A 57,671-nucleotide genomic window follows, 5' to 3' on the forward strand; every position below is an offset into this window, starting at 1 on the left:
TCAAGGGGTTTCTTTTGCCAGTGTTGCAACCATCGTTGCAATTGTGACAGCAGGAGGCGGATTACCTTCAGTATTCGCTGATTGTTGGGCAAGCTGCTGGACTAACGCCAGCTGAAATTGGTCTATTGATTGCTGCCTCTTTATTTATTGGTGGTTTAGCGACGTTACTACAAACGATAGGTATCCCATTCTTTGGTTGCCAATTACCATTGGTTCAAGGGGTTTCTTTTGCCAGTGTTGCAACCATCGTTGCAATTGTGACAGCAGGAGGCGGATTACCTTCAGTATTCGGTGCGGTGATTGCAGCGTCAGCTCTTGGTTTCTTAATCACGCCCATTTTCTCCCAAATTATTCGATTCTTCCCGCCATTAGTGACGGGTACGGTTATTACCACCATTGGTCTAACTTTGATGCCAGTTGCTGCACGTTGGGCAATGGGCGGCAACAGTAAAGCCCCTGATTTTGGTAGCATGACCAATATCGGTCTTGCCGGTTTTACCTTACTCGTGGTATTACTCCTAAGTAAAGCGGGCAATGCTGCTATCAGTCGCTTGTCAATCTTGCTGGCTATGGTTATCGGTACGGTCGTTGCATGGGCGCTAGGCTTGGTAGACTTCTCTGGTGTTACTACCGGTTCTATCTTCGCATTCCCAACGCCGTTCCATTTTGGTGCGCCTAAGTTTGAACTGGCTGCTATCATCTCTATGTTCATCGTTGTATTGGTGATTTTAGTTGAAACCTCAGCTGACATCTTGGCTGTTGGTGATATTATTGATACCGAAGTTGACTCAAAACGCTTAGGTAATGGCTTGCGTGCTGACATGGTTGCTAGTATCGTTGCGCCAATGTTTGGTTCATTCACTCAAAGTGCTTTTGCTCAGAACGTTGGTTTGGTTGCAGTAACGGGCGTTAAGAGCCGTTTTGTAGTGGCTTACGCTGGTATCATCTTAGTGGTTCTTGGTTTAATGCCTATCATGGGTCGTGTTATTGCAACGGTTCCAACCGCTGTACTAGGCGGCGCGGGTATCGTATTGTTCGGTACGGTTGCAGCCAGTGGTATTCGTACCCTAGCGCAAGTAAGCTATACCAACAATATGAACCTTATCATTGTTGCAACTTCTATCGGCTTTGGTATGTTACCGATTGCAGCACCTGCGTTCTACGATCAATTCCCAGACTGGTTTGCGACTATTTTCCATTCAGGCATCAGCTCATCTGCTATCATGGCCATTGCGTTAAACTTACTGTTTAACCATATGACTGTCGGTAATTCAGAGAATCAATCAGTATTTGCTGCGGGTACAGAAGTTCGTTCAGTACATCCTGATTTGATGATTGACCTAACTGAAGGTGATTACTTCTCAGAAGGCAAATTGTACGATGTTGAGCACAATGAAGTTCCAGTAGCTACTGTGCAAAAAACCTCCGCGCATTAGCACAGATATAGAGTTATCTTGCTAAACTAAGCTCAAGTATTGATAAAACTGTCATCACTAGCCGCCCATCGAGGCGGCTTTTTTGTGCCTAAAAAAAGCTAATGACTTACTTATCTCAACTGTTAAGTGTTCAAAAACAACGCCATAATTGAGCTATAGACATAGCGTTAAGTGACATGAGTGCTAGGGTAGTAATCTTAATAAGCAATGAAGAAAGCGAAAAATAGAACATAGAGAGGTGTCAGTATGGAATCTAAAACGTATCTTATCGTTGGCGGTACAGGTGGTATCGGTCAAGCCATGGTAGAGCAGCTGGTAAAAACTACTAAAAATGAGCATAGTGAGAACAGTAGCATTCAAGTTTACGCCACGTACCATAAGAGTGTGCCAGAGTTGGAGGCTGACAATCTGCACTGGTTGCCCATGGATGTCAGTGATGAGGACAGTATTCAGCAGGCAGCTGCTGCCATACAACAGCATAGTAGACATCTTGACTGGGTGATTAACTGCGTTGGTTTGCTACATACCGAGATCACACAACCTGAAAAGGCGCTGAGACAGGTTGAGACTGATTTTTTTATGCAGAATATGCAAATAAATGCGTTGGCAAGTTTACTGATTGCCAAACATATCAAGCCATTACTGGAAAAAGCAGAACGTAGCCCAGCTCATCCTGCTATTTTTGCCACCATATCGGCGCGTGTCGGTAGTATCGGGGATAACCAAATTGGCGGCTGGTATAGCTATCGTATGAGTAAAGCTGCCCTTAATATGGGTATGAAAAACCTCAGTATCGAATGGAGTCGCTCGCTCAAAGATATGTGCGTGGTGGTTATGCAACCGGGTACAGTCAATACGCAATTATCGGCACCGTTTCAAAGCAATGTGGCTGATGGGCATTTATTCACGCCCGCCTATAGTGCCGAATGCTTGCTGGAAGTACTTGCCACTATGAGCGCTGCTCAGTCCGGTAGCTTTGTAGATTGGGCAGGGGAATCCATACCGTGGTAATACTGCGGCATGGATTGATATTAGGATAAAATCAGGTTAAAACATTGCGTTAAGTAAAGGTAAAGCTGCCACGTTAAGGAGTTGCAAACAGCGCCATAAACTCATTAACAGGGGTTTGCTCTAGCTTTGCTTGATGACTACAAAGCGCAATAATCTCCTCGCAGCGACTACTGATAAAACGCGTGGCGAGACTGGCTTGGAATTTCGCCTCAAGTATGGGAATACCTTCATGCCGGCGGCGTTTATGACCCAGCGGGTATTCAACTGCTACTTTATCGGTGCTGCTACCATTTTTAAAGAAGATTTGAATGGCATTGGCAATCGAGCGCTTATTAGGGTCATGGTAGTCGTGTGAATAGCTTGGGTCTTCTATCACCACCATCTTACAGCGCAGTGTATCAATGGCAAGATGATGCTCTGCATGATAATCGTCTTCATAATTTTCTGCCATCAAGTCGCCGGTTAATAGCGCAACGGCAACCATATATTGCAAGCAGTGGTCACGATCGGCAGGATTGTCCAATGTACCTTCTTTGGATATGATGCGTATCGCCGATTCATGCGTAGTAATAACTATTTTTTCGATATCATCAATATTGTCTTCAATACGTGGCGCTAAAATGACCGCGGCTTCACAGGCAGTTTGGGCATGAAACTCGGCAGGAAAACTGATTTTAAATAAAATATTTTCCATCACATAACTACCAAATTCACGCTGGAACTTAAATAGGCGTTCGCTTTCAGGTTTAAGCGCTAAGTCTGCATTGGTATGGCTAAACAATACATCATAAAAACCCCATTGCGGGGCAGTCAGCGCACCCGGGATGCCCATCTCACCGCGTCTTGTGATATCAACCAAACGTACGGCGCGACTGGTCGCATCCCCTGCCGCCCAAGACTTACGGCTACCGGCGTTGGGTGCATGACGATAAGTACGCAGTGCTTGACCATCAACAATCGCTTGTGAGAGTGCCGCCATAATACGTTCACGTGGTAGCTTATAAAGTTTTGCAACGACCGCGGTTGATGCCAATTTCACTAAAAACACATGATCCAGACCCACGCGATTAAAAGAGTTCTTTAACGCGATGACCCCTTGAATCTCGTGTGCCATAATCATAGCTTCTAACACCTCGCGCATGATTAAAGGCACACGCCCTTGGCTGACGTTTTGCTGACTGATATAATCAGCAACCGCCAAAATTGCCCCTAAATTATCAGAAGGATGCCCCCATTCAGCCGCCAGCCAGGTGTCATTATAATCAAGCCAGCGCACCATACAGCCTATATCAAACGCGGCTTTTATGGGGTCTAAACGATATGAAGTACCGGGAACACGTGCGCCATTTGGGGTGATTTGCTCGGCACATTCAGCGCCTAAATGCTTGGTACATTCAGGGAAACGTAGGGCAAGCAGCCCGCAGCCGAGCGTATCCATCAGGCAGTAGCGCGCGGTATTCCATGCATCTCTACTATTGGGAGAGTCCTCATCTATCGAGTAATTGAGCACGTAATCAGCTATTTTTTGAATTTCTATATCATATTCTGGGCGAATATTACTCTCTACCGTCGTCTTTTCTACACCAGCCATTATCCTCTCCTCATCCGTGAGTCGCTATCATGCCTGTACTTATCATACATAGACATTAAAAATAGCATACTCAATATAAGACCACAGTGACATAGTGTAAAATCTAGACAGTGTGAAACCCGTTTAAGTCAGACTTTTATATTTAATGCGCTGCTAATATCATATGCACATGTTCAATACCTTCCACGCTATAAACATCGCCCTCACAGACAAAACCTAACGATTCATAAAATTGAGTCAAATAGGTTTGAGCTGACAAATGAATCGGCTGATTAGGGAAGTGTAGATGACAATACTCAATCGCGCGTATCATAAGCTCGCGTGCCAGCCCAAAGCCGCGATAATCCGCCAATACTAAGACGCGCCCGATAATAGGATAGCGCTGCGGTGTCGTCGACGTAAGAATCCGGCAATAAGTTACCAGTTGCGGATTGACGTTCTGAGTGTCTTTACTTTCATTGTCTTTATCGTTTTGATAGGCAGGGAAATAACCAGATAAATGCATCGCGTCGATATCCTGACCATCAGCATCGATATAGGTACAGTGTTGATCTTTCACAAAAACCTGTTCACGGGCTTGGATGATGTGATAGACCTGATAGCCACTGAGCTCAGAAAACGTGGTCAGTTGCCACGTGAGTGATGCTGGTGAAAAAGGGGTGTTATTGCTATTTTTCATGGTTTTTCGTGCTCATGGTGTCATTTAAAAGTATGGCATTTAAAATGAATTCTATGTTATTTATCAAGCCCGTTAAATCATCAAATAAACCACACCGATGACGAATAACACGGCTAAGACCAACAGTATAGAATTTAGAATGGTGCTGGCACCTGAGCTTTGCGAGGGTGCTTTGACTTTCTTAGCGGGATATAACACCATGTTGACATGCTCAAGACCATCTGCCAGATAAAAGTCACTATTGGCAATAAACCCCAGCGATTGATAAAAGTTAATGAGATAAGTCTGTGCGGCAATGGCTATTGGCGTTTTCTTACCATATTTTTTATGGCAATACTTAATCGCTTCTGTCATGATTTTGCGTGCTAAACCATTACCTCGGTACTGAGGCAACACCAATACTCTACCAATAGCAGGAATGGACTCTGCGGAAGCGTCGGGCGTAATAATGCGGCAATAGCCAATCAGTTTTTCATTATGGTGTGCGACCAGATGCAGACAGTCAAAATCAGCTTCATCAATGTCTTGATAGGCACAGGTTTGCTCGACCACAAATACCTGCGAGCGCGCTTTTAAAATATGATACAGATCAACTGAGGTCAGCTCATCAAAGGTTTTTATAGAAAATTCAGGGGTCATAGGAAAATAGCTTCTGGGCAACTTATGTGGCAGGGATAAAAAGGTTAATTATAAGACTATTTTGCTGCACGATTATAACGGTTTCAGGGTGTTTGAGGCTATAACGGATTAATAGCCCCTTAACCCTGTAAAGTTTGACTGATTTTATCCAAATTGAGGCTATCTGACATGGCGCTAAAGATTTCAAAGTATTTACCGCGCTGCTCATATAACTCCTCGTGAGTGCCCGTCTCAACCACGCGCCCGTCTTCTATCACTACCAAATCATCAGCGTCGATGATTTGGGCGATATTGTGCGATACCATAATCACCGTCCTATCTTTTTTAATCAAATCTAGGCTTTTCTTAACTTGCTGACTGGCAATGGCATCTAGGCTTGCGGTTGGCTCATCCAAAAATACAATCGGCGGATCTTTTAAGAACATTCGTGCCAGCGCAATACGTTGCTGTTGTCCGCCTGATAGAGATTTTGCGCTACTCTCATAGCCTTTAGATAGCGAAATGATTTGTTCATGAATCGAGGCTTTTTTTGCGGCAATGACAATATCTTCCTCACTGGCATTCATATCGCCATAGCGGATATTCTCGCTAATCGTCCCTGAGAAAATATGGTTGCTTTGTAGTACCAAACCGATATTTTGGCGAAGTTCATGAGTATTATAGTCGGCTAGATTCTGACCATCTAAATATATCGTGCCCGCGTCAGGCTCATAAAAACGCACCAATAGATTAATAATGGTACTCTTGCCAGCACCACTTAAGCCCACCAGCGCGGTAATACGATTGGGTTTAATAGTAAAACTGACATCTTTGAGCGCTTGGGTGCCATTAGGATAAGTGAAATCCACGTTTTTTAATTCAATCTGACCCTTTAGGCCTTTGCTACTAATCCCATCAATATTCTCAACTTGTTTATCATCATCTAATATCTCAAAAAAGCCTTCAGCATAAGTTAAAGCATTATTGATTTGGTCATAGATACGATGTAATTGACGGATAGGGGCTGCAACGTTTTGGAACAGTAGTACGTGAAATAAAATCATGCCGATAGTCATTTCACCCTTTAAGACAAAGTAGGCGGTCAGTAAAATAATCACCACCACGCCGATTTGCTCGATAAAGGTTTTTATCGCATCGTAAATAAAGCCAAGGCTGCGGATTCTAAGCTGATTGTCCGTCATCTCTTTTTGAATGGTTAAATGTTTTTCCGCCTCGATAGACTCACGCACAAAGGACTTTACAACACTGATAGAGTTAATAAGCGAGATGACAAGACCGCTTTTAGCTTCTCTAAATCCACGCATCTGCCTGCGAAAGCCTTGCAAGCGCTTGGCTTGTTTTTGACTGATGAAAAAGTAAATCGGAATGATAACTAGACCAACCAAGCCTATCCAAAAGTTGGTCGAAAACATAATGATTAGCGAGACGATTGCACTGGCAAACAGCGGCAACATATCAATAAAGAAGTTTTGCACTAAGCTTGTCAGACTACTAACGCCATAATCAATACGGGTTTGCAATTTACCACTGTCGTTTTCGCTACTGGTATAAAACGCCATGCGATAGGTCAAGATACGCTCAATGATTTTTTGTGATAAATCACGCGAGAGATTGATACGAATCTTTTCACCAAAGAAGCGTTGCCCAAAAGAAATGAATATTGATAGCACTTCTTTAGTCAAGAGCACCGCACTAATGATGCCTAGCATACGTAAACCAGCTTCCCAAGGCTCAGCAAGGGTGGCGATTTCAGTCAAGGTGTCAACAGCATATCGCAGCACAAACGCATTGACCTGCGCGGTAAAGGAGCCGAGTACCGTTAGTATCAGTGTGGCAATGATTAGGGTTTTATAAGGTGCGGCAAAGATGGCAAGCTTTTTGAGGATATCCCACAGCAATGCGCGCCGCTCAACTTTTTTGAGCGGCGGCTTGTTATCAAGTGGGGACTTACTGAGAATAGGTGGGTTCGGCATGTTATTAGCGTAAAGTAAACTGACCTAAAAAGCTATACAAGGCATAGACTAAAGAAAACTAAAACGCATCTGCCGGTACAAAGACTTCACCAACCATAATACGACGGGCTGAGCGACTCATCGAGACTTTTTTGGCTTGCCAGCGTCCATCGACTTGTTCGGTTTTACCGCCAACTAAAAGCGTTCCTGATGGATGACCGAAACGAACTTCACCTAGCTGTTTTGCAGATTGGCCTGCACTTGCCGCTTGGTTAACCAGTGTACCTTGCGTAGTCGCTGCTGCTGCTATGGCGACCGCTGCCGTACCCATCATGGCATGATGTAGTTGTCCCATGCTCATAGCGCGTACCACTAAGTCAATATCTGCTGCCTCAACTGCTTTGCCACTTGAGGCGTTGTAACTTTGCGCAGGAGCTACCCATGCGATTTTTGGAATATGTTGACTGGTTTGTGCCTCACTGACGTCTTTAAATAGGCCCATCGCCACACCACCTTTGGCACGGATTGCCTCTAACTTGGCTAAGGTTTCGCTATCGCTGTTGATATCGCCTTGCAACTCGGTACCGGTAAATCCCAAATCTTCTGCGTTCATAAAAATGGTTGGGATACCTGCACTGATAAAAGTCGCTTTAACACTATCAGTATTTAGACCACAGCCTGAGACATCAAAGTCATCGACCAGATTATTTGTCGGGAACATATCACTAGAGGAGTCAACAGGGTCAATAAATTCAATTTTAACTTCAGCAGCAGGGAAGGTCACACCGTCTAATTCAAAATCGCCGGTTTCTTGTACTTGTACCTTGCCTTGTGCGTTTAGATAGACAGGTACATAGGCGATAATGGTTTTGCCAATATTTTCTTGCCAAATACGGACTTCGCAAATGCCGTTATCCGTACTGTTAGCAACTTTATCTGCATCTACCAAGCCCATATTGATGGCACAAGCGCCAACGGCGGCGGTTAAATTACCACAGTTACCTGCCCAATCAATCATTGGTTTGGCGATATTGACCTGTCCAAACAGATAGTTGACATCGTGGTCTGCTTTGTCATGGCTGTTGTTAGCAGGCGATAAAATCACCGTCTTAGAAGTGCTAGAGCTACCATTGCCCAAACCATCAATTTGCTTACCATAAGGGTCAGGGCTACCGATAACCCGTAATAGGAAATTATCACGCGACTCGCCAGCCACTTGGCAGCGCTCAGGTAGGTCGGACAGTTTAAAGAAGGTGCCTTTTGAGGTGCCGCCACGCATATAGATGGCTGGGACGGAGATTTGTGGAGAAAATGCTGGTGTGTTTTGTAAAGGTGTATGTTGTGAAATTGATTGGGTCATTTTTTATTCCTTATACCTGCTTATTAGGGTAAGAGTCGTTAATACACTATTTTTGTGGTAAAATACCACAGGGATTAATATTTTGAATATGGAGAAAGTTATGTCTACTGCAAGCATACGTCTTAATAAGGCGCTGGTTGATAAAGCCTATGCGATATCTAAAGCACAACATCGTACCCCGCCAAAGCAAATAGAGCATTGGGCAACTATTGGACAAATTATGGAAGACAACCCTGATCTATCTTACGAATTTGTTCGTCAGCTTTTGATTGCGCAAGCAGAAGTTGATGCTGGTATGGTTGAACCTTACGAATTTGGATAGTTTATTTTGGATAAATAATGACTCAGTCTTTAAGTGTTATTCAGTCACATAGTTTTAAAAAAGCCGTTAAAAAATTGCACAATAATCAGAAAGCTGATTTAGATGGTGCTGTACGTGCCATCATTGACAATCCTGAGCTAGGTGTGCAAAAGGTAGGTGACTTATCATCCGTACGAATTTATAAGTTTAAAATGCTAAAGCAGTTAACATTATTGGCTTATCAAATCGATGATGGTCAGCTTGTCCTTACTTTGTTAATGGTTGGCACACATGAGAACTTTTATCGTGATGTTAAATTAATACTTTGATTATCGTCGTAAAGCGCTAGGCTCATTATTTTTCATATCTAAAGATTAAAAAACCGATGCCGTATAATTTATACAACATCGGCTCTTTGCTTATTTAAAACTTAAACCCTTATGCAATATCTAACGTACCATCAATAAACTCTTTAGCAAAACGCTGTAGCATGCCGCCCGCGTTATACATTTTAACTTCATCAGCGGTATCTAAACGACATTTCACTGAGGCTTTATCGACAGCACCATCTGTGCGGTTAATGACCAATGTCATCTCACCACCGGCCGACACTTCGCCTTCGATATCAAATACTTCTGTACCATCTATATTTAGTGTATTACGATTGACACCTTCTTTAAACTGCAAAGGTAGTGCGCCCATACCGACCAAGTTTTGACGATGGATGCGTTCAAAATCTTCTGCGACGACGACTTCAACGCCAGCCAAACGTACACCTTTGGCAGCCCAGTCACGGCTTGAGCCTTGACCGTAGCCGTCGCCAGCGATAATGATAAGGGGTTGCTCGCGGTTCATATAGGTTTCAATCGCTTCCCACATGCGCATGACTTGACCTTCAGGTTCAACGCGAGCCAGCGATCCTTGGGTGACTTCACCTTGCTCGTCACGTACCATCTCGTTCAACAACTTAGGATTGGCAAAGGTCGCACGTTGAGCCGTTAAGTGGTCGCCGCGATGGGTTGCGTAAGAGTTATAGTCTTCCGCAGGTAAGCCCATAGTATCAAGGTACTCGCCAGCCGCTGAATCACCCAAAATTGCATTAGACGGTGATAAATGGTCAGTAGTGATGTTGTCACCTAATACTGCTAACGGGCGCATACCCTTTAGCTTATTCATCGCTGCCATTTTGCCTTCCCAATAGGGTGGACGGCGAATATAAGTAGTCTGATCACGCCAATTGTATAATGGGCTTAGCGCTTTACCCGTATCTCTTTTGGCCTCATCAAACATTGGGATATAAACAGCATTGAATTGTTCAGGCTTCACCGCTTTTGCAACAATAGCATCTACTTCATCATCATCGAACCAGATATCTTTTAGATAAACGTCATTGCCGTTTTGGTCTTGGCCTAATGAATCTTTTTCAATATCAAAGCGAATGTTGCCGGCGATAGCATAAGCGATAACGAGTGGCGGTGACGCTAAGAATGCTTGCTTGGCATACGGGTGGATACGACCATCAAAGTTACGGTTACCAGACAATACCGCAGTGGTGAACAGATCATTATCGATGATTTCTTTTTCAATATCAGGATCAAGCGCGCCACTCATGCCATTACAAGTGGTACAAGCAAAGCCAACCACATCAAAGCCAATTTCTTGTAGCTCAGGCATCAAGCCAGCTTCTTCTAAGTACATTTTGACCGTTTTAGAGCCCGGTGCTAATGATGATTTTACCCAAGGCTTACGTAACAAGCCTTTCTCATTAGCATTACGAGCAACTAAGCCTGCTGCAACCATATTGCGTGGGTTAGAAGTATTAGTACAGCTGGTAATAGCGGCGATAATAACCGCACCATCTGGCATCAGACCATCTTTTGGTTCAGGTAATTTATCTTCAGGAGCGTGGGCAATGCCTTTAGCAACCAAATCCGTGGTTGAAACACGAGCATGTGGACGTGAAGGACCCGCCATATTACGGACGACTGCAGACAAGTCAAAATCAAGCACACGGTCATAAACCGCATTTTCCATGCCATCAGCCCATAGGCCAGTTTGCTTAGCATACTGCTCAACCAATTTGATTTGAGCCTCAGAACGACCAGTGAGACGTAAATAGTCGATGGTTTGCTCATCGATATAGAACATCGCCGCGGTTGCGCCATATTCTGGTGTCATATTTGAGATAGATGCACGGTCACCAACGGTAAGCGCGCGTGCACCTTCACCAAAGAATTCAATATAGGTTGAAACCACACCAGCATCACGTAGGAACTCGGTCATCGCGAGTACCAAATCGGTGCCGGTAATGCCTTTTTGCAGTTTGCCCGTTAGCTTAACACCAACGTAATCCGGTAGGCGCATATATGATGGGTTACCCAACATCACGCTTTCAGCTTCTAAGCCACCAACACCAATAGAGATAACACCTAAGGCATCAACCATTGGCGTATGGCTATCGGTACCTACCAAGGTATCAGCAAAAGCGACTTCTTCACCGGCTTTATTTTTGACTACTTGCACAACCGGCGACATTTTTTCTAAGTTAATTTGGTGCATGATGCCGTTACCAGGCGGTACGACGTTGACGTTATCAAAGGCATACTGACACCAATTGATAAAGTGAAAACGATCATCGTTACGGCGCTCTTCGATGGCGCGGTTTTTCTCAAAGGCGTTTTCTTCAAAGCCTGCATGCTCAACGGCTAGTGAATGGTCGACAATCAATTGCGTTGGTACAATTGGATTTACTTTTGATGGGTCACCGCCTTGCTCAGCGATGGCATCACGTAGACCTGCCAAATCAACAAAAGCGGTCTGACCTAAGATATCATGGCAGACGACGCGGGCAGGGTACCAAGGAAAATCTAAATCTTGTTTGCCTTCAATATGCTGCTTAAGCGCAGCCGTTAAGTCTTCTGGTGGGCAACGGCGTACCAAGTTTTCACACAATACTTTTGAGCAGAATGGTAGCTTGTCATACGCGCCAGCTTCGATATTCTCAATCGCTTCACGGGTATCAAAGTAATATAGGTCGGTATCGGGCAGTGGCTTTTTGAATTGTTCATTCATCGGCTGTACTAGGGCGTTGTCCATGGGTCACCTTTGGCTGTTAGCTGTTTCTATTTTTTAAGAATTGTCTTTAGTTGTCTGATCTAGTAAACCTTTTGAATAGTCGAAAAGCGCATCAAAACCATCCTTTCTCTCTTTTAGATTGACGCTTTCTAACTCTTCAAATTTCTTTGATTTGATATTAGCTCCGTATAGAAGTCCAGAAATTCCTGATACTACATTCATGAATTTAATACGAGATGATGAGTTTTCAGGTTGAACATTCAACTGCAAACTGTTGCATAAGTTTTTATTCTTTTTAGTTTCAAAACTAAGAGGTTGATTAGAGTGAGCAAACTCATTTCTTATCTTTCTCAAGGTATTAATGTCATTCATTGTCACTTTACTAATCAAACCTAAAGAGTAGGATAATTTAATTTTAGATGAGAATGTGCCAAGTGGACCGTTAAAAGAGAAAAGCTCATTTAAATGTTGGTTACTTCCAACAAGCATATTTCTCAAAAGATTTTCAAGCTCATTATCAATATGGGCAGTAGCATATAGTGCTAATCCTCTATCAGACTCCTTAAGCATTTCTCTTCTTAGTTTTACAAACTCATTTGATGACTCCTTAGCAACCTTAGGAAGTGGAAGCCCATCCATTACTTTTTCTAAAACTTCATCAATAGTTAAATCTGTCTTGTTATTCATTTTTAAAAACTCATGTCAGTATAGAAGGTAGTGAGAGTAGATGAGATAAACTTTAAAAAGAACCAAAACAAGCGTATAGGATCAGAAACGCTCATTTTGGCTATAAGGAAAAATATTTTTGATATTTTATATACTAACGCGCACTTATCTCTGGTACTGCGCGCAACTCTTCACCAGTATATTCCGCACTTGGGCGAATGATACGGTTGTTAGCACGTTGCTCAAACACGTGTGCTGCCCAGCCTGTCAGACGCGAGCAAACAAAGATTGGCGTGAACAGCTTGGTTGGGATGCCCATGAAGTGATAGGCTGAGGCATGGAAAAAGTCAGCATTACAGAACAGTTTTTTCTCGCGCCACATGACTTCTTCACAGCGTACTGATACTGGGTATAACACCTCGTCACCAACATCTGCTGCCAGTTTTTCAGCCCAGCCTTTAATAACGACGTTACGTGGATCTGATTCGCTATAGATAGCATGACCAAAGCCCATGATTTTGTCTTTACGCGCCAGCATTGCCATCATCTCAGACTCTGCTTGATCAGGAGAAGTAAATCCTTCAATCATATCCATCGCCGCTTCGTTGGCGCCGCCATGCAAATGACCACGTAATGAACCAATCGCGCCAGTGATACAAGAATGAATGTCAGACAAGGTAGAGGCACATACGCGAGCGGTAAAGGTTGAGGCATTAAACTCATGCTCTGCATACAAGATTAATGAGACGTTCATCACCTTAGTATGTAGCTCATTTGGCTTCTCGCCTTTGAGCAGATGCAGGAAGTGACCGCCAATGGTATCGTCATCGGTTTCAGTCTCAATACGTACATTGTCATGGCTAAAGCGGTACCAGTAATTGATGATAGATGGGAAGACGGCGAGCATACGATCCGTTTTATCATTCTCTTGTGAGAAATCAGTTTCCATCTCAAGGTTGCCAAGCATAGAGCAACCGGTACGTAATACATCCATTGGATGGGCTTCCGCAGGGATACGCTCAAGGACGTCTTTTAATGCTTGTGGTAAGCCACGTAAGCCTTTCAATTTAGTTTGATAGGCATCAAGCTCACTTTGGGTTGGCAAGTTGCCGTATAGCAACATATAAGCGACTTCTTCAAAGATGCATTTGTCTGCCAGCTCTGATACGTCATAACCACGGTAAGTTAGACCTGAGCCTGATTTTCCAACGGTAGATAGAGCGGTCTTGCCAGCGACTTGTCCACGAAGACCTGCGCCTGATAACTGTTTTTGTATTTGGTTTTGTGCTGCCATGATAAATTCCTTTTCGTTGGTGGCTTTTGAATAAAACGTCTGGTTTTAATACCCTTAAAAACGGCGTCCAATACAATAAAAAAGTCTATTTTTTATCGGCAAACAATTTATCGAGCGTTTGCTCAAACTCATGATAGTTTAAGAAATCATAGAGCTCCATTCGGGTTTGCATGGTATCGACGACTTTTTCTTGCGTGCCATCATCGAGTAGATGCTGATAAACATTAAGCGCGGCTTTATTCATCGCACGGAAGGCTGACAATGGGTAAAGCACCATATCAACACCTACTGCATATAACTGCTCAGTGGTATAAAGATCGGTCTGACCAAATTCAGTCATGTTGGCAAGAACTGGAATATCAAGCACGTCAGTGAACTTACGATACATCTCGATATCCGTCAATGCTTCAGCAAAAATCATATCAGCGCCAGCTTCTTGAAAGGCAACCGCACGTTCAACAGCCGCATCAAGACCTTCAACAGATAAAGCATCCGTACGCGCCATCACTACAAAGTCATTATCAACTTTGGCATCAAGCGCTGCTTTTAAGCGATCAACCATTTCTGAGATGCTAACGATTTCTTTGTTCGGGCGGTGACCACAGCGCTTTTGCGCCACTTGGTCTTCGATATGTACCGCAGCGACACCTGCTTTTTCCATTTTACGAATGGTTTGGGCGATATTAAACGCCCCACCAAAACCGGTGTCGATATCGACCAATAATGGGGTATCAACGGCATCGGTAATACGGCGCGCATCTTCTAAGACATTATCAAGGCTGGTCATGCCCAAATCAGGCAAACCAAACGAGGCATTAGCCACGCCAGCACCAGAGAGATATAGCGCTTGATGACCGACTTGGGTTGCCATCATCGCGGTATAAGCGTTAATTGCGCCTACAATCTGTAGCGGTTGGTTGTTATCGTTTTTTTGTTTCATTGCACTGCGAAAGCGAGCGCCTGCTGAAGGTAAGGTCATGGCAAAATCCTTTGAATAAATAAAGGTAAAGATGATTGATTGCCTATGAGTATACGCATTTATCTTCGGTTAGAAAGAACCAGTCAAATACATCCTGTTAAAAAATCTTAATCATTTACGTAGTTTTATTACAAGTATCTATATAATGAATAACTATATCCATTTACTAATATTTTAAGCGAGCTGTTATTTGTTTTGCTTAACGTGTTACGTTTTTCAGACCATAATTAATTATATTTTGTTACATTTAATTCAACTCTAACAACATCCCAGCTTTAAAAATAAACGCTTTTACAGATAGCAAGCCATAAAAAAACCTCTAACGTTTTTCGATAGAGGTTTTTTTATGTATAACGAAATTTCTTAATAGCAAACCAAGCACTTAGCCAAGGATACCCGCAAGGTTGGCTAAAAATAATAAAGTAAAGCCACCTAAAAAGACAAGGCTTGCTATCGAATAGGCATTCATGCCGGCTGATAATTTTTTATGATTTTTCACGAGCGAGTAGTTTAACCAACCAAAGATAGGCGCCGATATAAATGCCGATATCATAGCGAACTTTAACATAGCGCCTAATTGACCGACAAAGAAGCTAATAATCACCAGACCGCCGCCGATAGCATAAGTGGTCCAAAAGGCGATTTGCTTTTTATTAATCTCACTTTCACCTTTTAGTAAGCGCCAGCATTCGGCATTGGCACGTCCGTAACCGTCCGCACAGGTAATCGTCGTCCCAAACATACACATGAAGGCGACAAAGGCGACCAGCAGTCTTGACCATTCGCCGATAGTGGCTGTATACATATTGATAAGCTGATCAATATAAGCGACACCTGCGGTTTGAATCTCTTGACCAGAGCCATACTGCACAAACACACCTAACGATAAAAAGAACAAGGCCAAAATAGCAGACACTAAGAAGCCCACGTTAAAATCAAGCAAACCTTGTTTATGAGTGGTGTTGTCCGCTTTTCTCTTTGCCGATGTCCACATCGAGGTAATGGCAGCGAACTCAAGCGGTGCTGGCATCCAACCCATCAATGCCACAATAAAACCTAAAGTCGCTAGATTCCAAGGAGATGCAGGGACGAAATCAGGGGTCATTACCGTTGGCTTGCCAGCAGCAATCATCACTGCGACCACAGTTGCGGACACGAGCGCAATCATAATCCATTTAGTCACCCCATCGAGCAACTTATAGTGACCGGCAATCAGAAAGAACCAACAAACAGCAACGATGATAATAGCTAAACTAATACTGGACAGCCCCACAGAAGCGGGCAACATAAAGCCCAATATCACTGCAGCAAGTAGCGTCACTGCACCTGTACTAATCACCGCGGATAGGATAGATAAAACAAAATAAATCCACAGATACGCTTTTGAGCGTTTGGCATAGCCTGCAATCAAACTCTCGCCTGTGTCATAGACATAATCTGTACCGAAGCGAAAGAAAGGATACTTAAAGACGTTGGCTAAAATAATCATGATCGCCAACTGCCAACCGTATATAGCACCCGCCTGTGTTGATGAAACTAAATGCGAGCCACCAATGGCAGCAGTCGCCATTAAAATACCGGGACCAAAAATACGCCAGCTAAAGGCTTCTGTTGGGACGCTGATATTCGCTTGGCTATCAGCCGTAGCGGTGTTCGAAGGTTGTGTGGTCATGAGTACCTCAAAATATATTCAATTGCCCACCATCACTGACCTGTGATAGCTTGCCTGTCATCACTTGCTCGTTATACAGCAAAGCACAAATATAAAAGAAAAAATCGTGGCGGTGACTGTATCACATCTGTCCACGCTCACGATAATGATTATTTTTACGCAAGGCACTAATATATAGTTCGCAATAAAACAAAATCTCTCGTATCGCTTTATAGGCTTTCAGCTATTTATCCCCTGGTTTAAGCCGCGGTGAGTAAAAATGACCTATTACACAAATCGCTGCCGCTGATAAGTCATACCGCGCTGCTCATAGACTTTGTAAGTCGCTGCTAATAAATCAGGCACTCTAGGATGAACCACATCCTTTAGCGTATGCAGATAAATAGGCGAGGTAACATTGTCATTTACCAAATTCTGATAGCTTATTTGCTCAGTACGCACAGTCTGTAAGCTGGCTGGCACCAAGGTAATACCTTCGCCCGCAGCAATCAACCCAAGCGCCACTTGCAAATCGCTCACCTTCGTGGTCATTAAGGGCGTAACACCATGCTGCGCAAATAAATTGAGTAATGGTTCAGTTTCTATATCAGTAACATTAGCCTTTTTATCGGTTATTGATGACCCGCTGTCATGAATAATGTGCGCTGGTAGGTGAGTTTGATGATATAAGATTAAGCGATTGTTGACTAAATCTAGTAAGCGCTGATCGGGTGTCTGTGCCAGTGCATGTGCTTTTGGCAGTGCCACCATATAACGCTCATGACGCAATAAAATTTGTTGAATCCAGCCATCGCAATGGGAGAATCGGCTAAAACCGACATCGATATCGCCACGCTTAAGCGCCTCAATCTGCTGATAGGAGCTGATGTCCTTTAAATTGACTGCAATCGTAGGGTCATGCCGTTTCATAGTGGCAATAATATCAGGTAGCAAGCCATATAACACCGATGGCACAAAGCCAATGTTCAATGCTGAACGCGGCGCTACCAGACGCTGGGTCATACTGGTGACAGTCTCGAGCTCAGTTAACAACGTACGCACTTTGTCATAAAAAAACTGTCCAGCGTCAGTCAACCGTAGCGGTCGATGATAACGATCGATAAGAGTGACGCCCAGCTCTAACTCCAGCTGCTTTAACAATCGACTTAGGCTTGGCTGCGACAATCCTGTGCTGCTTGCTGCCGCACTAAAGCTTTGTAAGGTTGCAATCGTAATAAAGGCATTGAGCTGCTTTAAATCCATAAGATACTATCCTGATACTCACTATCACCCGGCGTATATTTTTCGCCAAACTAAGTTTTTGGCATTACTTTTGCTGACTATACTGCGATAAGCGACCTGCTAGGGAACAAACGAATGTTGCAGACGGACTATCAGAAAGCTATATTGTACAATACCTATCACAGGCAACGTATTTGACCGTTTAGCAGGCTATCCTAGTCTCCATTGGCACCTTTATAATACACAGAAATATCTGGTAAAACTGGCTTAATATCCTATGAAAGAACCTAAAAATTATACTAATGTAAAATCCAATACTAATAGTGCATATAAGGAAGGGGACGGAATCCAAACAGGATTTGGTAGAACCCAGCGTACCAGTGATATTTACGAGCGCTTTATTAATAGAGTACAACAAATCGATGGTAAGGGAGAAGAGAGCAACCATAACGCTATTGAAGATGACTTCAATGTCACATTCTCATATGCGCCTCTTAGTGAAGAGGAGCTGGATTTTTTCACTAAAAGTAATAATGATAGTCAGGCGAACAACATTGTAGATATTAAGGCAGAGCTCGACAAAGAGATAACCCCTCTGTATCACCCTATCTACACACCTGAACCTACTATCGCGCCCGTTTTTGCTATGACTCATAGTAGAGGTGATCATGAAACTGAGACTGGTTCTTATGATAGCCAACTACTCAAGCCATTACTTAACAACCATTTATTTCATCAAAAAAATGACAAAATACCTGCCAAACCGGTCAATAATATTAAGCTACTAACCACTGGACTAGTATGTGGTTTATTATTGAGTGCAGCAATCGTTGTTATTTTTAATAAAGTAGGGGTTTTATCAACCTTAACACCGTCTGTAGAGACCAACAGCCAGACAGTAGAGCATAAAAATCAGGACGTGGCTGCTAATACAACTCAGCAAACCCCTGTAACAGATGAAACGGCGGCTATGGAGGCAGACCAAGCGAATACTCAAAATACCTCCAAACCAGCAGCGCCCAACGTACTGCCTGCTACTACAGCGCCAGTAGCAACTCAACCTTCCATAGAACCTGAACAACGGCAGACAAGTCGTGATTCAACTATTAGCATTGAAGATTTTGAAAAAGAGGCGCAAAGTACCTTGTATCGAGAGACTAAGAACTAGTGACTGGTTGTAATTGTGAGGTTCCTTAACGCACTAAAATAACCGGCGACAGAGTACTGGCGATAATTTCAGTGGTGGTACTCCCTAAAAATAACTGGCTCCATCTCGAACGTCCATACGCGCCTATGACGATAATGTCGATATCATTTTCAGCCTGAAACGTAAGTAACCCATTAACCGCATCTGTGGCTGGCAAGTGATGCGCTGTGACCTTAAAGCCTGCGGATAAGAGCTCGGCCGTTGCCGCCGCCAAGCTTTGCTTTGATAATTCATCATGATTGCCAACCATCACGATATGACCTTGCATATCTTGTAGTAGATAGCTTCTCGACACCATTTGTGTGGCAGTGATAGCGATTTTACTGGCATCAAACGCAATCATGTACGATTTGGGCGTAGTGAACGCTTCTGAACATATTAAAATAGGAATGCTTGAGGCACGAGCAACCGTTTCTATTTGACTGCCAATATTGATGTGTTTGTTTTGATGGTCTTCTCCGCGCCTGCCCATTACAATGGCGCGGTTTTCTGCTTTGAAATGTTCAATAGAGGGTAATAATTTGCCATGGCGCTGATAAATGTCCACGGGTACATCAAATTTGCCTTCAATATAGCTCTTAGCATCCTGTACCAGCGCTGTACTATAGCTATTCACCACTTTGGCTCTTTCCTCATCAAGTTTTGTCAATTCTTTTAACAAACCTTGTCGACTATTAACGCCTATTGCGCCTGACAAATCTCGTCTGGTCGAAGCTGGCACGTCAATAGCATGTAATAATGCCACCGGCAACCCTAAACGGTTGGCATACCATGCCGCGTAATCGCAAACGGACTCTGTGACTGCCGACCCATCAATACACGCTAAAATATGTTTTTGTGTCATTATTTTATCCCTAATTTTATTATATCCAACCAGCCATTCTATCAACGAATGTCTAATTGATTATAGTAAGTCTGACACAAAAAATGTGCAATTTTTTTAAAATGTTCAAGATTATCTACAGGTCGCATGAATTCATGATAATTATTATGAATAAAACTAACGTCTTTATGTTTTTGCCGACGGATATTAATATATAAAGTACAACAACAATGAAGCTGTGATCTGAAAATTAGCTCTGTTATTTATACCATTACTCCAAATAAATGCCCAGTTAATGACGTTGCAGCCATTGCTAAAACACCCCAAATTACCACTCGAGCTGTAGCAGGAATAATAGGCGCACCGCCTAAGCGGGCAGATACTACCCCAAGTAAGATTAAGCCCACGACCGTCAAAGATGATAATGACCATACCAGTGTGTGCGCGGGTAATAATAAAATGCCGAGAACGGGTAGTATTGCTCCGGTAATGAAAGCTAATGCTGAGGCAATGGACGCAGGAATCGGTTTTGCCTGACTCAGCTCATTCAAACCTATCTCGTCACGGGCATGAGCCTCCAGTGCATTGTGGTCAGTTAAGGCGACAGCAACTTGATGCGCTAAAGCATGATCAAGTCCTCGAGTCTCATAGATTCTTGTCAGCTCGTACAGTTCGCGCTCTGGATTATGCGTCAGCTCGTGCAGCTCTTTATCCAGATCCGCCTTTTCGGTATCGGCTTGTGATGATACTGAAATATACTCACCAGCTGCCATGGATAACGCACCTGCTGTCAATGCCGCTACTCCTGTAAGCAGTAGTGTCTGGCTACTTGGGCTTGCCGCTGCGACACCGACCAGTAGACTGGCGGTTGAAATCAATCCATCATTTGCGCCCAGCACTGCCGCCCTTAGCCAATAATTGCGATTGCTTAAATGCAACTCGTCATGAATAGAATGATACATAGATATTCTCGAACCGAGTAGATATTAGTTTGAATATATCAGTGTAGCCTATAACTTCAAGAGGTCATATCAGGATTTGGAGGCAAAGCATTCGCTGCGGCTTAAACGCTATCAGTGGTAGACGATTGGACAGATAAAGCGACGACGCCGCCAAAAAATACTAAGGAAGTCGCACCGACAGTCAATAATAAGAGTTTTAATAGAGGTAAGCTCATAGTATGTACTCCGTATATATCATTAGGGAATACAAGTAGCATACGGGGTGAATATTAAATCAAACTTAAGAAAGGGCTGTTTAAATTTTAATAGTATTATTTATAGGGTGCTTGATGGTTTTTTAGTGCGGACCGTTGCAATAAAACCTACTTCTGGTGGGAGACGGTTGGCAAATTCTAATTGGAGACCGTGAAGCTCTGCAATCCTATTAACAATGGACAGTCCCAAGCCACTACCCAATTGGCTTTGACCAGCTGGACGATAAAAGCGCTCGCTTAACCGAGCGAGTTGTTCTAGCTCTACGCCTAAACCATTATCAACCACGCTAATGGCATTAATATCTAACTGAAGTTCAATCAAGGTGCCGTCAGGACAATAGCGAATCGCATTGTCTAGTAAGTTGCGGATTAATAATTTGAATAATATTGGATTGATAAGAATGGGTAAAATATCAATAGGATTGTCGCAAAGTACGGTACGCTTTAACTGAATATGTTTTTCACGCGCCAGACGATTGACATCACTAAGCACAATATCCGTGAGCATCAGCCAGTCTGGCTTTTCTAATTGTTCAGGTGGCAATTGTTGTTGCGGCTCTATTTTGGCTAAAATGAGCAGCTGATCGACTAAGTGAGTAGCGCGTTCAATACCATTACTGATTTTTTGAGTATGATAAAACAGCTGATTATCATCTTCTATATCTGGCAGCTGTAATAGCTGCTGCTGTAATAAATCCGCTTGTAGTTTTAAAGCGGCCAGTGGGCTTCGTAGCTCATGCGAGGCGTCAGCGGTAAAGCGTTGCTCACGTGCTAGCGTTTCTGCTACTTTGACAAATAAAACATTTAAGGCGGTCACCAAAGGTTGAATCTCTTTGGGTACATCTGCGGTAATAGGACTATCATCTTGCGGCTGACGTTGCTCAAGCTCGGCACTGATTTGAGTGAGCGGCATAAATCCGCGCCGAATTAACCAAATCACCAAACCGATAAACGCCAATAGCCCAATCAACATCGGTAGCACTTGCACAGTTATGGCGCTGACAATCATCTCTTGGCGAGAATCAAGGTTTTGACCGACGGCAATCACTCGATCTTTATGCTTGGCATCATGATCGTCATGCACATAAAATAAACGCCAGCGCTTACTAAATGGGTTGAGACGCTGATAGGCAGAATCCTGCGCTTCTACAAAACCATGCTTATCAGATAAAAAAGCAAAGGATTGACCATTTGCATCCGCCATTAATAGCTGCCCGTTTTTATCCCAAATAGCAAAGCCCATATAGTCATCTTTGGCCTTACCAAGGTCACCTGACAGCTGCTCACTTTTTAAATTATATATTTTCGCGGGGCGCTTTTTTTTACTTTTATTATCATATTTCTCATAATCGTTTTTATTGTCGTCCTCTTTAGGGGCGACACCTATTAAGTAACGGGCAACTTGAGTGATTTGGGTGTCATTCATCTCGTTGATTTCGTGCCACAGCCGCCACGCAATAAAGCTGGAGGTAAGTACCCAGAGCAGAGGAAGACCAATCAATAGGGAAGTTAACAGCCGTTGCTGGATACTTTTCATAGGCTCAACTATTAAATAAAAAAACGAAATCAACAAGCTAAACGTAGTCGAGGCTATCGTTAGTGAGGATCATAAGTGGGATTAAGATAGTAGCCGATACCGCGTTTTGTTAAGATAAAGTCATTGCCCAGTTTTTTACGTAAATGATGAATATGCACTTCAATGGCATTACTGTCGATATCTTGTTGCCAGCCATATAGCTTGTCTTCTAAACTCGCTCTACTATGTATTTGCTTAGGATGGGTCAGCATTTGCTCTAATATTGCCACCTCTTTAATGGTTAATTCAACCACTTGATCTTGATACGTTACTTGCTGAGTATGTGGCTGATAGGCAACCTCACCATAACGAATTTCCGGTTGGCTGCGTCCTTGACTGCGACGCATCAATGCTTGCAGACGGGCAATCACTTCATCCAATGCAAACGGCTTAACCAAATAATCATCCGCGCCAGCATTAAGTCCCGCGACACGATTGGCAATGGCATCGCGAGCTGTGATAATCAAAACTGGCGTATCTAACTGTTTTGCCCGCCAGTTCTGTAGTACGGTCATGCCGTCGCCTTTTGGCAAAGTTAAATCAAGCAGCACCGCATCAAACATATTCTCTTGCAGTGCCATTTCACCTTGCCTAGCATCACTAAACCAATCGACCATCATACCGTGGCTTTTTAAACCGAGGATAATACCCTCGGCAATATTGCTATCATCTTCTATCAATAATATGCGTGCCATGTGGTTTCCACCGCTTTATTTATGCTGCCACTGCGTTTATTTCATAGTATCCGACTTATCTGTCACCGTTTTATTGCCAGTTATCATGGCTTTAATCAGATTCTGCCGTTCCCAATAACTCACAACAATAGCAGAGATAATGTGCAGTGGTACAAGCAAGTATAAACTATTGGCTAAAAACTCATGAACCCCTTCCATTAAGTCTTTGTTACCGAGAATTTTTGCTTCCATCAGATAACCGGTCAAGCCTAAACCTATAATCACCGCCCATAACGTAAACATCATAAAGGCTGCCAACGGATTATGCCCCAAATGCTGTTCATCAACGCGGCGAGCGCTTAAATCAGATAAGTGACGTTTAAGTCGTGTCGGGGTCGGAAAAAAATTAGTAAAGCGTGCATAGCGAGTGCCAACCAAACCCCACAGTAAGCGTATCACTACCAATCCCACCACGACGTAGCCGACAACTTCGTGCAGCTCGCTACCGTCTTCGGTAAAGAGTAGATTGGCAAAAATACCAGCAGCGACCGTCCAGTGGGTGATTCTGACCAAAATATCCCAAACGTGTACTTGCCTAGTTCTGGGAGTAGTTGCTGGCATAACATCAGCATTATCAATAAAATCAGTGTCGTTATTGCGGCTCATGGTCGTCACTCCCTTAGTAATATATTAGTCATACATTTATTTGTTGACGATAACCTGCTACCAGAAGCTCAGGCTAAGCAAGATATCGTAAGCAGACTAGAGATGACTCCATCTGTCTTATATCTATTACAACAAACAAATCTTAAGGGAGGCTTAGGAAACTAAAAATAGTAATGAATAGGTTAGCAGACGCTTTAACAAGTGAACCTCAATCGCGCTTGCAACTAAGGTTCACCCATTACCTATCATTAGAGATACGGATTCAGAAGATGCGAGTTTTTAGCAAACACGAGTTACTTTTTGATGCTTTTATAAGCGCTGGTATGTAATGACGCGGGCTTTTTTATATAGCGCTTAGCAAAAAAAATCGTAGCAGTTGCGCAAGCCAGCGTCCATGCCAGCAGCATCGAGACTAAGGTATGACTAAAAAAATGATCGCCAATTGCCATTTTATATAGCCCCATTGTCCATCCTAACAGACTGGCTACCACAATAATTCTGACTCGATAGCGCTTTAAACTGGGCAAATACGCAAAGCCATATAAAGCAAAGCCTGCACTGGCATGGGCAGCAGGAAAACATCGGACAGGTGTTCTGCTTATGATGTCTTGCCAAAGGTTTAAATACGGCAAATTACCATTAAAAAGGCTTAATTGATTCGGGCAACTGACATGCGTGACACCTTTGAGGATGGCGATAACCGTGGGCACTCCAATCAAGACGATTAATAGATAGCTTATCTCACGAACTAATAAAGGATTGAGCCATTTATCAAACTTAGAGGGGTGAGTTGAGGGAATAGTTCTCGAAGATAGTCGATATTTAATGATTAAAATCATTATTAAATAAACAGCCAGCAAGATTAAGAGTAATTTAGGTCCATTATAAAAAATAAAAGCATAAGGCTGGGCGCCTTTTTCGAGCAGCCACTGTCCATTGGTATAGAAAAGCCCACTAATATAAACATCTAAGCGGCTGTGCTCAATAGTCAATGTTGCAATTATCGTTAAGCATAAGAGCTTAAGCCAGTCCCAATCAAATGAAGGGTTTCCATGAGTCATTAATAAGCCTTATAAAGTACATTCACGGGCGACATATCTAATAACCTGAATATTACTTAATAGCTAAGATGGGATAAAATGCGATAAGGTGCGACAGTGCCATTACCCATAAAATAAAGAGCAATAATAATGTTAAAAATTGCGCCGCAGAACCCACATCTTTCGCTATTTTCGCAAGTGGATGGCGTTCTGTTGAGGTATGGTCAACACTGGCTTCAATACCCGTATTAAATAGCTCGACGATAAGAGATAAGAAGGACGCAATGACGAGCATCATTTTTATGCCAATAGCAAAAGGTAGGAAAGTAACGGCTATTAACAATAACAAGTTAAGCCAAAAAACTTGTCTAAACGCAGCCTCATATTTATAAGCGGCTTTAAAACCATCTATAGAATAACCAGTGGCTTTTACAATGCGGGAGAGTCCTTTCTTACCTTTAGCATGACTGGCATAGCTCTCGGTTGCTAGTAGCGGAATCTCACTCGCTTGAAGTTTTGGCTCAGGATTAATTTTGTTCATATTGAACTCTCAATACTCATTAATAGTGAGCTATGCTATAAATTTTTAACGATTTGACAATGAGTTAATAAAAATCAGCATGCTTTATAAAATGATTATAGAGTAGTGAGCATTAAGAAAGCGTTAAGACGCTATTGAGTGATTGAATAGTAACGTATGAAAATTACTAGGTGAAAGTTAAGACAAGCTTGTAGGTACTATTTATGATAATAAATACTGAAGGTGCTGCCGCCGTTTTTGTTCGCTTGATGTATTAACCGCCAGCCCATATGGGTCATGATACGTTGGACTATACTTAGACCCAAACCTGTGCCGTCTGCCTGATTTCCTGTATTAATATCGTTTAGCCGTTCAAACCGCTCATACAGTAGCGGCATCATTTTCTCTGGAATACCAAGCCCGGTATCGGACACTGTTATTTTTTTAGCGTCAATGGTCACGATGACCTCGCCCTCATCTGTATATTGAAAGGCGTTTTTTATTAAATTCCCCAATGCCATTTTGAGCAGTTCAGGGCGCACGTAGGCCATATACTCTTGCTCAGCAATGATGCGGCAACTGACAGGTTTATGCCGCAGTAAATAGTGTAGGCGTGTCACTTCATTCAGGGCAATGGTATTGATAGAGGTTTGCGGTGCATCCAGCTGTTCAGGCGCGCGCGATAGCAATAATAAGGCGCTGATAATTTCAGAGGTTTCCTTAGCTGTATGACTGATGCGGTTGGCAAATTCGCTCAAATGACTGTTGTCTTCGAGCTGTGAGGCCAATACTTCAGAGGCGCCCATAATGATGGTCAGTGGTGTGCGCAATTCGTGACTGACATCACCGGTAAACAGCTGCTCGCGTTTTAGATACTGCTCAAGCTTATGGTTTTTCTCATCAATCGCTCGTGCTAACACCCCAACTTCAGACGGCAGGTGGGTTAATTCAGTCAAGTTACGATGATCAGTTTCTACGGCTTTCTTTAAGTCCAATAATGGCTTGATAATTTGCTTAGCCGATAAATGAGAAAAGAGTATGGCGATGAGCAAGCTTAATAAGACGGCAACTTTTAGCGCATTGGCAAAGATGTCTTCTAGCGCCTCAAAAATCGCTAAAACAGGATAGTTTTCCATCGCTATCTCATTGCCTTCTAAGTACGTCAAGACATACTTTTTCCCATTTTTTTGATAAGCAAAAAAATGCAGATTGGTTTCGGTTTTGCCATCATTATTATTCACGGTGACACGTATTTCTTGTACTGTTTCGCGGGCTAGCGCTTTTAGATTGGCAGGCGCGCTGTCAAAACGGTAGATTTTGATACCAGGATTGGCAATATAAACCGTCTGTTCACCTTGTTTTTCTTGACTGAGCTGAAGCTGTTGCAGCAGTCTGCCTTTTACCAATTCTTGTTCGATGCGCGTTTCAGCATATAAAAAAATACTGACAAAAGCAGCACACAGTAATAGGGCAAATACCACGTATGAGAGGCGAAATTTATTGGCAATTGAGTCTATCGTAAACATAGCAGATGCTTATTCAAATATTGAAGGCTAGGCATTATAAATGGTGTTATGAATGGTCAGGGTCGACTATCTGATAGCCAACACCGGGTATGGTCATAATCATAGCCTTAGCAAACGGTTTATCAACCTGAGCCCGGACACTGTGGAGATGAGTGCGCAAGGCATCACTACTGGGTATGTCTTGTCCCCAGACCTTTTCTTCTAACTCTATTTTGCTAACGACGCGCGGCGCAGCGCTCATCAGTGTTTGCAGGATTTTAAATCCAGTTGGGGTAAGCTTTAACGGTTGGTTATCCCGTTTGACACTGTGCTCAGCGGTGTTCAGCGACAGGGTGCCGACATCGATACTGTGCTGAAAATGCTCATCTTGATAGCGGCGGATTAGTGCTTTGATGCGCGCTTCTAGCTCAACCAAGGAGAACGGTTTCACCAGATAATCGTCCGCACCACTATCAAATCCTGCAACTTTATCTAAAACTGTATCTCGCGCGGTCAGCATAAGTACCGGCGTTTTATCATGCAATTCTTCTCTTAGCGTTTTGCACAGTTTGGTGCCGTCCATGCCCGGCAACATCACATCGAGTAATATCACGTCGTAACGATTATTAGCTGCTAATGCTAAGCCACTCAGTCCATTATGAGCATTATCAAGCTCAAACCCCTTTGGCTCAAAAAAAGCATAAATATTAGCCACAATATCAGGATTGTCTTCAATAATAAGAATCTTGTACATAGCAGTCTTGTGCATAACGGTCTCGTGTAGGAGTGCTTATATTTTAAATCCGCTGGTTAATTAGCCGACTTAAAAAAAGTGGGCGCAGCAGCCACTTCTTGGGTGGTGATATTAAAGAAGCTCAGCAAACTTGGCGTAATAAAATCGTGCGATACAGGCTGGCTAGTCATAGAGGATAGGCTATTGCCATCGATACTATTACTCATAGGCGACCAGATAATCACTGGTACTTTCTTTTGCGCATCCGGCGCTATGCTGTAGGGTAGACCGTGCAAATATACATTCTTTTCACCCAGACTTTCGCCATGATCACTGATATAAACCATCATCACATCATAATCTTGCTGATAGGGTTTAAGCGTTTCGATGACATTATCTAAGAAATAATCGGTATAACGAATGGCATTATCATAACCATTAATAACCGACTGTCTGTCACATTTAGACAGCTCATTGGTCATACAGACGGGCTTATATTCCTCAAATGCCTTAGGATAACGCTTGTAATAAGCCGGACCATGATTGCCCATTTGATGCAGTAAAATAAGGGTGTCTTTTGGTGCTTCTTTCGGTGCTGAGCCTGTCGTAGCGCCTGATGTCACTAACTTGTCAAAACCATCAAGCATGCCAATATCTCGACATTCCTCATCACAGTTGGGATTTAACGTAGCCGTTTTATAATCCTCAAAAATGACACGGTCTGCCACGCCTTTAGAGCTAGAGTTATTGTCGCGCCAAATGACATTGACGCCCTGCTTATGTAAGGTATCCAGCACGTTTTCATTATATTCAGCCGTATCAACATCGTAGTCCTCTCGACCTGCATAACTGAACATACACGGTACTGAATACGCGGTGGACGTCCCGCAGGAAGCCGCATCTTTAAAGCTGTAGACATTTGCCTGCTTGGCAAGTAATGGCATGGTATCGCGCTTATAGCCATTTAAGCCAACATGGTCAGCGCGAACGGTTTCACCGACCACAAATACCATCAATTTAGGTTTTGCATTTCCACTAGTGACGGCGCGATTGGCATCGGTTGCATGCAGTATTAACGTGTCAGGACGGCGTAACTCAGCAAAATAATCCGTGCTCAGTTTAATGACGGAATAAATAGGGGTGATGGGATTGGCGTAATAACGCACTTGTTTGTGCTGGCGAAAGAAGCTGGCGTATTGATCACCAAACGGCACCAAGCAAATTGCTATCAAAACAACAGATAGAATCAAAGTAACCATCTTTTGTAATACTGCTCGACGCCAAGGAACGCGTTTTAGGCGGACTCTACTAATAATAAACGCCGGTAAAATGCCCAAAAATAGCAAGCGGATAATAAAGCTGGGCGCCATTAAACCCATAGCTTCAGCTTGATCAGTCTGTAAGCTATTGACCAACATATCACGGTCAAATATCGTCCCGTAGGCATCCGTAAAGTAGCCACAGACTGCTGCCACTATGACCATGATAATGAGCACAACTTTCGTCGTCGGTCGATAGCATAGTAGCTGTAAAATCAACCATAAAAGCCCAAACAGCAAGCTTGTAAGAGAGACGATAAAGCCTATATTGGTGCTAAAAGGGTAGACGTGAAAAACTTGCTCAAAGAAGCTGCGATTTGCGGTGGCAACCAGATATAGAGCAACGACGATAATAAGAGAGTTAAGATTAACCTCACGGTGATAAAATTTACCGGTAGCGCTGGTTATCTTATTATTATTGGCAATGCTGGTTTTAGCAGGGCTGAGATTATTGGTTTCTGCCGTAACTGCATCAGGAGCGGGTTGTCTGGACATATACGGACTTCTTCATAAGGTGAAAAATGGCAACATGCTTTATTCTTTAAGGTAGCATACGCGCCGTTAAGAAGATGTTAAGAGGATTAAACAATAAAACCTATAGAGACATTGAGTTGTTACTTGGTAGCGCTATTCACTCGGGTCAGAACCCGGTGGAAAATCATGGCGTAGCTGAGCGACATTAGCGGCTGTGACTATATCGGTAAAATGATTCAAATCACTGTGCACATATTGCGTGACTGCGGCTATTTGCGCATCACTCATCATACTGTGAAAAGAGGGCATACCGCGAAGACCATTAACGACCACGCTGATAATATAGTATTTTGACTCCATTTTGCTATTATTGGCTAATGGCGGATAGTAACCAGCGCCTTGTGCGCCCTTGCCATCTTGCATATGACAGCCAGCGCAGGAATCGTCATACAGCTTTTTGCCGTTGGTCGTTATAAACCCCTTTTTACCTTCACTACTACCTTCAAATTTTGTAAGCCATTTTTGTAGCTTAGCATCCTGTGTCATCTTCGGTATCAGGCTAATATTAACGATATTAGCTGGAGGCGCTCTCAGCTCCTCTTTCGTCATGTAGACCGCACCCCACGCGCCATTATTGCGACTGGCTTGATCATCAAATACGTTTTGTGTTGCTTGCAGATTGGCGAGGGTGGGAACTGTATGCGCAGTTTGGTCTTTGTTATAGCGGCTACAGCCTGATAGTGCAACGGTAGCTCCGATAGTCAATATCGTAGCCATAACAAGCAGGTTTGGTTTGATCATATCCATGATTACCTCTGAATTTATTATAATTACCCACCTTCATGATTTTACCTATTAACCAATCTTTTTTGCTTTTTGATGTAGCCGACTTGCCGCATCCATACCGGATAAAATCGCCCCTTCTTGCCACGCTGGAATATGCGAGCAATGCTCACCTGCCAGCACTATGCGGTGGTCAATAGCACATAGCGTATCATAATATTGGTTACGGCTGGATTCACTCCAAATACCGTAGCAACCGAGCGACCACGGAATACGATGCCAAGCAACCGAGGTGCCAGAGCGGAATTCTTTGGTATATTGCGGATGAATATATTTACCATACTCTAAGGCGGCATTAATGCGCTCTTTTGGACTTAAGGTATTAAACTTATAAGACGCTTCGCCAAATCCGTATGCGCCAAGCAGCACGCCTGAGCCGGTGGTAAACATATCGTGTGAGGGATAGGATATTTGGGTAATGGGCATATCGGTATAAGTGATACCGCCATAAATCCATTCGTCTTCTTCCCAAAAGCGGCGGTTAAACTCTAAGCCTACTTTGTATGAGCTGTCATAGGGTACCGCTGCCATGGCTTGCTTCATCGGTGCGGAGACGTTAATGTCCATTTGGGTCAATACGGATAGTGGGATGGTACAGATACACCAATCTGCGCGCACGGTTTTGCTTGCGCCATCAGGATTGCTACTATTGCTGCTGCTATCGACATAATCGACAGTGACGCCACTTTCATCTTGATGGATTTTAGTGACTTTGGCATTAAACGTAATCATGTCTCTGCATTCACGGGTGAAGGCGTCCCCGATTTTTCCCATACCGCCAACAGGCTGGAACATCGCAGGTTGATGGTCATAAATCGTATAATTGCTATAAATGTCTGACCACATACCCGAATCTAGTAATTTATGCATCGGAATCGGTGTTGAAGGTTTGGCATCAGGCATCAGACCACCACCCGGATAAACGCTATAACCGCGATGCTTACTGGTATCATGGCTCTTAACATAGCGATAATTATTATTGAGCACGCCCCAACCTTTTAAGCCTTCTAACAGCTTTTCTTTGTCCTCTTTATTGACCGTCTTATCGAGGCTGCCGGTATTAACCGCTTTGGATAACAGCTCTGAGACATAGCCACGGATGTCACTTTGTACTTCGCCTAAACGCTGCGGAGCCCCGTTAAAATGCGTGGTACGGTGTAAATAGGCACGGTCATTGGTTTGAATAAAAGGCTGTAATTCCACACCAAACTTTTTACAATAATGAAAGACGGCATAATGATGAACCGGCAGTCGCCATGGTCCACCGTTAAAATAATTGCCTTTTTTAAAGTTGCAGGTTACTTCGCCACCACCCAATTCCGTATATTTATCACCAGCATTTAGCGTCCAACTGCGTCCGCCACCGCGATTCTGAAACTCCAAAACAGTGACTTTATAGCCAGCTTTACGCAGCTCATAAGCGGCAGTCAGTCCACCAAGTCCTGCGCCAAGAATAACAATACTAGCCCCAGTAGGCGCACCCTTTAAATTCATCTCTTGTTTAAAACTAGATTCAGAAGCAAAGCCTAATGTGGTCATCGCCTGATACATTGCGGTTGCCCCTGCGGTCTTACCAATCATGGAGAGCAGTTGCCGCCGAGTGGGCGATTGAAACCTATCTGTCTTACTCTGCATATCGTTCATTTTATTATCCTTATTATAGAACCGTCATCCATGACATCATGTGATACTAGGTGTTTTTATGGCGGGTTTTATAGCACTTACTTTAAGATGCGTTTGACGTCAGCAGCACTCACGTCACTACTTGGTAGACCACCGAAATTCACTCGCACATAATTAGCGATACCCGCAATTTGAGCATGAGTTAACTCCTTCTCAAAACCTGGCATTTTGGGTGCTGTATTTAATGCGCCTTTCGCACCATAAGCAATGACATTAACCAGCGCGTCAGGTTTAGCGCGGCGAATGCTACTCAGTCCTACGATAGAAGGATAGCGCGCATCGGGTTGCGCGTAACCGTCAACCCCATGACAGCTAGCGCAATTGGCTAGATACAGCGATTTTGGTAAGTTGCTATTATTAACACTAGCATTAGAATCAGTATTATTCGCTTTTGCCTTCGCCAAATGGTCTTGTTGCTCAATTAAGTTATAAGTGATGGAACTGCTGACTGGTTTTGGCAAGCGTGCGCTATTTACAGGTATTACCTTATCGTCAGTTTTTATAATGGGGACTACTTTTAGATAAGTCGCTATTGCGCTTAAGTCGCCATCGGTAAGATAGCGGGTACTGTGGGCAACGGCTTCAGCCATCGGTCCACCGGCATAAGCGCGTTTATTCAGCATACCCGTACGCAGATAAGTGACAATATCCTGCTCGCTCCAACGACCGATGCCGCTGTCATTATCTGGCGTAATGTTAGGCGCATACCACTTACCAAGCGGTGCACCAGATAAATACTTGTCCTTATCTAGACCTTGCGTGAGGTTGCGCGGGGTATGACAAGTGCCACAATGCTCTAAGTTATTGACTAGATATTCACCGCGTTGCTGAGTTTGGGTAAGTCCTGAGCGGTTTTCGGTAGACGGTACATTAATCACATTCCAAGCCAACATTAGCGTCCGCATATTTAATGGAAACGGTAAGTGAGTGGTTTTTTCAGGAGCCGCTTCTACTGGTGGCACCGTCTGGAAATAAGAAAATAAGGCGCTAATATTAGCATCATTTATGCCATGATAAGACGGATATGGCATAGCAGGATATAACTGATGAGTGGGCGCGCGACCTTTTTTTAACGCCTTCTTAAAATCCGCTTCCGTATAATTGCCGATACCATAACGCGTGGAAGGGGTGATATTGGTTGAATAGATATTACCAATGGGCGTTTCAATGGCGACGCCGCCACTATAGTCCTCGCGATGACACGCCATACAGTCAGCAGTGCGGGCAATATATGCCCCGCGATTGACTAAATCGCTATTGGCAGGGCTGACATTCGGTAAGCTAGTCGCATGAGGCAGGCGTACGCTATCCGCCATCACCGCGCTGGAAGCCATACTCAGGGTAAGTGCTGATAATATTACAGATATTGGCTTCATAATATCCTCACAGAACTGGTAAAAAATGCTTGAGGGTGAATGACCTTGCAACATTTTTATTAAAATAAACGGTTCTAATTATCATAACGTAAATAACGAGGAATGCTACAAAACTCGAGTTATAAACGGTTTCAGAGGCACGCTTAACGTAGCAACGTACTATGATTATAGTTACAGTTTAGCCGCCTTAACCTGAATATTTAAAGTTAAATTCTTAGTCATACCAAATAAGCTATATTTTTTAATGTTCCATTGAGTGCGGTCAATGGTGGTGGTGAAATTACCACTACAAACTGAGCTTTTAAGAGGAGAGTTGGGATAGCAGTCAAATTTGGTTGCCAATAAACTGATAGGGCGCGTCTGTCCGTGCAGGGTTAGTTTGCCATCCACTCTGGTCACTTTTGAATTCGCTGTATCAGGCGTAAAGTACCACTTAGTAGATTCAAAACGAGCCAATGGGAACTGCGTCATATCAAAAAAATCAGCGCTCATCAGTTTTAGATTGAATACTTTGTTACCCGTATCTAATGAGCTGATTGGAATGACAAGCGAGATATCGCCCGTCTTTGCACTGGGATCATATTGTAGTAATCCCGTCACGTTATAAAATCCGCCCGTAGTCGCAGAGGTTCTAACATGGTCGATGGCGAAGTGCACGTTAGAATTGCTCGGCTCAATCTTATAAGTCGCGGCTTGGCTATTACCAATGCAACCTACCATCAATAATAGCGCCCCTATTGCCTGACCGTATCTTAATAGAGCTTGGTGTAACAGTGCTCGGTCAAATGAGATTTGACTCATAACCACATTCCTTTGCTGTGCAATCCTAGTTATGACACGATTTTTAAAGGTTTACTAGGATTGTTTTATAGAGATGAGGTATCCAAGGCTATTATTATCATGATGATAGGTAACAGATAAATGAATATATTTTTAATTAAATGGTTACGATTATTCAAAACCATTCTTAGGGAATGACGGGAAAAAGGAGTATAAGTATGTTGGTTTCTCCTGTTCTGGAATTGAGCTATGCGTGTCACACTACCGTATCGTTTATTAAATAAATTTATGATCGTTATCAGCTTTGTTGGGGTTGCGGTTGCCTTGGTTGATAGTGGATTTGCACTCTCAATATGGCTGCAACAACTTTTTCATATTTTTTATCTTACCCTCGTATTATTGGGCTTTGCGGCTACCGTAGGTCGCTACCTACAGTCAGATACGCCTCTAGTCGTGAATAAGGTGGCAATTTTTGATTTGATTACCAGTGTGATGATTTTTATTTTATTGATGGTGCATTTCACTGATGTAGTGAGAGCAGGGTATTCAATGGCGATTGATGGTTTTATTGCCATTAAAATTGCCGTGTTGGTCACCTTTATTCGCGAAATATCCGATAATGATTTTAATCTGAACCGTGCTTTTTTAAGACCGGGGCAGTTTTTCATATTGAGCTTCTTATCAGTGGTGCTGGTTGGGTCATTGCTATTGATGATGCCAAAAGCCACTACGCAACCGATATCCTTTATCGATGCGCTATTTACAGCGACCAGTGCCGTATGTGTGACAGGTCTGATTGTGGTGGATACGGCAACGCGTTTCACAACTTTCGGGCAAGTCATTATCATAGGGCTGATTCAGATTGGCGGACTTGGTATTCTCACCTTTGTGACGTATTTTAGTTACTTTTTTAAGGGTGGGGTCAGTTATGAGACCCAGCTAAGTATCGGCGAGATGACCTATGCACGGCGAATAGGCGATGCAGTCACAACCCTAAAGTCTATCCTCTATGTGACTTTTGGTGTTGAAGCGCTGGCAGCTATTCTGATTTATATCAGTATTTACGATTTGCCAGGTATGAGTGCCTCTGAAAAGGTCTTCTTTGCTGGTTTCCATGCTATTTCTGCCTTTTGCAATGCTGGATTCTCAACTTTTAGTGCTGGATTATATGACGACTCGCTGCGCTTTAACTATCCTTTACAGCTGATTGTTAGTACCACGTTTTTATTTGGCGGCATGGGCTTTATTATTGTCGTGAATTTGCTGCGTTACTTACGTCACGGTGCTCAGCGCTTGTTGTATCGAGACAGTCAGCGCTATGCTTATCAGCCGTGGCTATTGAGTATTAATAGTCGAATCACGTTGGTGACTTCAGGCGCTTTATTGCTGATTGGGCTGATTGGGGTCATGATATTTGAATACCACGGTATCCTTGCTGAGCATAGTAGCTTTTATGGCAAAATGATCACCGGGCTATTTACCGCAGCGACGCCTAGAACGGCGGGATTTAATATCGCTGATATGGACGCGCTGGCGTTTCCAACGATTATGCTGACTATTTTTTTAATGTGGATTGGCGCATCCCCAAACTCAACCGGTGGCGGTATTAAAACCAGTACACTAGCAATTGCCATATTAAACACCTTAAGCATTGCGCGTGGTCAAACCAAAGTTGAAGTATTCCGTCGTGAAATTTCAGACATCTCTATTCGTCGAGCATTCTCCATTATGTGGTTGTCGCTGTTGGTTATTGGACTGGGCGTGACTCTTATCAGTTATGATCAGCCTGAGCTGGAATTGATTAAAGTTATTTTTGAATGTTTTTCAGCTTATAGCACTGTGGGCTTAAGTTTAAATCTGACGGCTGATTTATCCACGTTTAATAAATTGGTGGTGTCGGTCATTATGTTTGTGGGGCGCGTCGGTATGCTAACGATTTTTATTGCATTAATTAAAAACAAGCATCAAGGTAACTATCGTTATCCAACCGAAGAGATCACCATTAATTAATAATCGTATTTTGCTGATTATTAGCTCATTACAAGGCGCTTTATGAAATATATCATCGTGGGTTTGGGCAGTTTTGGTTCTTCATTGGGGGTGGCGCTTACCAGCCAAGGTCATGAGGTCATTGCTATTGATAGCAGTATGCAAAAGGTTGAAGCCTATAAAGAGCTGATCACTCATACCATTTGCATGGATGCGACCGACGAGTATACGGTCAAGGGGCTACCCATTGTTGATACTGATATCGTGGTGGTGGCGATTGGAGAAGATCAAGGGGCGAATGTCATGGCAACTGCCTTATTTAAAACGCTAAACGCGCGGCATTTAATCAGTCGCAGTATCAATCCACTCCACGAAAAAGTGCTGCAAGCGATTGGTGTTGACGATATCTTCCATCCCGAAAAAGAGTCGGCGATGCGCTGGTCAAAACGGTTGTCATTGCGCTATTTTGTAGACTCTTATAGTTTGACAGACAGTTTTAGTATTGTTGAGATTGGTATTCCACAGGCTTTGGTCGGTAAAACCGTTGCCGAACTAAAGATGGACTATAAATTTAATCTAAAATTATTAAGTACCCTGCGCTATGAGCATTATGACGATAGCTTTGGTCGCACCCAACGTAAGCCCAATATTCAAGGTTTAGCCACTCCAGAGCAAGTGCTACAAGATAACGACGTACTGGTGGTCTATGGCGATAATAAGCATATCAATCAGTTTTTGCGTAGTGTCGGGGTAAAAGTACACTAAGCGTTAACCTATAAGCGCCAACATATAAAAGGGAATATGATGAATAAATGCTATCTATCCGCCTTCGTTATTGCCAGCTTAGCTTTACTGACCAGCTGTGCCAAACCATTGGACGACCCTAACATTTTGTACTCAGAACAGCATAAAGACCCCATTGTCGAGCATGAGACAACAACCAAAGTTGATCGTAGTAAGTTTCGCTACAAACAAACCTTTTATGTGCCGATTTATTCAGAGATTTATACCGATAAAGACAATCGCAAGGTTTTATTAGCAGCGACCTTAAGTGTACGCAATACAACGCTAAAAAAATCGCTGTATATTAATAAAATTGACTACTATGGTACCGATGGCACCTTTTTAAAATCTTATGTCAAGCATCCCGTTGAGATACCGGCTATGGGCACGCTCAACTATATCGTTGAAAAAGAAGAAGATAAGGGTGGCTCTGGCGCAAACTTTATCATTGAAGTAGAAGGTCTTGATGACACGGTTGCCCCAGTCATTGAAGCGGTGATGATCGCAAGCTACAGTAATAAAGCCTTTGCGTTTACTACAGAAGGTACGCCGGTTGTACATTGATATACTTAGCTCTGGTCCCCTAAATATTGTCAGTCGCTCATACAATTTTTAATCTATTCTATTCTTTTATTTTGCGCTAAGTTTCTCCTATGTCGTATGTCGTAATATAGATTTATACCAACCAGATTACTGACAAAACTATGAAACGAGCTGTCAGAAACTGACTTCATACTAAGGATAAATATTATGAAAAAATTATCAATATTAACCAAATCAATGATTGTCACTCTGACTGTTGCCGGTATCGGCGCAACCGCTATCGCAGCGCCTATTGGCAATACCAAAGCGGCGACCAGCTCAGGTGAAGCGGTCAGTGCCATGCAAAGTAAAATTAGCCTAACGCAGGCAATCACTATTGCTAAACAAAATGCTAAAGGCGATTTGGTCAGTGCAGAGTTCGATTATGATGACGATAATGCGACTAGCAAGTACGAAGTTGAATTTATTGGCAACGGCACATCGTATGAAGTAAAGATTGATGCTAATACCGGTAAAGTCCTCAAGACTGAGCAAGAGAAACTTGATAAAAAGGATATGGCTGAGTACAGTGCGATGAAGCAAGCTAAAGTTACCCTGACCAGTGCCATGCAAACAGCCGCACAAAGTGTCAATGGTAAAGTTATCAGTGTTGAGTTTGAGCTAGACAAAGGTCAGTCTGTTTATGATATCGAAGTGGTCAAAGGCAATCAGATATATGACGTTACTATAGATGGCAATACTGGCAAAGTTTTAAGCAGTCAGGTTGATGTAGAAGATGACGATTAAATAGCAGCTTAATAAGGCACTTTTTTAATCTAAAGGAGTCGCTAATATCTTTATAAAAAGGTATCGGCGACTCCTTATTTTTTGGATGGTATTTAAACAGAAGCGTCTGAATTAAGAACATAATTTTCAATCTTATTGGCTCATACCTTACAATAAGTAATGCTCCTGAACATAGGCAACACATAGCTCATAAAAAGCTTGGGCGGGCGGTGAGATAGACTTATTCGCCAATTTAAAAATACCGATTTGCCTATTTAAAGACGGTTCAATTAATTCTATCCATCTCAGCTCCGGCTCATTAGCAGGAAAGGCAAGTTTTGGTAAGGTGGTGATACCTAAATCATTTCTTAACAATGAAAACAGTGAGGTAATGTTCTCTACTGTATAGCGAGCTTTACGATTGAGCGCTTCTGCAGTTGTATTTTCAAGCAACCTACAGGTACCGTTATAGATAAATGGTTCCGCCATGAGTTGCTGCCATGTTAGCCCGTGCGACTGAGTTAATTCATCACTTTCTTGCAAATGGTTCAGCTCATTACTTTTAAGACAGACCACACCGATGGGATCTGATATAAGCAGGGTAAAATCAATCTCTTTTTCATCAATACTTGTACAGTTTCCTAATGCCAAATCTACTTCACCCGTAAGTAATCGATTTGCCACGCCAACCGCATTATCATCTATCAAGACGATTTCAATATCTGGATATTTTTTTGAATAGGCAACTAGTACGCTAGGCAGTAGCTTAGTCACTAGCGATGGCACACTGGCAATCCTTATTTTCCCTTTTTCCCCTGACGCTATAGCCTGTAAATCGTCTTCTAATCCTTGATAGACACTGAGAAACTGCTGGATTTTGGGCACACAGCTTTCTCCAAAAGGTGTCAATGTTGCCTTATTGCCAACTTCAAATAAACGCTGATCTAGTGTCTTCTCAAGCTCCTTTATAGATGCGGACAATGCTGCCTGTGACCTGTTAGCGCGGTTTGCTGCTGCACGAAACCCGCCTTCTTCTACCACAAATAAAAAATGTCGTAACTGCTGTAGTTTCATAGTGATTAGCGCCTTTGTGCTTGCTGCCATTGATTAAATACATATTAATTATCAATGATAGATTAAGTCTATCGTTTTTGATATTTAATTAGTTAGGTTTATCATTATTTATTGCGTAGGATAAGCACTAACAAAGAAATAAATTGTGAAACCATTCAATCAAGGGATATGACGATATGACCACTCAAGCAACCAAACAAGCGGTAAAAACCTCACTCTATGCTTCAAAATCACCCCTTGAATGGGCGGTCACGAGTAATGGCACGTTATATACAGCGCAAATTCCTATTGATGAAAATGGCGAAGTGGTAGCAGGTGGTATCGAAGCGCAAGCGCGGCAAACGCTTGAGAACCTCAAGCATACGTTAGAATGTGCCAATGCCAGCATGGATTCGGTATTACAGGTATTGATTTACGTCACCGACCGCGACTATTTAAAAGTGGTTAATCAGGTTTATGCAGAATACTTTACGGCACCTTATCCAAATCGCGCTGCTTTAGTGATATCTGGTTTGGCGCGTGAAGAAATGCTGGTTGAATTGGTCGTTTATGCAGCTGTACCATGAACCTTTTCGACTCTATTTATCTAGGTATTCAAAACCCTTCATCATTCAAATTTTTAATAAACTAAGGACAATATAATGTCAACTCAAACCCTTAAACAAGACCCAAAAAAATCACTTTATATCAACGGTGAATGGCTAGCGGGTAGTAAAACCATTGCCAATATTAATCCATCAGATGTTAGTGAAACGATTGGCGAGTTTGCTCAAGCCAGTAGCGAACAAGTACAAGATGCCATTGCCGCTGCACGCCTTGCGCAGCCAAAATGGGAAAAAACGCCCATGGAAAAAAAGCAATCTATCTTGCAAGCGATTGGCGATGAGATGATTGCGCGTTGTGATGAGTTAGGTACTTTGCTATCACGTGAAGAAGGCAAGCCTTTCGCTGAAGGTCGCGGTGAAATCTATCGTGCCGGTCAATTCTTTCATTACTATGCCGCCGAAGTATTACGCCAAATGGGCGACCTTGCTGACTCAGTACGCCCTGGTGTGAAAGTTGAAGTAACCCGTGAGGCAGTCGGTGTCGTCGCTATCATTTCACCTTGGAACTTCCCAACCGCTACTGCTGTATGGAAAATTGCACCAGCATTAGCCTATGGTAATAGCGTTATCTGGAAGCCTGCGAATTTAACGCCAGCCAGTGCGGTTGCGTTAGCTGAAATCATTCACCGTCAAGGGTTACCAGAAGGTACGTTTAACTTAGTATTGGGTGGTGGCTCATCAGTCGGTGATGCTTTAATCAATTCAAAAGACATCGATGCGGTCAGCTTTACTGGTTCAGTCGCAACAGGCCGCAAAGTTGCTGCGGCAACCGCGCCAAACTTTGTCCGTTGCCAACTTGAGATGGGTAGTAAAAATGCGTTGGTCATCGCGGATGATGCTGATTTGCAAGTTGCCATTGATGCTGCGGTTGCTGGTGCGTTTGGTGGCTCAGGACAAAAATGTACCGCATCTTCACGCTTGATCGTCATGGACGGTATTCATGATGCTTTCGTCGATGGTGTAGTGGCAAAAATGAAAACTCTAAAAGTTGGTCACGCGCTTGATGACGGTATTTTTATGGGTCCGATTGTTGACGACAAGCAGCTTGCGTCTAACATGGATTGGATCGAAAAAGCCAAGCAATTAGGTGCCAATTTAGCCTTTGGTGGTGAGCGTTTAGACATGCCGCATGAGGGTTACTATATGTCGCCAACTTTGTTTACTGAGACTGATAATAGCTGGGACGTTAACCAAGAAGAAGTATTCGCGCCAATGGCTTGTGTGATGCGTGTGAAGAATTTAGAAGAAGCGATTGCCATGACCAATGACACGCGTTTTGGCTTAACTGGCGGCATTATTACCCAAAGCTTACGTAATAGCGCAATGTTTAAAGAACAAGTGCAAGCAGGCTGTGTGATGGTCAATCTAGCAACGGCAGGTACGGATTACCACGTGCCATTCGGTGGTCGTAAAGAGTCAAGCTTTGGTCCACGTGAACAAGGAACGTACGCCAAAGAGTTTTATACCATCGTTAAAACCGCTTATCAGAAAGCGTACTAGAAGCGGATTAAAAAAGGATGCTAGCCGCAGTTAATTAATTAATTAAACATAGCGCAACTGGTTGGACATGCGCCTAGCGGCTACTTACACAAAGCATAAAAGGAATTTGATATGTACCAAGACCATATCGTCATTGACGGATTACAGTATAGCCATTGGGATCGTGATTATTTCAAAATGCTGCAAGCCAGTGGTATTCATGGGGTACATGCCACTTTGGTATACCACGAGGATGCACGGCAGACGATGACTCGCTTTGCCGAGTGGAATAGCCGCTTTGAACAAAACTCAGACCTGATCTTACCTGTATATTCAGTGTCTGATATCAAGACAGCGAAGCAGCAAGGTAAAGTCGGAATCTTCTTTGGCGCACAGAACTGTTCACCGATTGATGATGAAATTGGTCTTATTAGTGTCATGCGCCGCTTGGGATTGCTGATTATGCAGCTGACTTATAACAACCAAAGCCTACTGGCAACCGGTTGTTATGAGCAAAATGATAGTGGCATTACGCGTTTCGGTCAGCAAGCAATAGCCGAGATGAATCGAGTCGGTATGATTATTGATATGTCACACAGCGCTGAGCAATCAACGCTTGAGGCTATTGAGATATCCAAGCGTCCAATCTGTATCAGTCATGCCAATCCGTCTACTGCCCATGAGGCGTTACGTAATAAATCTGACACCGTTATTAGTGCTTTGACTAAGGCAGGTGGCTTATTAGGCTTCAGCTTATATCCTTTTCATTTACCGAATGGCAGCGCATGTACGTTAAATGATTTTTGTACCATGATTGTTGATTGTGCCGATAAATATGGCGTTGAGCATCTAGCGATTGGTAGTGACTTATGCCTTAACCAACCACAAGCCGTGCTTGAGTGGATGCGTAATGGTCGTTGGTCAAAGGCAATGGATTATGGTGAAGGCAATGCCAATAACTCGGGTTGGCCAGATACGCTACCGTGGTTTGCGGGCAAGGATGGTATGGAAAATATTTATAACGGTCTATTAAAACACGGCTTCAATGATAAAGATGCTGGAAAAATCATCGGTCAAAATTGGTTTGATTTTCTTGAAAGCGGTATAAAACCTTTATAAAGCGTTTAGTAATATCTAGCGCTTCAACCTAACGGAATGAACGTATAAAGCAGCAAGGCAGTGTCAATGTAATACCGACCTAAGCGAAACAACTTTATTATATGGAGCCACACCATGGCTGATTTAAAGGGAATTAATAGTAAGCATAGTGAGCAAGGAAGCTCAATCATTCCTGATGTTTCATTGGACAATTTGGTTCAAAGCGAAGAATCATCGGATACTCTAGGACTAAAAAACCCTGCTTTTTGGTACAGTGGTGGTTTTATCGTTATCTTTGTTTTAATGGCGATATTTGCAGAAGCGCGTTTAGCAAAAATAGTTAATGTAGGTTTTGTATGGTCGGCAAATGTCTTTGGTCCTTTTTGGCAACTGTTATTATTAGCGACCTTCGTGATTGCCTTAGCAGTTGCCGCTGGTCGCACTGGACGAGTCATTTTAGGTAATTTACCTAAGCCTGAAATGGACAATTTCAAATGGATGGCGATTCTATTCTGTACGCTACTGGCTGGCGGCGGCGTTTTTTGGGCAGCGGCTGAGCCTATCGCTCACTTCGTGACCGCGCCACCTTTATATGGTGAATCGACTGATATCCAACAACGCGCCATTAATGCATTGTCACAATCGTTTATGCATTGGGGGTTTTTAGCGTGGTCGATTGTTGGTAGCTTAACCGCTATTGTGGTGATGCATTTGCATTATGACAAAGGGCTACCGCTCAAACCGCGTACGCTGTTATATCCAGTATTTGGTGAACGGGTTCTGCATGGTCAAACGGGCGCAATCATTGATGCGTGCTGTATTGTGGCGGTTGCTGCAGGTACGATTGGTCCTATTGGCTTTTTGGGTCTACAAACCAGCTATGCCCTCAACACGCTATTTGGTATTCCTGATACGTTTACCACGCAGCTTATTATTATCATATTTGCTATTGCCCTTTATACGCTTTCAGCCATCAGTGGACTGACCCGAGGCATGCAAATACTGAGCCGTTTTAACGTCATATTGGCTTTTGGGCTGATGGTCTTTATTTTAATGTTTGGTCCTAGTAAGTTTATTATAAATGGTTATATTCAAGGCGTTGGCACGATGGTGCATAACTTTATCCCGATGGCAACGTATCGTGGTGATGAAGTCTGGCTTGGTGGTTGGACGGTGTTCTTTTGGGGTTGGTTCTTGGGTTACGGTCCAATGATGGCTATCTTTATTGCCCGTATCTCACGTGGTCGTACGATTCGTCAGTTGATCACAACGGTTTGTATTATTGCCCCGCTGGTTACTTGCTTTTGGTTCACGGTTATTGGCGGTACAGGTCTAGCGTTTGAGATTGCCAATCCAGGTAGTGTCAGTACTGCTTTTGAAGGCTTTAATCTTCCGGGTGCTTTATTAGCCATCACTCAGCAGCTTCCATTCCCCTTGATTACCTCGTTACTATTTATCATTTTGACCATGATTTTTATCGTGACGACGGGCGACTCGATGACTTATACCATCAGTGTCGTTATCAGTGGTGAGCGCGAGCCCAACGCTACGATTCGTACCTTTTGGGGCATCATGATGGGTGTGACAGCGATTGCGCTAATCTCACTTGGTGACGGCGGTGTGACTGCGTTGCAATCCTTTATTGTGATTACCGCAGTGCCTGTGTCTTTTATTCTACTGCCGTCGTTATGGAACGGACCTAAAATTGCGCAACAAATGGCTCACGACCAAGATCTTTATCGTCCTAACCGAGTTGAGACTGCTCATCGACTTGCTGAAGAAAAAATTGCCACAGAGAGTATTACTAAAAAACCTATCTCTAAATAATTGTTCACTAAAAAAATCAGTTAAGTGCGTCATTACTATAGCGAATAATTTATTTACTCATTTAGTTCAGTGTTTATACGTAGCAAATAAATTATTGGCTTAACCCATTATTTAAGGTGATAGTTATATGGAACATACTTTGCCAAACAACGATAAGCTAGCCAACGTTAATCTAGACGCGGTCAGCTTCCGTACCCCCGATGTGGTGATGCACTCTGAAAGATTGGGCGCGATGCACCAAACGCGTATCAGCTTTGTACGGTCGCTCCTGCGTAAAATCGATAAAGAAAATTGGACGTTAACTAAGCATCTTTGGGACTTGGATGACAATGGCTATGGACAAGTTATCTACCGTTTACAAACGCCCGAGCACATTTATCACTTAGTCGTATTCTGCAACCAAATTGCCGATGAAGAACGTAACGACCGCGTGATTGCGCAAAAGTGGGATGTGACGTTTGCTTTGGTTTATGGTGAAATAGGCGATGAGTTATTGGCAAACCTAAAAGCAAATGTGCCGCTACAAGAAGCAGGTCGCAACTCAAATATGGTCATGGTATTGGCACGTGCTAATAAAAGCGTGCGCGTCTTTGACCATATTGTCAGTGCGCTTGCTGATGGACAACAGCCTGATTTGGACGTATTGGCGCAAGTGGGTTATATTCTGCGTACCACTGCCGTTTATGGCAATGGTAAATTTGGTATTTACGACTTTAAACCTCTCGATCATAGCGAAGACTTTAACCAATCTTTCCGCGCGCAGATGTGTGCCGTTTATTTGCTAAGAGAATTTAGCCTTGATTGGGTGGATTATTTGGCGAAGAAAAAAGGCGGCGATAAGGCAGTCAGCTTACACCCAGAGATTAAGCAATATTTGGGTATCGGTAATGCCACAGGTCTTGGTATGGCACCTTATTTAATTAATCATCCTTGTGTCGTTGATCAATGGTTAAGTACTCGCGAAGGGGCGCTACAAGCAGTATTAGTGTGTAATATTGAGCATGGATCTGATAATAGCAAAATACAGCAATTCTCAACCTTAATGAGCCGTGCAATCCAACACTTCTCTGAAGTAGTCACAATCAATGAGCCGCAAATTCTCCTGAATAGTACGGTCGTTAAAGAGTTAACAACGTTGCAAGAAAACCTTGCTACTGAGCTTAAAGCCTGCGACACATGGGCTGATTTTTTACAGCGCAATAACCATCTCAGTTATGAGAGTCAAGAAGTCATTATCTCGTGCATGATGGAGCTTTATCCTGAGCTTGTAGATGATTTTGCAGGGCAAGTAAATGCTGATGAAACCATGTCACTACCGAGTGGCAAAGTCGTTCAAGACTTGATTGAAGTATTAGAAGCGCGTTATCAGTGGGCAATTAACATTGATTTTGCTGCAGAAGAGAATGTCTATTGGTTTTGGTATCGCTCTGAGGATAAGGAAGAGCCGAGAATGGGCGTGCGCGGGCAAGAGCATGGCGATGATAAAGAGTTCTTGCTCGATATTGGCAGACAAGCCAATACGTTATACCTCGCATTACAACAAGCAAACCCGCAGCAACTGTTATCGGAATTTATCTTAACGCAGCCAAAATATCGCACAATAGCCCGACGCGTATGGACGATGGGACATAAAAAGATGGGTGATATTCAGATTAATGTATTGCAAAAGACCGCATTACCGATGCATTTATTGCGCTGTAAATTGTCTATGTTTGGTGCAACCAAATTTGATCCGCGTTCAGACCGTTGGGTGCGAGTCACATTATTCCAAGGTGCACCGTTATTCGATGACGTCCATAGTGATGAGTGGCTATTTCCTTTATTACCAAATTTATCGGCACTAGAAAAGGGGCAAACCCATGATTGTATCGCATAATGAAATCGTAACCATGGTAAACAAAGCCTTTTTGGGCATGCAGCGCGAAGTCGGTGAGGCAGACCTGATTGCCTCTATGGTTGCAGAGTTGCAAATGGCAGGGCTTAACGGTATCACCCATTTTAATAATGCCAGCCCCTTTATGTTATCTGAACGTGATGCGCCCATTGATATCGTCCATCAAGCTAAGGGCGAGGTCAGCTTAGATATGCATGGCAGCAGCTTGATTTGTCACCTGCCAGCCGTGATGGATTACGCCATTGAAAAAATGGGCAACCGTGATCACTTTAAAATCTATTTGCACAACTGCCATAATCGCTGGCTTGCCTATAGTGAGCTGGTGAATCTTGCAGCAAAAGGCATTGCCTGTTTGGCTAAATGGGACAATGGCAGCGCACCTAAGCATACTATTTTTACTTTAGATAAAAGATTTGTTTATCCTGATATATATTATTTTAATGAGGCACAGGCTAACTATAATATCAATGATATGGTGATTGAACTCTCAACCTCTAATTTTGATATTGAACAAGAAATCCAAATTTTTGACAAAAAAGTATCAACGGATGAGCTGTTTGAAACTCATAAACGCGCATGGAAAGAAGGTATTTATGTCGATGATGAGCAGTGGGCGATACTAAAGAAAAGTGCGTCGGCGATATTGGTAGAAAACAGTGAGGCATCAAGTAAGGGAGCAGGAGGCTTATAGGCGATAAACGGCGCTGATAAGAATTAACCAACGCCTTTATCTAGGATAGCAGAGGGAACTGATACAGCTTGGCATAGGTTAGCGTACTGAGCAATATGCCAACCGCGCTTAGCCACAGCAGATAGCTATGCGAGGTATCCCACTCTATCCGCCAAGTAATTTTACCAATAGCGCTCAACCATTCGGTAACACTAATCGCCACCGTCAGCCATAAGCCACCTACCAAATAACCACCGAGGACATCACTTAAATAGTGCTCATTTAAAAGAATTCGACTAAACCCAATCAGTATTGCAAAAAATACCGCAACAACAAAAATACGCACCTGTTGACTAAAATGCTGACTAAAACGAATCAATAAATAAGCAATAAATCCGTATAACGCAATGGTAATCGTGGCATGACCGCTTGGAAAAGAATACGTATGCTCAACCAATAAAATATCAATGGGTCTTGCGCGGTGATAGATGGTTTTACTTAAAAAAGTAAACGCCGTGCTGCCTATTGTCGCAATGAGCAAGCCAATGAGGAGATAGCGTTGACGAAGTACCCAGCAAATAACTGCGGTCACGAGCATCACTAAAACGGTCATCACGGTAGACGCAAAGCTGGTCATCACGATAAAAAATTTAATAAGAGATGAGTCATGCAACCGACTCATCTGCGCCGATACAAAATAATCCATAGCAACAATAGGCTGCACGGTCATAACATCTTCAACCAGACCGATAAACAATAAAACGATATAACCCATACCCACAAACAGCAGCGTTAACGGCAATCCATAAAAATGACGGATATCAAAGCGCTGCGATAAAAAGTGATAACCTGTTGGATGCGTATTTTTTAAAGCAATAACAGCCGCACTTTGTCCAAGGTAACGCCTAAGCATCAACCAATAGCGTCTTATTTGTCTAAATAAAGGCTCAGCATAACGAACCATCACGTATTGCAACACCACCAAAAGTACGATAATAAATAAGAATAGAAGACTAACAGCCAATAATGGCTGATTGTCTTGTATGAGGGTAGGTAGCATTACAAAATATCCCTTGTACTTACCGTGATATCAGTCTTGAGACTGGGTCTTAAGCCGATAGCTAGTCGTATTTTTTGTGCTGACAGTTAATCTACAATGTGAAAAAGCAGCCCTTTAGAGAGCTGCTTTTTTATTCTGCTAAAACCTAAAACAGTTATCATTTTTCACCACATTGACAGCATTTTGCACACATATCGCATTTTTCACAAGTCGATGGGCAAGTACAGCCACACTTCGAACAGGTACAGCTGGCGTTATAATGGATAGCTGGTATCAATGGGTTCAATCTATCCTTAGAGGTGAGTTTCATAACCAATCCTTATTGATGATAGAGCGTTCAGTCTGGCAATAATTAATAGAGCAATCAGTGGTTTTATTGTTAATGGCATATGATTTCTAATCATGGTTATATCAAAATTATTTAACATATGCGTATCTCAAAGTAGGTATAGCATCTTTAGTATTTTTTATTCACTTATCGACAGTTCACTATAAAATAGCGAATCCCCATGTATAGACTCTACATCACCAACCAGAGCTTGGCCAACGCGGATGATAATCATCGACTACGAAAGGATGGGTATGGCGTATCCCGTTGGGTGTAGGGGATCCAATAGCATGGGCATGACCCTCTGGTAAATCGGCATGCTCGTGCTCAATCTCTGTTAAATCAATAGACGGCCACACTCTAAACGCCGCCCATACCGCTAGTGCAGCAGCACCGCCTAATACCGTAAAAGCTACGGTCATACTGTAGCGAGCACCTAACCAACCTGCCAAGGGGTAAAATACCAACCAACTGACGTGAGACAAAGCAAACTGAGCGGCAAACAATGCAGGACGATCTTCCTGATGTGAGGAGCGCCATAGTAAGCGTCCAGCAGGTGTCTGAGCCGCAGAATAACCCAAACCTAGCACGAACCATAAGGCCATGAGCGAGTTTTGTCCCGTCATCACTGTTCCAGAAAACATACCTACCACAAGCAGCCCTACACCGCTTAACATGACAGTACGATCTGTCAGCTTACCCAATAAACTTGGCAAAGCCAGTGCAGCAATCATAGAGCCTGCGCCAAAACTTGCCAATGCTAATGCCACTGCACTCTGAGTTAGTCCCATTCCACCTTGAATAATCACCACTGTATTCACAAAGACCATAGACGCTGCGGCAGAAACAGCAACATTGACAGCGAGTAAGCCGCGCAGTCGAGGGGTCGCTAAATAGATTCGAATGCCGCGTGTGGTTCTATCGTAAATGCTACGGCGCGCGGGCACAGCATGCGCTGGTAGCGTGACCGATACGACCAATATGGCAGACGCTAAAAATCCCAGTACCGTCCCTGTAAAGAGATTGTGAAAGCTCATTACTGTCAGCAATGCTGCCGCTAACATGGGACTGACTAGACTTTCCATATCGTAGGCAAGGCGTGATAGCGATAAGGCTTTGGTGTAATCTGCTTCATCAGGCAGAACATCAGGAATAGTGGCCTGGAAAGTAGGCGTGAAGGCCGCTGAGGCCGATTGCAACACAAAGATCAGCACATAAACTTCCCAAATTTGGGAAACAAATGGCAAAAGCAGGGCTACGCTTGCTCGTATCACATCCAGCGTTACCAGCATCGTGCGTTTAGGCAGCCGTTCGGCAAAGGCTGCTGCAATGGGTGCGACACCAACATAGGCAATCATTTTGATGGCCAATGCCGTTCCCATGACGACCCCAGCGTTATTACCTGCCAAATCAAAAGCCAAAAGGCCTAACGCCACAGTAGCTAAACCTGTGCCAATTAAGGCAATCACTTGCGCGGCAAATAAATGGCGATAAGTTCGGTTTGCAAAGATACTGAGCATCAAATGCTTCTTACGTGTGATTTTTTTATACCCACTTACAGAGAATATTATTACGCCTTAATTACTCAGATAGCACTATAAAAAATGATTTTTTATGAAAGAGGTACTAAACGATAGGGTTACAGTCATATCAAGGCTCTCGTCGTATTAAGACTCTCAAGAATTAGTAGCTTTGATAAACCATGCTACCAACTCACGGGCAGGAGTTTCACTCACACACTGCTGGCAAGCAAGATAGGTCATTACGCAGTCATTTAAGTCAGTTAGCATGTGAAATAGCAACCCCAAACCAATTATTTTATATGGCTTTGGTAGAAATAACATAGCCACATATACTGCTATCGCATAATAAGTATGTAGCGGATGAAAGTTAATACTGCAACGATTGGGCGAAAAAATAGGAGTGGCTAGCAAATGATCTAAATCCACCAGCATGGTTGCCAATAAGATTAAATATACCCGTTTATAGTCATTACGAAAAAACAGATAGGCAATAATCAACGGCATACCAAAATGTAGAAAATAATGGATAACGGTTTGAAACATTATTTTTCCCGACTTGACAGGGTATTTTAAAAAATGTACTAAATGAATTAGCCACTATAAGCAGACCATCAGAAGTACATCTTCAGACCTGAAAAACAGGCGCAAATCCGCCTCCTAACGTACGGAAGTTGGTCGCCTGACCTTGATACACCCGCGCAGCAGGTAATAACAGTTCTCCGCCATAGGTATAAAGACGTATATCTACCTTCCTACTTGTGACGATGTTATCAATTTTTAGTGATCTTTCTCCTGCAGGGACAAAGGTCTGTGCGATATAATCCTCTTCTAGAATATTGTCAAAGACGCGTCGAGTCAGCTTGCTACCGCGATAGACGCCTTTACTTCCATGACCAGCAACTGGTTTAAAAAACAGTTGTCGTCGAGTACGCCACAACTCTGCTGCATCGTCTCTTGATACGATTTTTGTCCTTGGTACAGACTTTTCGAGATATTCGACTTCAGTCTCATCTAGTCCCCAAGCGCGTAGTGTTTGAGGGTCAGATAGCAAAGTCAGGTTTTGTTTATTGGCCAACATAGCATGTACATGGGGATTGGGTGTCACTACTACCGCACCCTCTAGATAAGCCTGCTTAAGCAAGACATGGTTAGGTTCTTCAAATGCGAAATCGACAAGCCGATTGTAGATCATATCGATTTTCTGACCATGAGCGGTTAACATACCATCGACATACTCGAGTTCAGAGGGATCAAGTATCACGGTATCAATACCTCTGGCTTGGAGCAGTTGGTGAGCTAACTCAAACTCTAAAAACATGAACTGACCTTTGGGATCATCATCCACGATAGCTATCCGATTGGGCATAGCAGTGGGAGATTGTCGCTGCCATTCCTGTCTGAACATATCAAACACTGCTTTCTCAAACCCATCGAGCATTTGAGTGGTTGCAGCACTTTGCTGCGCGGCGTTACAGCAGCGCTTTTGGGCGCGAGCGAGCAATACATTGAGAAAGGCACCGCCGGCATTGGTATTGACCTCGATAAGCTGAGGGCCGTCACTACCTAAGTGAAAGTCATAGCCCATGAAAGCCCCTATGGGACCTGGATTATAAGCAGCGATTTCTGGTGCCCATGACAGCACTTGCTCTTGATACGACGGTAGCTTGGCAGCTGATTCGATAGCTTTGACGATCCGCTCCATCGCCGCTATCTGTGCTGTAGGCACGAACACTGGTGTTGCTGAAAAAAGCTTATTAAGTGCATTCGCGCCTATTGAATTGCGTCCAGCTTCTGTAAGCTGATCTTCAAGGCTTGTATTCAGCGCGTTACGATCGAGAGTAATACAGTAGCAGTCTTGGTTGAGCTTATTTGCAAGACTGTCGTTGTTGTTATTGGTTGGGTGTTCCATTTAGATTCCGTCGCTAAATAGAGTATTCACGCTGACATACTCTAGTAAACAGTAAAAAAGTGCTTAACACGTTGAAAGTAGCCCTAGATATTTTTTGATATGTCATTTCCTAAGGCTAAATTGTTATTATACTTTGTGCTGATCATCAGTGTTGACAGTGCTGATTTTTATATCATCAACCTGAGTGCCTACTTGCGCATTTAAATCTTTATTTAAAGTTGGTGCATTATTGTCGTGGCTAAGCACCCGATTCTTGCGCGCATGCTCGGTTTCTTCATCTTTAACCGCTTCTTTAAAACCCTTTACCGCCCCGCCTAAATCTTTACCCGCATTCTTAAGCTTAGCAGTGCCAAATACGACAACCACTACCACCAATAAAATCAGCCAATGTGTAATAGAAAAACTGCCCATAACGGTATCCTTATATTTTGAGATCTTGTTTAGACCAGTATTGGTAAGTGTGCTTTAGAACTCTCTTCAACGTACCAGAATTACAATTTCAAACGGCGCAGTCGCAGCGCGTTGCCAATAACAGATACTGACGAAAGACTCATCGCTGCCGCCGCTATCATTGGACTGAGTAAAAGCCCGAAGAACGGATACAGCACACCTGCCGCAATCGGTACACCAAGAGCGTTGTAGATAAACGCAAAAAACAGATTCTGTCTAATATTGCGCATCGTAGAGTGGCTCAGTTTATGGGCTCTGACGATCCCCATTAGATCGCCTTTCACTAGCGTAATGCCAGCACTCTCCATGGCCACGTCTGTTCCTGTGCCCATGGCAATGCCAACGTTAGCCTGTGCAAGAGCGGGAGCATCGTTAATGCCGTCACCCGCCATGGCCACAACCTTACCACTACTTTGCAGCTCTTTGATGATACGGTTCTTGTCCTCTGGTGAGACATCCGCATGTACTTCATCAATATTCAGTTTGCTAGCAACGGCTTTGGCCGTTATTTCGTTGTCACCTGTCAGCATAACTACGCGTAGTCCAGCTTTGTGCAATAGCGATATTGCCTCACTGGTACTTGGCTTGATTGGATCAGCCACTGAGATTAGACCAGCTGCTTGCCCATCTACGGCGACGAACATGACGGTTTCACCATCTTTTCTACGTATGTCGGCGCGTTCTGAAAGTGTGCTGTCAAAACTATTAAGGCGCTCCATAAATTTTGAATTGCCTACAGCAACCTGTTTACCATTAACAAGCGCCTGCGCGCCTTCACCTGTAGTTGAGCTAAAATCACTGGCTTTGACCATATCGAGAGATTTTGCTTTTGCAGCTTTGACGATAGCTTCTGCTAGAGGATGTTCGCTGGCAGTCTCTACCGCTGCGACGAGCACAAGAAGTTCATTCTCATCTAAACCGCCCAGCGCTTCGATAGCGGTAAGCTCTGGTTTGCCTGCTGTCAGCGTTCCGGTTTTATCGACAACGATGGTGTCGACTTTTTCCATACTTTCTAACGCTTCAGCATTCTTGATAAGCACACCATTTTGCGCGCCCTTACCAGTGCCCACCATAATCGACATCGGTGTGGCGAGCCCTAACGCACAAGGGCAGGCGATGATTAATACAGCGATAGCATTGATCAGCGCAAAAGCCATTGCAGGCGCAGGTCCAAACATGGCCCAGACAATAAAGGTAATAACAGAGCAGATAAGTACGATGGGCACGAACCACCCAGCTACTTTATCCACTAATTTCTGTATAGGTGCACGGCTACGCTGGGCTTCAGCAACCATTTTGACAATCTTGGACAATACGGTATCGTCACCAACATCAACCGCTTTAATCAGCAGTGTTCCAGTACCGTTCACCGTTCCACCAGTGACCGTATCCCCTTGTGCCTTTAGGACAGGGATTGGTTCACCAGTTACCATCGATTCATCAATGCTGCTACTGCCTTCAAGCACCGTGCCGTCTACCGGAAGCTTTTCTCCTGGCTTAACCCGCAATCTATCGCCACTGATCACTTCATCAAGCGATACTTCGGTCTCGACATCGTTCTCATCCACACGTCTTGCCGTTGGTGGTGCGAGCTCGAGTAACGCACGGATTGCACCTGAGGTCTGACTTCTGGCTTTGAGTTCTAGCACCTGCCCCAATAGTACTAAGGTGACAATGACCGCTGCCGCTTCGTAGTACACTCCTACTTGACCAGTGGCGTCTCTAAAGCTGTCTGGAAAAATATCCGGAAAGAAGGTTGCTACTAGACTGAAACCAAAAGCTGCGCCTACACCAACGGCAATCAGAGTAAACATGTTTAGGTTTCGACTTTTTATTGATTGCCAGCCACGGACGAAGAACGGTGCGCCTCCCCATAACACCACTGGTATTGCAAGCGCTAGCTGAATCCACTGAGCGATCTGTCCAGAGATATCACCTTGACCAAGGTTGTCTAAGCTTAAACCTACCATATCACTCATTGCATACAGAAATAACGGTATGGTGAGTACCGTGCATATCCAGAAACGGCGAGTCATATCGTCGAGCTCTGAGGTGTCTTCTTCACCAATGGTAGCTGTCTCTGGTTCAAGCGCCATTCCGCATATCGGACAGCCGCTATTCTTCACGTCCCTGACTTCGGGATGCATAGGACAAATATAAACGGCACCACTATAATCAGCTGGGACTTTGTCGTATTTGCCACCTTTGGCAGATTTTACCGTGGTACGGTCAGTATTTTTTCCATGGCAATGTGAATGACTGCCTTCATCAGTAACATCGTCTTCAGGTTTGAGGAACATACCGCATAGTGGGCAATCGCTTTTTTCTATATCTCTTACTTCTGGATGCATCGGACAAATATAGACCGTACCGCCATAATTTTTGGGTACCTTGTCGTACTTACTATTTTTAGCAAGATGGGCATCGGTACTCGACGCGCTGTGGCAGCTTGAGTGATCGCCTTTTATCGCTGCCATCTCGGCAACATTATCTTCGTCAGCTGTGTCTTCAGGTTTAAGGGACATACCGCATAGTGGGCAATCGCTTTTTTCTATATCTCTCACTTCTGGATGCATCGGACAGCTATAAACGGTGCCACTATAATCAGCTGGCACTTGGTTATACTCTTTGAAGGTAGTATGGGTCTGGTTAGTATTGTTTGACTCTAAACCACTATGGCCATTTTTTTTATCGTCATTATTAGGGTTCATTAGATAACTCCTTCACTTATAGTGAATAAAGGTTACGATCTAACTTAGTAGTTAAGAGATGCTCGTTATCATGATGACCATTTGATAAAATCTTAATTTTGATGTTAGAGACAGATATTAGAGAAAAGGAAATACATACTGATAGCACTTAACTCTGTAGTAAAGGTATGCGGAGCTATAGAAAACAGCTCCTTATCTATTTTTCATGCTAATGTTAACTCATTGGAACCAACACTGAGCTAAACCTCATTTATTCAAGCTCTTCAATGAGCGCTTGCATCTCAGCGATTTCACGCTTTTGCGCCTTAACAATATCATCAGCGAGCTGTTGCACTCGTGGGTCTTCGATATCTACTCTAGAGCTGGTCAAAATAGCAATCGAGTGATGCGGTATCATCGCTTGCATCCAATCGACTTGATCGACGGTTGCTTGAGAGCGCACGCCCCAGATACCGATGGCAAACATCAACACACTTAGCCCATAAACCATCAAATTAACTTTGGTTTTTTTGTACATATTGCCCATAAAGGCCAGCATAATGACGGCCATACCGGCACCCATGTAGAGCGCCATATAAGCTCGGGTTTCACTAAAGTAAATATGACTCCATTCATAAGTATTGAAATACATCATGATGTACATCACAATCGTAGACGTCACAATCATCAAAGTGAACTTTACATAAGGGTTCATGCCAGATTGATGATTCATGTTGTTTTGATCTGAAGTATTCATAGTATATCTCCTATAAGTGTAATAATTTTAGAACCAAAATTTAACTCCCGCAGTCAAGCTACTGCTATCAATCGACTCATTTGACTGGCGACGTAGGTCACGAGCATTACCTAAAGCGGACTCATAGCTCACACCGACGTAAGGTGCCAGTTGGCGACTTAATGTGTCATAAGTGAGCCTAACTTCAGCCTCCATCTCGTTAAAGCCTTTGGCAATATGATTGTCGCTGTCTTCTTTACTAAATGCCGTTAGTCCTACCTCTGGTATCACGACCCAATGCTGGTTTAAACGCCACTCATATTCTGCACCAAGATCAAGACGGAGTTGACCATCGGTATATAGATAAGCTCTAGCATCAGTTTCAATGAAGTAAGGCATAGTACCGACAATACCAGCCATAAGAGCAGGCTTATCATTTTCGGTATCGTAAGCGACACCAGCTTCACCATTCCAAAAGATACTCAATGGCTTCCAGTAAGACAATGAGGTCAGACTATCAATTTCTTTATCACCTTCGGTCTGAATACTACCTTCACTACGTAAAGAGAGACGGCGCTCATCTAGGCCATACCAAGCACCCACTTCATAATTAATCTGATCGTCATCAAACTGATAACCTAAATCATCTACAGAAACGCCCCATAATGGCATATCGCCCATCATCATAGGCTTACCATACTGTCCATAGGGAACACCGTTTGAATAGTCGGGACTGCGCGCATCAGCTGGAGCCTTACCACCTTGCATACCTGACATATCCATACTGCCATGATTCATACCGGACATGTCCATACTGCTATGGTCCATACCAGACATATCCATACTACTATGGTCCATGCCTGACATATCCATACTGCTGTGGTCCATATCTGACATATCCATACTGCTATGGTCCATGCCCGACATATCCATACTGCTATGGTCCATGCCTGACATATCCATACTACTATGGTCCATATCCGACATATCCATGCCTGACATGTCCATACTGCTGTGGTCCATATCTGACATATCCATACTGCTATGGTCCATGCCCGACATAGTCATGTCTTTTTTAACAGTGGACGGGTCAGCAGCGTTAGCAAATGACGATGCTAGTAATACTAATGATGATACTCCGGCGAACCGTAAACCTACTCTATGAATTTTCATCTCATCTCTCACCTATCAATCAAAGATTTGCTTAAACGACCGCCACTTCTCTAAACATACCGGCTTCCATGTGATAAAGCAGATGACAATGCCATGCCCATCGACCAGCTTCTCCTGTCACATCAAAGCTGATTTTTTGTGCTGGTTGCACCATAATAGTATGCTTGCGCACCTGAAACTCACCGTTAGGCATGCGCAAATCGCTCCACATGCCATGTAAATGCATCGGATGATTCATCATCGTGTCATTGACTAAGGTAATACGTACACGCTCCCCCGGCTTAATATTGACCGGTGTCGCCTCACTAAACTTAACCCCATCAAACGCCCAAATATAGCGCTCCATATTACCGGTTAAATGTAGCTCAATCTCTCTGGTAGGTTTGCGCCGCTCCGCAAATATTGCCTCATCGACAGAGCGTAGCTGACTATAATTCAACACCTCTCTATTAATATTACGCAGGTTGATACCGGGATCATCAAGGTTCATACGTGGACTGTCCACACGCATATCACTCTTAAAATCGTATTCTGTTTTGGCATGCTTAGCTTGATAACCATCAGCACCCATAGCGCCCATCATATCTGCCATGGTTAGCCATTCAATCTTGTCCATAGCAGGTGTTGCTGCACGAGCGCCTTCTTTGGTGGCAAGCGTTGCTGCGACATAGCCTGAACGGTCTATATTTTGGGCAAATATGGTATGCGCATCTTTGGTCGGGGTGACAATGACATCATAGGTCTCAGCCACGCCAATACGAAAA

General features: G+C 43.4%; 49 protein-coding genes and 1 pseudogene (1 of these 50 running past the window's edge). 15 read left to right on the forward strand and 35 right to left on the reverse strand.

The genetic code is table 11. The features are described from left to right. Window positions 1-77: 77 nt before the first annotated feature. Window positions 78-1,436 (forward strand): annotated as a pseudogene (locus AAEY78_RS09725) (nucleobase:cation symporter-2 family protein); the annotation flags it as partial. 246 nt (window positions 1,437-1,682) lie between these two features. Next, window positions 1,683-2,447: an SDR family oxidoreductase gene (locus AAEY78_RS09730; RefSeq protein WP_352339149.1), complete on the forward strand. Its 765-nt coding sequence runs from the start codon at window positions 1,683-1,685 to the stop codon at window positions 2,445-2,447. Between the two features lie 73 nt (window positions 2,448-2,520). On the opposite strand, the gene AAEY78_RS09735 is transcribed toward AAEY78_RS09730, so the two are convergent. The 5 genes from AAEY78_RS09735 to prpF form a co-directional block, all read right to left on the reverse strand. Next, window positions 2,521-4,038, reverse strand: coding sequence for a bifunctional 2-methylcitrate dehydratase/aconitate hydratase (locus AAEY78_RS09735; RefSeq protein ID WP_352339150.1), 1,518 nt, complete (start codon window positions 4,036-4,038; stop codon window positions 2,521-2,523). 142 nt (window positions 4,039-4,180) lie between these two features. After that, complete coding sequence (locus AAEY78_RS09740) at window positions 4,181-4,717, reverse strand: GNAT family N-acetyltransferase (RefSeq protein ID WP_352339151.1); 537 nt, start codon at window positions 4,715-4,717, stop codon at window positions 4,181-4,183. A 72-nt stretch (window positions 4,718-4,789) separates the two neighbouring features. Beyond that, window positions 4,790-5,356 carry a GNAT family N-acetyltransferase gene (locus tag AAEY78_RS09745; protein ID WP_352339152.1) on the reverse strand — a complete coding sequence of 189 codons (567 nt, stop codon included), beginning with the start codon at window positions 5,354-5,356 and terminating at the stop codon, window positions 4,790-4,792. A gap of 119 nt (window positions 5,357-5,475) precedes the next feature. Beyond that, complete coding sequence (locus AAEY78_RS09750) at window positions 5,476-7,329, reverse strand: ABC transporter ATP-binding protein (protein ID WP_352339153.1); 1,854 nt, start codon at window positions 7,327-7,329, stop codon at window positions 5,476-5,478. Window positions 7,330-7,387: 58 nt separating this feature from the next. Next, window positions 7,388-8,668 (reverse strand): 2-methylaconitate cis-trans isomerase PrpF, encoded by a 1,281-nt coding sequence (prpF, locus tag AAEY78_RS09755; RefSeq protein WP_352339154.1) that lies wholly within the window; start codon window positions 8,666-8,668, stop codon window positions 7,388-7,390. 100 nt (window positions 8,669-8,768) lie between these two features. On the opposite strand from prpF, the gene AAEY78_RS09760 reads away from it, so the two are divergent. After that, entirely contained in the window at window positions 8,769-8,990 is a 222-nt protein-coding gene (locus tag AAEY78_RS09760) for a TA system antitoxin ParD family protein (RefSeq protein ID WP_068404729.1), read from the forward strand. 17 nt (window positions 8,991-9,007) lie between these two features. Next, on the forward strand, window positions 9,008-9,298 hold the full coding sequence (locus tag AAEY78_RS09765; protein WP_352339155.1) for a type II toxin-antitoxin system RelE/ParE family toxin: 291 nt from the start codon (window positions 9,008-9,010) through the stop codon (window positions 9,296-9,298). A 109-nt stretch (window positions 9,299-9,407) separates the two neighbouring features. Here AAEY78_RS09765 and acnD read toward each other — a convergent pair whose 3' ends face one another. From acnD to AAEY78_RS09795, 6 genes are all read right to left on the reverse strand, one after another. Beyond that, window positions 9,408-12,041 (reverse strand): Fe/S-dependent 2-methylisocitrate dehydratase AcnD, encoded by a 2,634-nt coding sequence (gene acnD / locus AAEY78_RS09770; protein ID WP_352339234.1) that lies wholly within the window; start codon window positions 12,039-12,041, stop codon window positions 9,408-9,410. Between the two features lie 57 nt (window positions 12,042-12,098). Then, window positions 12,099-12,731 (reverse strand): MltR family transcriptional regulator, encoded by a 633-nt coding sequence (locus tag AAEY78_RS09775; protein WP_352339156.1) that lies wholly within the window; start codon window positions 12,729-12,731, stop codon window positions 12,099-12,101. A 133-nt stretch (window positions 12,732-12,864) separates the two neighbouring features. Then, entirely contained in the window at window positions 12,865-14,004 is a 1,140-nt protein-coding gene (gene prpC / locus AAEY78_RS09780) for a bifunctional 2-methylcitrate synthase/citrate synthase (RefSeq protein WP_352339157.1), read from the reverse strand. An 85-nt stretch (window positions 14,005-14,089) separates the two neighbouring features. Next, window positions 14,090-14,983, reverse strand: a complete 894-nt coding sequence (gene prpB / locus AAEY78_RS09785) for a methylisocitrate lyase (protein ID WP_352339158.1) — start codon at window positions 14,981-14,983, stop codon at window positions 14,090-14,092. A gap of 382 nt (window positions 14,984-15,365) precedes the next feature. After that, complete coding sequence (locus AAEY78_RS09790; RefSeq protein WP_352339159.1) at window positions 15,366-16,655, reverse strand: NRAMP family divalent metal transporter; 1,290 nt, start codon at window positions 16,653-16,655, stop codon at window positions 15,366-15,368. 267 nt (window positions 16,656-16,922) lie between these two features. Next, entirely contained in the window at window positions 16,923-17,897 is a 975-nt protein-coding gene (locus tag AAEY78_RS09795) for a LysR family transcriptional regulator (RefSeq protein ID WP_352339160.1), read from the reverse strand. Between the two features lie 256 nt (window positions 17,898-18,153). Between AAEY78_RS09795 and AAEY78_RS09800 the strand changes: the two genes are divergently transcribed. Continuing rightward, window positions 18,154-19,044, forward strand: a complete 891-nt coding sequence (locus tag AAEY78_RS09800; RefSeq protein ID WP_352339161.1) for a hypothetical protein — start codon at window positions 18,154-18,156, stop codon at window positions 19,042-19,044. A gap of 25 nt (window positions 19,045-19,069) precedes the next feature. Here AAEY78_RS09800 and AAEY78_RS09805 read toward each other — a convergent pair whose 3' ends face one another. The 14 genes from AAEY78_RS09805 to AAEY78_RS09870 form a co-directional block, all read right to left on the reverse strand. Beyond that, a complete protein-coding gene (locus tag AAEY78_RS09805) occupies window positions 19,070-19,927 on the reverse strand; it encodes a universal stress protein (RefSeq protein ID WP_352339162.1) in 858 nt (285 codons plus the stop codon). A 242-nt stretch (window positions 19,928-20,169) separates the two neighbouring features. Beyond that, window positions 20,170-20,868, reverse strand: a complete 699-nt coding sequence (locus tag AAEY78_RS09810) for a VIT1/CCC1 transporter family protein (RefSeq protein WP_352339163.1) — start codon at window positions 20,866-20,868, stop codon at window positions 20,170-20,172. Between the two features lie 315 nt (window positions 20,869-21,183). After that, complete coding sequence (locus tag AAEY78_RS09815; protein ID WP_352339164.1) at window positions 21,184-22,659, reverse strand: ATP-binding protein; 1,476 nt, start codon at window positions 22,657-22,659, stop codon at window positions 21,184-21,186. A 59-nt stretch (window positions 22,660-22,718) separates the two neighbouring features. Further along, window positions 22,719-23,393 carry a response regulator gene (locus AAEY78_RS09820; protein WP_352339165.1) on the reverse strand — a complete coding sequence of 225 codons (675 nt, stop codon included), beginning with the start codon at window positions 23,391-23,393 and terminating at the stop codon, window positions 22,719-22,721. A 36-nt stretch (window positions 23,394-23,429) separates the two neighbouring features. Continuing rightward, window positions 23,430-24,038: a cytochrome b/b6 domain-containing protein gene (locus AAEY78_RS09825; protein ID WP_352339166.1), complete on the reverse strand. Its 609-nt coding sequence runs from the start codon at window positions 24,036-24,038 to the stop codon at window positions 23,430-23,432. A 293-nt stretch (window positions 24,039-24,331) separates the two neighbouring features. Beyond that, on the reverse strand, window positions 24,332-25,099 hold the full coding sequence (locus tag AAEY78_RS09830; RefSeq protein WP_352339167.1) for a PAP2 family lipid A phosphatase: 768 nt from the start codon (window positions 25,097-25,099) through the stop codon (window positions 24,332-24,334). 52 nt (window positions 25,100-25,151) lie between these two features. Next, a complete protein-coding gene (locus AAEY78_RS09835) occupies window positions 25,152-25,619 on the reverse strand; it encodes a diacylglycerol kinase (protein ID WP_352339168.1) in 468 nt (155 codons plus the stop codon). Window positions 25,620-25,816: 197 nt separating this feature from the next. Beyond that, window positions 25,817-27,124 (reverse strand): sensor histidine kinase, encoded by a 1,308-nt coding sequence (locus AAEY78_RS09840; protein ID WP_352339169.1) that lies wholly within the window; start codon window positions 27,122-27,124, stop codon window positions 25,817-25,819. Between the two features lie 46 nt (window positions 27,125-27,170). Further along, on the reverse strand, window positions 27,171-27,857 hold the full coding sequence (locus tag AAEY78_RS09845) for a response regulator transcription factor (protein ID WP_352339235.1): 687 nt from the start codon (window positions 27,855-27,857) through the stop codon (window positions 27,171-27,173). A 56-nt stretch (window positions 27,858-27,913) separates the two neighbouring features. Next, the gene (locus AAEY78_RS09850; RefSeq protein WP_352339170.1) at window positions 27,914-29,650 is read right to left on the reverse strand and encodes a phosphoethanolamine transferase; all 1,737 of its coding nucleotides are present in this window, start codon (window positions 29,648-29,650) and stop codon (window positions 27,914-27,916) included. Between the two features lie 132 nt (window positions 29,651-29,782). Next, window positions 29,783-30,436 (reverse strand): c-type cytochrome, encoded by a 654-nt coding sequence (locus AAEY78_RS09855; protein WP_352339171.1) that lies wholly within the window; start codon window positions 30,434-30,436, stop codon window positions 29,783-29,785. A 48-nt stretch (window positions 30,437-30,484) separates the two neighbouring features. After that, window positions 30,485-32,116, reverse strand: coding sequence for a flavin monoamine oxidase family protein (locus AAEY78_RS09860; RefSeq protein WP_352339172.1), 1,632 nt, complete (start codon window positions 32,114-32,116; stop codon window positions 30,485-30,487). Window positions 32,117-32,193: 77 nt separating this feature from the next. Beyond that, complete coding sequence (locus AAEY78_RS09865) at window positions 32,194-33,531, reverse strand: c-type cytochrome (protein ID WP_352339173.1); 1,338 nt, start codon at window positions 33,529-33,531, stop codon at window positions 32,194-32,196. Between the two features lie 171 nt (window positions 33,532-33,702). Then, window positions 33,703-34,332 carry a YceI family protein gene (locus AAEY78_RS09870; protein ID WP_352339174.1) on the reverse strand — a complete coding sequence of 210 codons (630 nt, stop codon included), beginning with the start codon at window positions 34,330-34,332 and terminating at the stop codon, window positions 33,703-33,705. Between the two features lie 228 nt (window positions 34,333-34,560). Between AAEY78_RS09870 and AAEY78_RS09875 the strand changes: the two genes are divergently transcribed. The 4 genes from AAEY78_RS09875 (at window position 34,561) to AAEY78_RS09890 (ending at window position 38,412) form a co-directional block, all read left to right on the forward strand. Continuing rightward, window positions 34,561-36,321, forward strand: coding sequence for a TrkH family potassium uptake protein (locus tag AAEY78_RS09875; RefSeq protein ID WP_352339175.1), 1,761 nt, complete (start codon window positions 34,561-34,563; stop codon window positions 36,319-36,321). 42 nt (window positions 36,322-36,363) lie between these two features. Beyond that, on the forward strand, window positions 36,364-37,065 hold the full coding sequence (locus tag AAEY78_RS09880) for a potassium channel family protein (RefSeq protein ID WP_352339176.1): 702 nt from the start codon (window positions 36,364-36,366) through the stop codon (window positions 37,063-37,065). Window positions 37,066-37,104: 39 nt separating this feature from the next. Beyond that, window positions 37,105-37,647: a DUF3124 domain-containing protein gene (locus AAEY78_RS09885; RefSeq protein ID WP_352339177.1), complete on the forward strand. Its 543-nt coding sequence runs from the start codon at window positions 37,105-37,107 to the stop codon at window positions 37,645-37,647. Between the two features lie 186 nt (window positions 37,648-37,833). Continuing rightward, complete coding sequence (locus AAEY78_RS09890; protein ID WP_352339178.1) at window positions 37,834-38,412, forward strand: PepSY domain-containing protein; 579 nt, start codon at window positions 37,834-37,836, stop codon at window positions 38,410-38,412. A 147-nt stretch (window positions 38,413-38,559) separates the two neighbouring features. On the opposite strand, the gene AAEY78_RS09895 is transcribed toward AAEY78_RS09890, so the two are convergent. Further along, entirely contained in the window at window positions 38,560-39,465 is a 906-nt protein-coding gene (locus AAEY78_RS09895; RefSeq protein WP_352339179.1) for a LysR family transcriptional regulator, read from the reverse strand. A gap of 176 nt (window positions 39,466-39,641) precedes the next feature. Here AAEY78_RS09895 and AAEY78_RS09900 point away from each other — a divergent pair, with 176 nt between their 5' ends. The 6 genes from AAEY78_RS09900 (at window position 39,642) to AAEY78_RS09925 (ending at window position 47,059) form a co-directional block, all read left to right on the forward strand. Beyond that, entirely contained in the window at window positions 39,642-40,031 is a 390-nt protein-coding gene (locus tag AAEY78_RS09900) for a RidA family protein (protein ID WP_352339180.1), read from the forward strand. Window positions 40,032-40,106: 75 nt separating this feature from the next. Then, a complete protein-coding gene (locus AAEY78_RS09905) occupies window positions 40,107-41,570 on the forward strand; it encodes an aldehyde dehydrogenase family protein (protein WP_352339181.1) in 1,464 nt (487 codons plus the stop codon). Between the two features lie 111 nt (window positions 41,571-41,681). After that, a complete protein-coding gene (locus AAEY78_RS09910) occupies window positions 41,682-42,668 on the forward strand; it encodes a membrane dipeptidase (protein ID WP_352339182.1) in 987 nt (328 codons plus the stop codon). Between the two features lie 114 nt (window positions 42,669-42,782). Next, window positions 42,783-44,474 carry a BCCT family transporter gene (locus AAEY78_RS09915; protein WP_352339183.1) on the forward strand — a complete coding sequence of 564 codons (1,692 nt, stop codon included), beginning with the start codon at window positions 42,783-42,785 and terminating at the stop codon, window positions 44,472-44,474. Window positions 44,475-44,601: 127 nt separating this feature from the next. Then, the gene (locus AAEY78_RS09920; protein ID WP_352339184.1) at window positions 44,602-46,350 is read left to right on the forward strand and encodes a hypothetical protein; all 1,749 of its coding nucleotides are present in this window, start codon (window positions 44,602-44,604) and stop codon (window positions 46,348-46,350) included. Further along, window positions 46,334-47,059 (forward strand): DUF3726 domain-containing protein, encoded by a 726-nt coding sequence (locus AAEY78_RS09925; protein ID WP_352339185.1) that lies wholly within the window; start codon window positions 46,334-46,336, stop codon window positions 47,057-47,059. The genes AAEY78_RS09920 and AAEY78_RS09925 overlap by 17 nt, the downstream gene beginning before the upstream one ends. 40 nt (window positions 47,060-47,099) lie before the next feature. Here AAEY78_RS09925 and AAEY78_RS09930 read toward each other — a convergent pair whose 3' ends face one another. From AAEY78_RS09930 to AAEY78_RS09970, 9 genes are all read right to left on the reverse strand, one after another. Beyond that, window positions 47,100-48,098: a phosphatase PAP2 family protein gene (locus AAEY78_RS09930; RefSeq protein ID WP_352339186.1), complete on the reverse strand. Its 999-nt coding sequence runs from the start codon at window positions 48,096-48,098 to the stop codon at window positions 47,100-47,102. A gap of 525 nt (window positions 48,099-48,623) precedes the next feature. Next, window positions 48,624-49,946: an MFS transporter gene (locus AAEY78_RS09935; protein WP_352339187.1), complete on the reverse strand. Its 1,323-nt coding sequence runs from the start codon at window positions 49,944-49,946 to the stop codon at window positions 48,624-48,626. A gap of 156 nt (window positions 49,947-50,102) precedes the next feature. Next, a complete protein-coding gene (locus AAEY78_RS09940) occupies window positions 50,103-50,492 on the reverse strand; it encodes a DUF6122 family protein (protein ID WP_352339188.1) in 390 nt (129 codons plus the stop codon). Window positions 50,493-50,574: 82 nt separating this feature from the next. Beyond that, the gene (locus AAEY78_RS09945) at window positions 50,575-51,858 is read right to left on the reverse strand and encodes an ATP-grasp domain-containing protein (protein ID WP_352339189.1); all 1,284 of its coding nucleotides are present in this window, start codon (window positions 51,856-51,858) and stop codon (window positions 50,575-50,577) included. 126 nt (window positions 51,859-51,984) lie between these two features. Continuing rightward, complete coding sequence (gene tatA, locus AAEY78_RS09950) at window positions 51,985-52,269, reverse strand: Sec-independent protein translocase subunit TatA (protein ID WP_352339190.1); 285 nt, start codon at window positions 52,267-52,269, stop codon at window positions 51,985-51,987. An 80-nt stretch (window positions 52,270-52,349) separates the two neighbouring features. Further along, a complete protein-coding gene (locus tag AAEY78_RS09955) occupies window positions 52,350-55,019 on the reverse strand; it encodes a copper-transporting P-type ATPase (RefSeq protein WP_352339191.1) in 2,670 nt (889 codons plus the stop codon). Window positions 55,020-55,269: 250 nt separating this feature from the next. Then, window positions 55,270-55,755: a DUF305 domain-containing protein gene (locus AAEY78_RS09960; RefSeq protein ID WP_352339192.1), complete on the reverse strand. Its 486-nt coding sequence runs from the start codon at window positions 55,753-55,755 to the stop codon at window positions 55,270-55,272. Window positions 55,756-55,782: 27 nt separating this feature from the next. Further along, window positions 55,783-56,907, reverse strand: a complete 1,125-nt coding sequence (locus tag AAEY78_RS09965; RefSeq protein WP_352339193.1) for a copper resistance protein B — start codon at window positions 56,905-56,907, stop codon at window positions 55,783-55,785. Between the two features lie 31 nt (window positions 56,908-56,938). Next, window positions 56,939-57,671, reverse strand: partial view of a copper resistance system multicopper oxidase gene (locus AAEY78_RS09970; RefSeq protein ID WP_352339194.1) — the end only. 974 nt of this gene lie beyond the right edge of the window; only the last 733 of its 1,707 coding nucleotides appear in the window; its start codon lies beyond the right edge, outside the window; it ends in the stop codon at window positions 56,939-56,941.

The sequence above is a fragment of the Psychrobacter sp. 16-MNA-CIBAN-0192 genome (assembly GCF_040309565.1).
In the GTDB taxonomy this organism is placed as follows: domain Bacteria; phylum Pseudomonadota; class Gammaproteobacteria; order Pseudomonadales; family Moraxellaceae; genus Psychrobacter.

Bases quoted from the DNA above. Each gene is read 5' to 3' on its own strand.
- AAEY78_RS09730 (WP_352339149.1), top strand. From the start codon at position 1,683: ATGGAATCTAAAACGTATCTTATCGTTGGCGGTACAGGTGGTATCGGT.
- AAEY78_RS09735 (WP_352339150.1), bottom strand. From the start codon at position 4,038: ATGGCTGGTGTAGAAAAGACGACGGTAGAGAGTAATATTCGCCCAGAA.
- AAEY78_RS09740 (WP_352339151.1), bottom strand. From the start codon at position 4,717: ATGAAAAATAGCAATAACACCCCTTTTTCACCAGCATCACTCACGTGG.
- AAEY78_RS09745 (WP_352339152.1), bottom strand. From the start codon at position 5,356: ATGACCCCTGAATTTTCTATAAAAACCTTTGATGAGCTGACCTCAGTT.
- AAEY78_RS09750 (WP_352339153.1), bottom strand. From the start codon at position 7,329: ATGCCGAACCCACCTATTCTCAGTAAGTCCCCACTTGATAACAAGCCG.
- prpF (WP_352339154.1), bottom strand. From the start codon at position 8,668: ATGACCCAATCAATTTCACAACATACACCTTTACAAAACACACCAGCA.
- AAEY78_RS09760 (WP_068404729.1), top strand. From the start codon at position 8,769: ATGTCTACTGCAAGCATACGTCTTAATAAGGCGCTGGTTGATAAAGCC.
- AAEY78_RS09765 (WP_352339155.1), top strand. From the start codon at position 9,008: ATGACTCAGTCTTTAAGTGTTATTCAGTCACATAGTTTTAAAAAAGCC.
- acnD (WP_352339234.1), bottom strand. From the start codon at position 12,041: ATGAATGAACAATTCAAAAAGCCACTGCCCGATACCGACCTATATTAC.
- AAEY78_RS09775 (WP_352339156.1), bottom strand. From the start codon at position 12,731: ATGAATAACAAGACAGATTTAACTATTGATGAAGTTTTAGAAAAAGTA.
- prpC (WP_352339157.1), bottom strand. From the start codon at position 14,004: ATGGCAGCACAAAACCAAATACAAAAACAGTTATCAGGCGCAGGTCTT.
- prpB (WP_352339158.1), bottom strand. From the start codon at position 14,983: ATGACCTTACCTTCAGCAGGCGCTCGCTTTCGCAGTGCAATGAAACAA.
- AAEY78_RS09790 (WP_352339159.1), bottom strand. From the start codon at position 16,655: ATGACCACACAACCTTCGAACACCGCTACGGCTGATAGCCAAGCGAAT.
- AAEY78_RS09795 (WP_352339160.1), bottom strand. From the start codon at position 17,897: ATGGATTTAAAGCAGCTCAATGCCTTTATTACGATTGCAACCTTACAA.
- AAEY78_RS09800 (WP_352339161.1), top strand. From the start codon at position 18,154: ATGAAAGAACCTAAAAATTATACTAATGTAAAATCCAATACTAATAGT.
- AAEY78_RS09805 (WP_352339162.1), bottom strand. From the start codon at position 19,927: ATGACACAAAAACATATTTTAGCGTGTATTGATGGGTCGGCAGTCACA.
- AAEY78_RS09810 (WP_352339163.1), bottom strand. From the start codon at position 20,868: ATGTATCATTCTATTCATGACGAGTTGCATTTAAGCAATCGCAATTAT.
- AAEY78_RS09815 (WP_352339164.1), bottom strand. From the start codon at position 22,659: ATGAAAAGTATCCAGCAACGGCTGTTAACTTCCCTATTGATTGGTCTT.
- AAEY78_RS09820 (WP_352339165.1), bottom strand. From the start codon at position 23,393: ATGGCACGCATATTATTGATAGAAGATGATAGCAATATTGCCGAGGGT.
- AAEY78_RS09825 (WP_352339166.1), bottom strand. From the start codon at position 24,038: ATGAGCCGCAATAACGACACTGATTTTATTGATAATGCTGATGTTATG.
- AAEY78_RS09830 (WP_352339167.1), bottom strand. From the start codon at position 25,099: ATGACTCATGGAAACCCTTCATTTGATTGGGACTGGCTTAAGCTCTTA.
- AAEY78_RS09835 (WP_352339168.1), bottom strand. From the start codon at position 25,619: ATGAACAAAATTAATCCTGAGCCAAAACTTCAAGCGAGTGAGATTCCG.
- AAEY78_RS09840 (WP_352339169.1), bottom strand. From the start codon at position 27,124: ATGTTTACGATAGACTCAATTGCCAATAAATTTCGCCTCTCATACGTG.
- AAEY78_RS09845 (WP_352339235.1), bottom strand. From the start codon at position 27,857: ATGTACAAGATTCTTATTATTGAAGACAATCCTGATATTGTGGCTAAT.
- AAEY78_RS09850 (WP_352339170.1), bottom strand. From the start codon at position 29,650: ATGTCCAGACAACCCGCTCCTGATGCAGTTACGGCAGAAACCAATAAT.
- AAEY78_RS09855 (WP_352339171.1), bottom strand. From the start codon at position 30,436: ATGGATATGATCAAACCAAACCTGCTTGTTATGGCTACGATATTGACT.
- AAEY78_RS09860 (WP_352339172.1), bottom strand. From the start codon at position 32,116: ATGAACGATATGCAGAGTAAGACAGATAGGTTTCAATCGCCCACTCGG.
- AAEY78_RS09865 (WP_352339173.1), bottom strand. From the start codon at position 33,531: ATGAAGCCAATATCTGTAATATTATCAGCACTTACCCTGAGTATGGCT.
- AAEY78_RS09870 (WP_352339174.1), bottom strand. From the start codon at position 34,332: ATGAGTCAAATCTCATTTGACCGAGCACTGTTACACCAAGCTCTATTA.
- AAEY78_RS09875 (WP_352339175.1), top strand. From the start codon at position 34,561: ATGCGTGTCACACTACCGTATCGTTTATTAAATAAATTTATGATCGTT.
- AAEY78_RS09880 (WP_352339176.1), top strand. From the start codon at position 36,364: ATGAAATATATCATCGTGGGTTTGGGCAGTTTTGGTTCTTCATTGGGG.
- AAEY78_RS09885 (WP_352339177.1), top strand. From the start codon at position 37,105: ATGAATAAATGCTATCTATCCGCCTTCGTTATTGCCAGCTTAGCTTTA.
- AAEY78_RS09890 (WP_352339178.1), top strand. From the start codon at position 37,834: ATGAAAAAATTATCAATATTAACCAAATCAATGATTGTCACTCTGACT.
- AAEY78_RS09895 (WP_352339179.1), bottom strand. From the start codon at position 39,465: ATGAAACTACAGCAGTTACGACATTTTTTATTTGTGGTAGAAGAAGGC.
- AAEY78_RS09900 (WP_352339180.1), top strand. From the start codon at position 39,642: ATGACCACTCAAGCAACCAAACAAGCGGTAAAAACCTCACTCTATGCT.
- AAEY78_RS09905 (WP_352339181.1), top strand. From the start codon at position 40,107: ATGTCAACTCAAACCCTTAAACAAGACCCAAAAAAATCACTTTATATC.
- AAEY78_RS09910 (WP_352339182.1), top strand. From the start codon at position 41,682: ATGTACCAAGACCATATCGTCATTGACGGATTACAGTATAGCCATTGG.
- AAEY78_RS09915 (WP_352339183.1), top strand. From the start codon at position 42,783: ATGGCTGATTTAAAGGGAATTAATAGTAAGCATAGTGAGCAAGGAAGC.
- AAEY78_RS09920 (WP_352339184.1), top strand. From the start codon at position 44,602: ATGGAACATACTTTGCCAAACAACGATAAGCTAGCCAACGTTAATCTA.
- AAEY78_RS09925 (WP_352339185.1), top strand. From the start codon at position 46,334: ATGATTGTATCGCATAATGAAATCGTAACCATGGTAAACAAAGCCTTT.
- AAEY78_RS09930 (WP_352339186.1), bottom strand. From the start codon at position 48,098: ATGCTACCTACCCTCATACAAGACAATCAGCCATTATTGGCTGTTAGT.
- AAEY78_RS09935 (WP_352339187.1), bottom strand. From the start codon at position 49,946: ATGCTCAGTATCTTTGCAAACCGAACTTATCGCCATTTATTTGCCGCG.
- AAEY78_RS09940 (WP_352339188.1), bottom strand. From the start codon at position 50,492: ATGTTTCAAACCGTTATCCATTATTTTCTACATTTTGGTATGCCGTTG.
- AAEY78_RS09945 (WP_352339189.1), bottom strand. From the start codon at position 51,858: ATGGAACACCCAACCAATAACAACAACGACAGTCTTGCAAATAAGCTC.
- tatA (WP_352339190.1), bottom strand. From the start codon at position 52,269: ATGGGCAGTTTTTCTATTACACATTGGCTGATTTTATTGGTGGTAGTG.
- AAEY78_RS09955 (WP_352339191.1), bottom strand. From the start codon at position 55,019: ATGAACCCTAATAATGACGATAAAAAAAATGGCCATAGTGGTTTAGAG.
- AAEY78_RS09960 (WP_352339192.1), bottom strand. From the start codon at position 55,755: ATGAATACTTCAGATCAAAACAACATGAATCATCAATCTGGCATGAAC.
- AAEY78_RS09965 (WP_352339193.1), bottom strand. From the start codon at position 56,907: ATGAAAATTCATAGAGTAGGTTTACGGTTCGCCGGAGTATCATCATTA.